General features: G+C 43.1%; 47 protein-coding genes and 1 tRNA gene (1 of these 48 running past the window's edge). 20 read left to right on the plus strand and 28 right to left on the minus strand.

Going from position 1 to position 57,671, the window contains the following annotated elements:
• Positions 1 to 198 precede the first annotated feature (198 nt).
• From ACVBIK_RS11615 to ACVBIK_RS11640, 6 genes are all read right to left on the minus strand, one after another.
• A complete protein-coding gene (locus ACVBIK_RS11615) occupies positions 199 to 1,509 on the minus strand; it encodes a transporter (protein ID WP_447164274.1) in 1,311 nt (436 codons plus the stop codon).
• A gap of 30 nt (positions 1,510 to 1,539) precedes the next feature.
• A complete protein-coding gene (locus tag ACVBIK_RS11620) occupies positions 1,540 to 2,250 on the minus strand; it encodes a hypothetical protein (protein ID WP_447169730.1) in 711 nt (236 codons plus the stop codon).
• A gap of 8 nt (positions 2,251 to 2,258) precedes the next feature.
• A complete protein-coding gene (locus ACVBIK_RS11625; RefSeq protein ID WP_447169731.1) occupies positions 2,259 to 2,945 on the minus strand; it encodes a C39 family peptidase in 687 nt (228 codons plus the stop codon).
• A gap of 63 nt (positions 2,946 to 3,008) precedes the next feature.
• Positions 3,009 to 4,103, minus strand: coding sequence for a hypothetical protein (locus ACVBIK_RS11630; RefSeq protein WP_447161531.1), 1,095 nt, complete (start codon positions 4,101 to 4,103; stop codon positions 3,009 to 3,011).
• A gap of 23 nt (positions 4,104 to 4,126) precedes the next feature.
• On the minus strand, positions 4,127 to 4,732 hold the full coding sequence (locus ACVBIK_RS11635; RefSeq protein ID WP_447161530.1) for a hypothetical protein: 606 nt from the start codon (positions 4,730 to 4,732) through the stop codon (positions 4,127 to 4,129).
• A 191-nt stretch (positions 4,733 to 4,923) separates the two neighbouring features.
• On the minus strand, positions 4,924 to 6,255 hold the full coding sequence (locus ACVBIK_RS11640; protein ID WP_447169732.1) for a sigma 54-interacting transcriptional regulator: 1,332 nt from the start codon (positions 6,253 to 6,255) through the stop codon (positions 4,924 to 4,926).
• A gap of 453 nt (positions 6,256 to 6,708) precedes the next feature.
• Between ACVBIK_RS11640 and ACVBIK_RS11645 the strand changes: the two genes are divergently transcribed.
• The 9 genes from ACVBIK_RS11645 (at position 6,709) to ACVBIK_RS11685 (ending at position 17,021) form a co-directional block, all read left to right on the plus strand.
• Positions 6,709 to 7,869 carry a hypothetical protein gene (locus ACVBIK_RS11645; RefSeq protein ID WP_447169733.1) on the plus strand — a complete coding sequence of 387 codons (1,161 nt, stop codon included), beginning with the start codon at positions 6,709 to 6,711 and terminating at the stop codon, positions 7,867 to 7,869.
• A 167-nt stretch (positions 7,870 to 8,036) separates the two neighbouring features.
• Positions 8,037 to 8,594 carry a SprT family zinc-dependent metalloprotease gene (locus tag ACVBIK_RS11650; protein WP_447169734.1) on the plus strand — a complete coding sequence of 186 codons (558 nt, stop codon included), beginning with the start codon at positions 8,037 to 8,039 and terminating at the stop codon, positions 8,592 to 8,594.
• 268 nt (positions 8,595 to 8,862) lie between these two features.
• Positions 8,863 to 9,567, plus strand: coding sequence for an endonuclease (locus ACVBIK_RS11655; RefSeq protein ID WP_447169763.1), 705 nt, complete (start codon positions 8,863 to 8,865; stop codon positions 9,565 to 9,567).
• A gap of 13 nt (positions 9,568 to 9,580) precedes the next feature.
• Positions 9,581 to 10,312 (plus strand): 16S rRNA (uracil(1498)-N(3))-methyltransferase, encoded by a 732-nt coding sequence (gene rsmE, locus ACVBIK_RS11660; protein ID WP_447161526.1) that lies wholly within the window; start codon positions 9,581 to 9,583, stop codon positions 10,310 to 10,312.
• A gap of 150 nt (positions 10,313 to 10,462) precedes the next feature.
• Positions 10,463 to 11,416: a glutathione synthase gene (gene gshB, locus ACVBIK_RS11665; protein ID WP_447169735.1), complete on the plus strand. Its 954-nt coding sequence runs from the start codon at positions 10,463 to 10,465 to the stop codon at positions 11,414 to 11,416.
• Positions 11,417 to 11,430: 14 nt separating this feature from the next.
• Positions 11,431 to 12,735 (plus strand): alkaline phosphatase, encoded by a 1,305-nt coding sequence (locus tag ACVBIK_RS11670; protein WP_447164267.1) that lies wholly within the window; start codon positions 11,431 to 11,433, stop codon positions 12,733 to 12,735.
• 191 nt (positions 12,736 to 12,926) lie between these two features.
• A complete protein-coding gene (locus ACVBIK_RS11675) occupies positions 12,927 to 13,955 on the plus strand; it encodes a methyltransferase (protein WP_447169736.1) in 1,029 nt (342 codons plus the stop codon).
• A 174-nt stretch (positions 13,956 to 14,129) separates the two neighbouring features.
• A complete protein-coding gene (locus ACVBIK_RS11680; protein ID WP_447169737.1) occupies positions 14,130 to 15,794 on the plus strand; it encodes a DUF342 domain-containing protein in 1,665 nt (554 codons plus the stop codon).
• Positions 15,795 to 15,896: 102 nt separating this feature from the next.
• On the plus strand, positions 15,897 to 17,021 hold the full coding sequence (locus ACVBIK_RS11685) for a site-2 protease family protein (protein ID WP_447161521.1): 1,125 nt from the start codon (positions 15,897 to 15,899) through the stop codon (positions 17,019 to 17,021).
• A 464-nt stretch (positions 17,022 to 17,485) separates the two neighbouring features.
• On the opposite strand, the gene ACVBIK_RS11690 is transcribed toward ACVBIK_RS11685, so the two are convergent.
• The 8 genes from ACVBIK_RS11690 to ACVBIK_RS11725 all read right to left on the minus strand — a co-directional run bounded on the left by ACVBIK_RS11690 (position 17,486) and on the right by ACVBIK_RS11725 (position 29,790).
• A complete protein-coding gene (locus ACVBIK_RS11690; protein WP_447169738.1) occupies positions 17,486 to 20,617 on the minus strand; it encodes a type I restriction endonuclease subunit R in 3,132 nt (1,043 codons plus the stop codon).
• Between the two features lie 39 nt (positions 20,618 to 20,656).
• On the minus strand, positions 20,657 to 21,841 hold the full coding sequence (locus ACVBIK_RS11695; protein WP_447169739.1) for a restriction endonuclease subunit S: 1,185 nt from the start codon (positions 21,839 to 21,841) through the stop codon (positions 20,657 to 20,659).
• Between the two features lies 1 nt (position 21,842).
• Positions 21,843 to 24,425 (minus strand): type I restriction-modification system subunit M, encoded by a 2,583-nt coding sequence (locus tag ACVBIK_RS11700; protein ID WP_447169740.1) that lies wholly within the window; start codon positions 24,423 to 24,425, stop codon positions 21,843 to 21,845.
• A 276-nt stretch (positions 24,426 to 24,701) separates the two neighbouring features.
• The gene (locus ACVBIK_RS11705) at positions 24,702 to 24,944 is read right to left on the minus strand and encodes a ribonuclease H1 domain-containing protein (RefSeq protein WP_447169741.1); all 243 of its coding nucleotides are present in this window, start codon (positions 24,942 to 24,944) and stop codon (positions 24,702 to 24,704) included.
• A 184-nt stretch (positions 24,945 to 25,128) separates the two neighbouring features.
• Positions 25,129 to 27,825, minus strand: a complete 2,697-nt coding sequence (locus ACVBIK_RS11710) for a DNA polymerase (protein ID WP_447169742.1) — start codon at positions 27,823 to 27,825, stop codon at positions 25,129 to 25,131.
• A gap of 68 nt (positions 27,826 to 27,893) precedes the next feature.
• A complete protein-coding gene (locus ACVBIK_RS11715; protein ID WP_447169743.1) occupies positions 27,894 to 28,334 on the minus strand; it encodes a hypothetical protein in 441 nt (146 codons plus the stop codon).
• A gap of 105 nt (positions 28,335 to 28,439) precedes the next feature.
• Positions 28,440 to 28,622, minus strand: a complete 183-nt coding sequence (locus tag ACVBIK_RS11720; protein ID WP_447169744.1) for a helix-turn-helix transcriptional regulator — start codon at positions 28,620 to 28,622, stop codon at positions 28,440 to 28,442.
• 10 nt (positions 28,623 to 28,632) lie between these two features.
• Entirely contained in the window at positions 28,633 to 29,790 is a 1,158-nt protein-coding gene (locus ACVBIK_RS11725; RefSeq protein ID WP_447169745.1) for a tyrosine-type recombinase/integrase, read from the minus strand.
• A 98-nt stretch (positions 29,791 to 29,888) separates the two neighbouring features.
• On the opposite strand from ACVBIK_RS11725, the gene ACVBIK_RS11730 reads away from it, so the two are divergent.
• Positions 29,889 to 31,430 carry a hypothetical protein gene (locus tag ACVBIK_RS11730; protein ID WP_447169746.1) on the plus strand — a complete coding sequence of 514 codons (1,542 nt, stop codon included), beginning with the start codon at positions 29,889 to 29,891 and terminating at the stop codon, positions 31,428 to 31,430.
• 169 nt (positions 31,431 to 31,599) lie between these two features.
• On the opposite strand, the gene ACVBIK_RS11735 is transcribed toward ACVBIK_RS11730, so the two are convergent.
• The gene (locus ACVBIK_RS11735; protein WP_447169747.1) at positions 31,600 to 31,812 is read right to left on the minus strand and encodes a glycine zipper domain-containing protein; all 213 of its coding nucleotides are present in this window, start codon (positions 31,810 to 31,812) and stop codon (positions 31,600 to 31,602) included.
• 78 nt (positions 31,813 to 31,890) lie between these two features.
• Entirely contained in the window at positions 31,891 to 32,532 is a 642-nt protein-coding gene (locus ACVBIK_RS11740) for a TM2 domain-containing protein (RefSeq protein ID WP_447169748.1), read from the minus strand.
• 265 nt (positions 32,533 to 32,797) lie between these two features.
• Here ACVBIK_RS11740 and ACVBIK_RS11745 point away from each other — a divergent pair, with 265 nt between their 5' ends.
• A complete protein-coding gene (locus ACVBIK_RS11745) occupies positions 32,798 to 33,655 on the plus strand; it encodes a helix-turn-helix transcriptional regulator (protein ID WP_447169749.1) in 858 nt (285 codons plus the stop codon).
• A gap of 288 nt (positions 33,656 to 33,943) precedes the next feature.
• On the opposite strand, the gene ACVBIK_RS11750 is transcribed toward ACVBIK_RS11745, so the two are convergent.
• From ACVBIK_RS11750 to ACVBIK_RS11780, 7 genes are all read right to left on the minus strand, one after another.
• Positions 33,944 to 34,375 carry a DUF2787 domain-containing protein gene (locus ACVBIK_RS11750; protein ID WP_447169750.1) on the minus strand — a complete coding sequence of 144 codons (432 nt, stop codon included), beginning with the start codon at positions 34,373 to 34,375 and terminating at the stop codon, positions 33,944 to 33,946.
• A 103-nt stretch (positions 34,376 to 34,478) separates the two neighbouring features.
• The gene (locus ACVBIK_RS11755) at positions 34,479 to 35,039 is read right to left on the minus strand and encodes a hypothetical protein (RefSeq protein ID WP_447169751.1); all 561 of its coding nucleotides are present in this window, start codon (positions 35,037 to 35,039) and stop codon (positions 34,479 to 34,481) included.
• Positions 35,040 to 35,072: 33 nt separating this feature from the next.
• Complete coding sequence (locus ACVBIK_RS11760) at positions 35,073 to 35,462, minus strand: hypothetical protein (RefSeq protein ID WP_447169752.1); 390 nt, start codon at positions 35,460 to 35,462, stop codon at positions 35,073 to 35,075.
• An 85-nt stretch (positions 35,463 to 35,547) separates the two neighbouring features.
• A complete protein-coding gene (locus tag ACVBIK_RS11765) occupies positions 35,548 to 36,783 on the minus strand; it encodes a tyrosine-type recombinase/integrase (protein ID WP_447169753.1) in 1,236 nt (411 codons plus the stop codon).
• A 139-nt stretch (positions 36,784 to 36,922) separates the two neighbouring features.
• Complete coding sequence (locus ACVBIK_RS11770; protein WP_447169754.1) at positions 36,923 to 37,903, minus strand: restriction endonuclease; 981 nt, start codon at positions 37,901 to 37,903, stop codon at positions 36,923 to 36,925.
• A 135-nt stretch (positions 37,904 to 38,038) separates the two neighbouring features.
• Positions 38,039 to 38,599, minus strand: a complete 561-nt coding sequence (locus ACVBIK_RS11775; protein WP_447169755.1) for a hypothetical protein — start codon at positions 38,597 to 38,599, stop codon at positions 38,039 to 38,041.
• 586 nt (positions 38,600 to 39,185) lie between these two features.
• Positions 39,186 to 39,270 (minus strand) — tRNA-Leu (locus ACVBIK_RS11780).
• Between the two features lie 338 nt (positions 39,271 to 39,608).
• Between ACVBIK_RS11780 and ACVBIK_RS11785 the strand changes: the two genes are divergently transcribed.
• A complete protein-coding gene (locus ACVBIK_RS11785) occupies positions 39,609 to 39,743 on the plus strand; it encodes a DUF3149 domain-containing protein (RefSeq protein WP_439268284.1) in 135 nt (44 codons plus the stop codon).
• A gap of 145 nt (positions 39,744 to 39,888) precedes the next feature.
• On the opposite strand, the gene ACVBIK_RS11790 is transcribed toward ACVBIK_RS11785, so the two are convergent.
• Both ACVBIK_RS11790 and tcdA read right to left on the minus strand, forming a co-directional pair.
• Entirely contained in the window at positions 39,889 to 40,506 is a 618-nt protein-coding gene (locus ACVBIK_RS11790) for a superinfection exclusion B family protein (RefSeq protein WP_447161517.1), read from the minus strand.
• Positions 40,507 to 40,714: 208 nt separating this feature from the next.
• Entirely contained in the window at positions 40,715 to 41,533 is an 819-nt protein-coding gene (tcdA, locus tag ACVBIK_RS11795) for a tRNA cyclic N6-threonylcarbamoyladenosine(37) synthase TcdA (protein ID WP_447161516.1), read from the minus strand.
• Between the two features lie 371 nt (positions 41,534 to 41,904).
• On the opposite strand from tcdA, the gene ACVBIK_RS11800 reads away from it, so the two are divergent.
• Both ACVBIK_RS11800 and ACVBIK_RS11805 read left to right on the plus strand, forming a co-directional pair.
• Positions 41,905 to 42,966 (plus strand): porin, encoded by a 1,062-nt coding sequence (locus ACVBIK_RS11800; protein WP_447161515.1) that lies wholly within the window; start codon positions 41,905 to 41,907, stop codon positions 42,964 to 42,966.
• A 718-nt stretch (positions 42,967 to 43,684) separates the two neighbouring features.
• Complete coding sequence (locus ACVBIK_RS11805; protein ID WP_447161514.1) at positions 43,685 to 44,731, plus strand: porin; 1,047 nt, start codon at positions 43,685 to 43,687, stop codon at positions 44,729 to 44,731.
• 281 nt (positions 44,732 to 45,012) lie between these two features.
• On the opposite strand, the gene ACVBIK_RS11810 is transcribed toward ACVBIK_RS11805, so the two are convergent.
• Both ACVBIK_RS11810 and ACVBIK_RS11815 read right to left on the minus strand, forming a co-directional pair.
• Positions 45,013 to 45,669: a thiopurine S-methyltransferase gene (locus tag ACVBIK_RS11810; RefSeq protein WP_447169756.1), complete on the minus strand. Its 657-nt coding sequence runs from the start codon at positions 45,667 to 45,669 to the stop codon at positions 45,013 to 45,015.
• Positions 45,670 to 45,965: 296 nt separating this feature from the next.
• Positions 45,966 to 46,307 (minus strand): hypothetical protein, encoded by a 342-nt coding sequence (locus tag ACVBIK_RS11815; RefSeq protein WP_447161513.1) that lies wholly within the window; start codon positions 46,305 to 46,307, stop codon positions 45,966 to 45,968.
• 247 nt (positions 46,308 to 46,554) lie between these two features.
• Between ACVBIK_RS11815 and ACVBIK_RS11820 the strand changes: the two genes are divergently transcribed.
• The gene (locus ACVBIK_RS11820) at positions 46,555 to 48,363 is read left to right on the plus strand and encodes a protein kinase domain-containing protein (protein ID WP_447161512.1); all 1,809 of its coding nucleotides are present in this window, start codon (positions 46,555 to 46,557) and stop codon (positions 48,361 to 48,363) included.
• A 39-nt stretch (positions 48,364 to 48,402) separates the two neighbouring features.
• Here the strand turns inward: ACVBIK_RS11820 and ACVBIK_RS11825 are convergent, their stop codons facing one another.
• Positions 48,403 to 49,038: an FxsA family protein gene (locus ACVBIK_RS11825; protein WP_447169757.1), complete on the minus strand. Its 636-nt coding sequence runs from the start codon at positions 49,036 to 49,038 to the stop codon at positions 48,403 to 48,405.
• 361 nt (positions 49,039 to 49,399) lie between these two features.
• On the opposite strand from ACVBIK_RS11825, the gene cutA reads away from it, so the two are divergent.
• The 5 genes from cutA to ACVBIK_RS11850 form a co-directional block, all read left to right on the plus strand.
• Positions 49,400 to 49,723: a divalent-cation tolerance protein CutA gene (cutA, locus tag ACVBIK_RS11830; protein ID WP_447161510.1), complete on the plus strand. Its 324-nt coding sequence runs from the start codon at positions 49,400 to 49,402 to the stop codon at positions 49,721 to 49,723.
• On the plus strand, positions 49,720 to 51,543 hold the full coding sequence (locus ACVBIK_RS11835; protein ID WP_447169758.1) for a protein-disulfide reductase DsbD: 1,824 nt from the start codon (positions 49,720 to 49,722) through the stop codon (positions 51,541 to 51,543). The genes cutA and ACVBIK_RS11835 overlap by 4 nt, the downstream gene beginning before the upstream one ends.
• Positions 51,544 to 51,748: 205 nt before the next feature.
• Positions 51,749 to 53,452 (plus strand): cation:proton antiporter domain-containing protein, encoded by a 1,704-nt coding sequence (locus ACVBIK_RS11840; protein WP_447161508.1) that lies wholly within the window; start codon positions 51,749 to 51,751, stop codon positions 53,450 to 53,452.
• A 68-nt stretch (positions 53,453 to 53,520) separates the two neighbouring features.
• Positions 53,521 to 54,471, plus strand: a complete 951-nt coding sequence (locus ACVBIK_RS11845; protein WP_447169759.1) for a TolB family protein — start codon at positions 53,521 to 53,523, stop codon at positions 54,469 to 54,471.
• Positions 54,472 to 54,531: 60 nt separating this feature from the next.
• On the plus strand, positions 54,532 to 57,671 hold the 5' portion of the coding sequence (locus tag ACVBIK_RS11850) for a glycoside hydrolase family 2 TIM barrel-domain containing protein (protein WP_447169760.1). It continues 94 nt past the right edge of the window; the window shows 3,140 of its 3,234 coding nt (coding positions 1-3,140); its start codon is at positions 54,532 to 54,534; the stop codon falls past the right edge of the window.

Raw genomic sequence — 57,671 nt, forward strand, 5'->3', positions numbered from 1 at the left:
TTTTAGACCTCTTTTATAACATAAGCGCTTTACTAGCCAAGAATCACTACAATCTATGATGATGTAATTGAGCTAGCCTCAACTGGCCTCAACTGGCCACTAACATCATCTTAGATAGCCGCAACCGAAAGCCGTATCTATCGCATCAAGAGCCACCAGCTTATGCTCTTGCATATGTGTCGAGCTTAGATACCGAGCTTAAAAACGATAAGGGAAGCGTAAACTAATTTGATAATCCGGTGAGTCTTCAGTCAATCCCGCACCAATGCTGGTCACCATTGAGAAGTTTTCTGTTAAAGCCAGTGTTGCCCCTAAACCTAAATTCGCTGTATTGGTGTCGGTTCTAGCAATATCTTGCCATTCACCACCAAGAGGCCTTTGCTGAGTCTTAGTAAAAAAGCGCTGGTTAAAGCTCATACCAATACTCATTCTTTCTGACACAGCAAACGCTAAGCCTAAGCTGTAATCGATGTAATCACCCAGATCGATATCTCCCGGTGACATACCAGGTAGCCCCGAAAGATCGCCATACTCTTCAGGTAAGAAGGTACCGTAATTGAGGTTAAAAAATACAATCGCAGGATCATAAGTTTTAGCCAAACTAAAACCTGTCGAAATTCCCCAGGCCCCTGTACCTGTAGCAATTTGATCCGGATAAGTCAGGTTTCCCGACTCCGACGATTCTAGGTTTATGCCAAAAGGATCTGTGCCTGTAGGCATGCGAACCCTGACATTCCACACCCAATCTGGCCACCCATCCCCTTCGGTCATAATCCGATAATAAGCAGCGACGCTCATATCGCCAATTTGCCCGCCTTCGACATCGGCAGATTCATAAAGCTGACTTGAGTTACCTTCGCCCACTGACTCATACTTATTCAGGCGGTACACAAATGGCATCGCCATTTCAAACTGCCAACTATCATTTAGCGTGTAACGCGTAGTGAGATCGAGCTGAACCGTATTAGAACGAATTCGGTCTAGATTTAGGTTGCCCAAGAAAATAGCATCCAATGCTAAAAAGCCACGCAAAATTAGATCTTTACGACCGTAATAACTGTAAGTCAAAGAAGGTTCGATGGTGAGTTTACGGTCAAACACGTTGTGGGCTTCTTGCAGTACATCTTCGGTACTACGAGAGCGTTCAGGCTCCTTTTTTACTGAAGAGCTAGCTACCGCTTGAGAGCTGGCAATTTGTGCAGTTTGTTGAGGTGGGCGCTCTACTGATGCTTTAGATTGCTGTTGAGGCTGATTAGCAACCTGCTCACTATTCGCCCCGCCCCCAACTTGCGTCAATGCAGCCTCTTTGGATAACACTTTCTGTGCCATGTGGTTGATGGCTTTTTGCTGCATCTGTAATTGCTGATTTAGCAAAATAAGTTGCTTTTTTAGCAACTGTAGCTCTTCAGCTTCGGTCATCGCGGCTTTAGGGCCATCAGCCCCGAAGCTAGAAAAATGCAGGCAAGAAATGGAAACAAGTAACGCCACTTTAGTCCATTTAAAATCCATTTTTGTCATCCTTTATTATGCTTTCAAAAACTATAGACCAATCCCAATAATATCGCGTACCTGCTGTCCCAATATCTGACGTTCTTTAACGCCAAGATCGATTCCTTGATATCGAATTAACGAACGGTTAGAAATTTGATGAAACGCGCCGTTAACCGTAATCGACTGCAATAACTGCCCATTACCGCCCTGAGAAGAAACGCCTTGCCCAAATGAGGCTGACGCCATATCGACCTGATAACCCAATTGACCGTCAGCAGTCGAGTACACAACGTTACCACTGCTGCTCACTAAACTTTGGCCTATAACGATCTCTACACCATTAGCAAGTGGATTTAGGCTTCCAGGCTCAAAGTCCAGTTGGTTATTGACCTGATTAAAGTCACCAGAGATTTGGATCCGCTGTTGTAAACCCGTTTGCTGACCACTTGCAGACAAGTCAAGGCTATCACCCGTTGAGGAAACGGCATCAGCTACAGTAATTCGCATTGCTGGACCACTGCTAGCATTGGACATTTCAACCTGCATTTGTACTTGCTGCGTCACTCCTTGCTCGTTGATATAGTGTGTTTGCATGTGCAGGCCAAAATAAAAGTCTTGGCCATTTTGTGTATATTTACCTCTTAATTCCGCTAACTCTTGATCCAACAGTGGCGATTTCCCCTCAAAAACTTCTAAAGGGGTGTCAGATGCAAAAACTGAATTAGCTAATAAGATCCCTGTCACTAAGCAAAATCGCATTTTGCCTCCTAGAGCATGTCCGCATACTCAAAACCAAACTCTAATAGCTCGGCATCCGATAACGGTTGCAAAGGGCCAAGCGTGTTGTAGGTCAACCGAGCCCGTGGTTGAAGCAATGGATTGTCTTTAATGTATTCATTGCCGATAACGACAAACACAATTCCATTCCACTTTTCAATAAATTCGTCATATTCTAATATTCGATTACCAAGAGCTGGATCACCAAGATACACCTGGTTATCGGTAAACCTTCTCATCACGACAAAGTGGCTATAGCCACCATCGTTTAACAGCACGATTGCGGGAATTTTTAGTTGTTGCAGCTCTTTCACTCCAACCCGGTAACCGCGTCCACGCATGTTTTGTGTCGTTAAATATCGCTTCATATCTAACAAGGAGAACCCTTGTTGCTCAACAACCTCCATATCGGACACTTTTAACATCTCTAATAAAACATGCTCTTCGGTTATTTCATCTTTGCCATAACCGAACTTAAGAATGCTGGCCAGACTTGCGGCGCCGCAGGAAAAGTCCGTTCTTTGCTGCACTACAAATTCAAATTTTCGCTCTCTGATACTTTGGATATTTTTACTGTAATTTCCCATTCCAGGGATCATGCCTGTCAACATGATTTCGGCTGCAAATAAACTCGGTGAAAACCAAGTAATACAAAAGATAAGCAGATATTTGTTCATAGCACATCCTTGTAGCAGTAGCCTGAAAACAACTCAGGCTACTGTGGATACCAAAATGAAGATTTATGGATTTTCAGAAACGATCGCTCCTCCTGTCATGCTGGTTAGTGATAAGTTATTAGACTGTAAATTACCGTTACCAGAGGCCATGTTAACGCCAATGTTACCCGACGCATTCTGGAAGGCACTGTCACTAAGCGAGGCTGTATTGGTAGTTTTTTGAGTCACTGTTTCAATATAAATAGGCAACTGACCACTTACGGTACCTGCCAGTGTCATGTCGCCACTTTCATCAAAGCTTAGGCCATCAGCTCCAGTCGGGTTTTGATTATCCATATCCATATGGCCCCATATAGATGCCCCAGGCGTGTTATGCGCACCATCATTGTCCTGCCAAATTTCAGGATAGTAGGCTGCATTTTGCTCAGACGTACCTGTATAGGTACCAGTAGCATCCATCGTCAAATTCACCGCAACTGAATCAACTGTATTTTGCACCACGCTCTGATTTTTCACTCCGTTATGAGCAGACACCTGTGAGTTAGAGACACTCGCTTCACCTAAGCTACCCTTATGAGCTGATGCAGCCATATTATTGGCCTGTACGTTATTACCACCTGACGCAATATTTACCCCCACATTACCTGAGGCGCCTTGGAAAGCTCCATCGCCAATCGATGCACTATTTGTCGATGCATAGTTCATGGTGCCGTTAAATGATCCACGCTGAGTACTGAAGATCTCAGCATCACCAGAACCAAAGGCAAAGCTGGCATCAATTGATGCGAGTGCAGCTGAATTACCTTGAATATTAAAATCACCAGCCGCCTGGTTCACTCCAATATTACCGCTAGCATTATTAAAGGCAGAACCTGAGACTGAAGCTGAGTTATCAACATAAGAATTGCCAGTCAAGTTGCCACCTGTAGTCTGTACGTTGTCGACCACAGCCATACCTAGAGCGTCGACTTTAATTACGCCAAGAACTAGGGCGCCGCCTTTAAACGTAACATCTTTCTCTACGCTGACTTTCTTATTCAGTTCGACACTACTATTCGATTCAGAATTAGAACTTGAATCGTCATTGCCGTTAGCAAAGGCATTACCGCTTATTGCAGCAGCGATACACATTACTAGGGTTAATTTTTTCATTTCCATTTTCATATCTCCATTTAAGTAACTTAGTTCCCACTAGGTAACTGCAGCGAGAACTGATTTATGGCGCTGTTTCCATCACCAGAAATTTGATTGATTTGTACAATTCCTTGAGCATTTTCAAAACTATTCGGAGCAATAACGCTAAGGTTTGAATCCTTATGATCAAGTGGCAAAACGGTAGGGCTAGCAATGTTATCCAGTGCACTATCATCTAATCCCAAGCCAATCACGGACTGCAAAGCAATTGCGCCAAGATTAGCTTGAATATTCCCCTGCCCACTCACCTGATTAACGCTAATAAGACCTTGTGCATTTTCAAAAGCCAGTGCTTCAATATATGAGAGGTTTTGTCCATTAGAGGGTTCAGCTAACGATAGGTAGGGATTTTTTTGATCTGACAATATGACGACTCGATCGCCAATAGCATGGCTATTGGTTTGAAGGTTGCTGCCACCTGCAGCTTGGTTAATTGCAATACGACCACTGTTATTGCTGAAAGATTTTGTGCCGACTGTAGTGCTATTATCAACATGTTGAATGAGAGTGGTATTGCCACCGTTCGACCAGGCAACAGATGCAAAGCCTGCTAGGCAAAGAAATACTCCTCCTTGAATACTGCTTAATTTCATTATTCAACACCCGATAGTTCACTAAAACCGTGCAAGGGTATGAGCAAGCATCGAGCCACCTTATTAAAACAAATCGTTTCAACAAGTTAACAATATGACATCAAGTAGTTGTCTCAGAAATAAGACAGAGGGACACTAAGTGGTTGATATAGTAGAAATCGTAAGTGAGGCCTATGATCTCATTATTGAGATCACGACTCTAGAGAACTGATCTCATGTTTATCGATAAGTCTATATAGCGTCGCTCTAGAGATTTTCAGCTCTTGAGCAACACTGTCCATTTTGCCGTTATAGCGCTGAATGGCCGTCAACACGGCATGTTTCTCAACCACATCTTTTATGGTTTTTAAGCCTTGAGTAAGGACTGGGTTCACCAGTGTGTCTTCGAGCTCTAAATCTGAATTTTGGATAATACCGTTTTCACATAAAATAACTGCGCGACGAATTTTATTAATCAGTTCTCGTACATTACCAATCCATTCATACGCTAACATTGCACTTTTAGCTTGCTCACTGAAACAGCACACACCTGTATTAAATTCATCAGCGTATTGATCACAAAAATAATCCGCCAATGGAATGATATCCTCTTTACGTTCGCGCAAAGGGGGTAACTCCAATGTGATCCCATTAAGGCGATAAAACAGATCTAAACGGAACTCCCCACGCTCAATAGCAGCTTCAAGATCAATATGAGTTGCCGCAAGGATGCGTACGTCGGCAGCTTGTGGCTTACATCCACCAACCGTATCAAACGTGCCCTCTTGTAAAAATCGCAGTAAGTTCACTTGCTGCTCTATTGGGAGATCCCCTATCTCATCTAAAAATAATGTGCCCCCATCAGCCTGCGAGATCTTCCCCTTATGACAGCTCACAGCGCCGGTAAACGAACCCTTTTCATGGCCAAACAGCTCTGATTGCACCACCCCTGAACTTAAGGAACCACAGTTGACCGCAATAAATGCACCTGCTGAGCGTGTTGACTGTTGATGAATTTTTTTAGCTATCAGCTCTTTTCCTGTGCCACTTTCACCACGGATAAGAATAGGAATATTTGTTGGGGCAGCCCTAATAACCTGCTTACTGAGAGCCTGCATCGTTTGTGAGTTCGTTACTGTCTTAACGTCATCGCAATGCTTAGGCTGCGGATCACTTTCGCATTGCTGACGAATGCGAATCAGGCCTAACGCATGACCAATCAATCTAAGTAATCTATCCATTTCAAACGGAGCGGTATGGTAATCCCAGGCATACTGACTAATTAGCTTTAGGGAATAGGTGGACTTAAGCTGTCGGCGCTCGATAAGCATGATAACCAATGTCGCTTTATGGCACAGTTTTATCACTTTCTTAGCCCAACAGGTATTCTCCTCCCCTCTTAGATCTAGCAGTAATAAATGGCAATCTGAGTTGACGTTTTTTAGATCGCCTGCATTATAAAAGTCTACATATACCCCTTTCCTCTTTAGCTGCTCACACAGATGCTCATCATACTGATGCCCTATCACGCTAACATATTTCATCATCTGTTCCCTCGACTTACATCTCCTTGCACACGAAAAAGGGGTTATCAAATGTTTAATGCTCATTTGTTGCTAACCTTTTTTGTGCCAACCAATCCTCTAAACTTTTCCCAAGTCCCTTACCAAGTCGTCATAGCCAAATAGCCAAATAGCCAAATAGCCAATAGAGTATAGTTATGAAATTGAAGGTAAGAGCCGTAAGACAAGAAATTTTAGCGCTACGAGAATCATGACTGAGCCTGAGAAAAACGCGGCAAACAAAGGGGTTGCAAGCCGTTAACAAACAGAATTAACTACTAAAATCAGTATCCGAGCACACTACTTTCAATGCCGTTTATTGTGGTGCATACTGAGCGCCACAGAACTCGAAAAACAATGTAAAACCGCAACTTACCCGGTAACGTGAAAAATAGGGAAAATATGGTCGCGGTCATAATAAGAAAGGACTTGGCAATGACCACTCTCAGCACAGCAATATTTGCTAGCGCGCTCACCTCTGTAACCTTAATTCAACCCGCTTTTGCAAAGCTGGATGTTGAAGAAAATCGTTTGCCAACAGCAACTCAAGCCATGCCTGAAGTTGTTAGCCGCTACCAAGCATTTATTAGCAATCTAGACGAGAAATATGGCCGTCATTCTGATGAGTTAAAAATCACTCAAATGGTCGCTCACCAGGGACTAAGATTATGGCAACAAGCTGTGCGGGATGTACAGTCAGGCCATTTAGATGATCGCTCTTTATATTGGAATCGCTTAGCAATGCGTGCGCTTTTGAAGACACAAAAACCCAACTTTAATATTGTCAGTTGGCAACGGAATATTTTACTTGAAGCGGTTGAAAAGTCGTCTCGTGGTTTTAGTGATATCGAATTCAAAGATGATGCTCAGATTAAGATCTTACTAACAGGCTTTGACCCATTCTTTTTAGATCGCAATATTGATCAAAGTAATCCTTCAGGACTTGCCGCCCTAGCACTTGACGGCTACCGCTTTAAAATCGACGGTAAACAAGCCCAAGTGGAAACCGTTATGATCCCAGTTCGCTTTGCCGATTTCGATAACGGCATGATTGAATCACTGCTCACGCCTTTTTATCGCGACAACAACCTTGATATGATCTTTACCGTTAGTATGGGCCGTGATGATTTTGATATCGAGCGCTTTCCAGGTCGTAATCGCAGCGCTGCAGCGCCAGATAATCTTAATGTACTCACTGGCGCCACTAAGCTAGCTCCAATCGCACCGCTGTTTAATGGTGGCACACTCAATGGCCCTGAATTTGTCGAGTTTTCATTACCGATTGCCGCGATGCAAACCGTAAAAGGTCCATGGGAAGTCAACGATAATCACACAGTATCGACATTAGAACGTGGTGAATTCGAAGCTAGCTCATTGGCGCAACTACAAGCTGCTCAGTCAGTTGAAGGTTCAGGTGGCGGCTACTTATCAAACGAGATCTCATACCGCGCTATTTTGCTGCAAAAGCAATTTAACAGCAGCATACCTGTTGGCCATATTCATACTCCGCGCATTTCCGCTTATGATGTCAAAACTGAATCACAGATAGTTAATCAAGTCAGAGAGATGGTTGTGGCGGCGGCAAACAGTCTCTAGCTCGAGTAGCTCAATGCCGCCCTTATGATGCTGGAGGGCTAGCACCGTTATGCTGGTCTGCACTGCCAGCCTAGGTTAAAATACTGGGGCTCACACTTTTTTGAGCCCCAGTATTTTTTTACAGTACTTTTCACAGTACTGCGACTCTAACGGAGCAATTAGGCTTAATGTTCAAAGCGCTTAACCCATTCAAGTCCTTGCTAAGTACTAGGCCAAAACTGACAAGCTACCCAGTCATGGCATTTACCGATCCACTGCAGCAGCAAATCGCGCAGCAAGTAGAACATTGCTATCAAATTGCTGAAAACAAACTCGACAAGCAGTTTCCAAGACCTGAGATCAATTTTGCTCTGCGTGGTAAGAGCGCTGGCACCGCCCATCTACAATTAAATAAGTTACGTTTTAACCCAAAGCTGCTTAACGATAACTTACAAGCTTTTTTAGATGATGTGGTGCCCCATGAGGTAAGCCACCTGCTCGCTTACCAACTATATGGCCGAGTAAAGCCCCATGGGGTTGAATGGCAACATGTGATGCAGCATGTTTATACTCGGGTGCCACGCACAACCCACAGCTTTGATACTCGCTGTGTTGAAGGTAAAACCTTTGCATATCGCTGCCAATGTGGCCCTGTTGATCTTAGCATTCGCCGTCATAACAAGGTTATTCGCGGCCAAACTCAATACCGTTGCCGTAAGTGTGGTGACGCATTGCAGCCAAAGTAAACATTAGCGCCCCCCAAAAAAGCTAAACCTAAAATTCACAACTCAGAATCGATACTCGGCCAATAAGCTCTGACTAAGCGTGGGTTGGCGCAACGATACCCACCATATTAAAAGTCAGCAGCACCATCGCTTTGCATTACTCATATTGCGACAAAACGGCGGCTCACTTACAATCCCCCGCCAGCGAACAAACGATTCGTTTTAGCGTAAATTTTAGGGACCCTTTTAGATGTCATTTATTAAAGTGCTCACCGTAGCGCTCGGCCTTATGTGGCTGTTACCTCAAACAACTCAGGCTTCACCTGCCCACCCAAAAAGCTTTAATCAAGCAAAAAAAATGGCCAGAAGTATTTATCTTAAAAACTTACCCCAAACCAGTTTCTATTGTGGCTGTGACATTGAAGTCAAAGGCAAAAAGTGGACCACCGACTTTGCCCGCTGTGGCTATGAAGTCAGAAAACAGGAAAAGCGTGCCTCACGCATCGAATGGGAACACGTTGTTGCCGCCTGGGAATTTGGCCATCAGCGCCTTTGCTGGCAAGAAGGCGGACGTAAAAACTGTGGCCGTAAAGACAAACTGTTTAAAAAAATGGAAGCCGATCTACACAATCTAGTGCCAGCCATTGGTGAGGTTAACGGCGATCGCAGTAACTTTCGATTTAGCCAGTGGAACGCCAAGCCGACACAATACGGTCAATGCCAAGTGAGTGTCGACTTTAAAGGCCGAAAAGTTCAGCCACCCACCCACACTCGTGGTCAAATTGCGCGAACTTATCTATATATGCAGAAAACTTACTCATTGAAAATATCCAAGAGCCAATTAAAGTTATTTAAAGCATGGGATAAAACCTATCCAGTTGATACTATTGAGTGTCGACGCGATACAGAGATTGCCAAAGTTCAAGGCAATCACAATGAGTTTGTACAAGCTCAATGTCAGCGTTTAAAAGACTCGCAAACATACGCAGAATAAGGCTAGTAAAACCATGAGAGTGCCAAGAATTTATCAAGAATCATCGCTAGTCATCGGCCAGGCAGTTGCTTTAGATGATGAAGCTGCAGGTCACGTTGGCCGCGTCCTAAGAATGTCTGTTGGCGAGCAAGTTAGCCTTTTTAATGGCGATGGTAATGACTACTTAGCCGAAATTATCAGCGCCAGTAAGAAAAACGTCGAAGTAAAAGTACTGTCATGCGAAGCCAATAACAGTGAGTCGCCGCTGCACTTACATTTAGGTCAGGTCATTTCACGCGGCGATAGAATGGACTTTACCATTCAAAAGTCTGTTGAGCTTGGCGTTAACACGATTACACCGCTGTTTTCAGAGCGCTGCGGCGTAAAACTTAGCGGTGAACGTTTAGAGAAAAAAATTCAGCAGTGGCAAAAGATTGTTGTCAGTGCTTGTGAGCAGTCAGGCCGCAGTGTTGTACCAGTTATTCGCCCGGCTATGCAGCTTAGCGATTGGTGCGCTGAGCCATCAGATGCCGTCAAACTCAATCTACACCCGCGCGCCTCACATGGCGTTAATGGCCTCTCTTTGCCTAACAACAGAGTCAGGCTCGTTATCGGTCCAGAAGGTGGCTTGTCCGCTCCTGAAATCGCGATGACCGAAGAACATCAGTTTACCGATGTGTTGCTTGGCCCACGGGTGCTACGAACAGAAACTGCAGCCCTCACTACAATCAGTGCGTTACAGCTAAAATTCGGTGATATTGGTTAATTCCAACAGGCTTAGCTAGGTTAGCGCCTAAAGCTGAAGCCTATATGGCATACCATTCAGTAGAGAAGTTTATCAGTTAAACGCTAGAAAACGGGCAGCTTTGCCCCCACGTTTATCGTTGTAACGAATATAAGAGAAGGAAAAAGCTCCATGATTAAACTCGGCATCGTGATGGATCCCATCAGCGAGATCAACATTAAGAAAGACTCTAGCTTTGCCATGTTAATGGCGGCGCAATCTCGTGGTTATCAGCTTTTCTACATGGAGATGAAAGATCTTGCCATGGTAAACGGCCAAGCAATGGCAACCATGAGCGCCTTGACCGTAAAAAACGATCCCCAGCAGTGGTACCAGCTTGAAGATGCTATCGATACACCGCTTGCCGATCTAGACGTGATATTAATGCGCAAAGATCCACCATTCGATACTGAATTCGTTTACTCGACTTATATGCTTGAGCGCGCCGAAGAGCAAGGTGTGCTGATCGTTAACAAACCACAGAGTCTGCGTGATGCAAACGAAAAGCTATTTACGGCCTGGTTCTCTGAGTTCACTCCAGAAACCATTGTGACCCGCTCAGAGCAGCGTATCCGCGCTTTTCATCAAGCAAAGGGCGACATCATTCTTAAGCCTCTTGACGGTATGGGCGGTAGCTCTATTTTTAGAGTAAAAAAAGATGATCCAAACCTGGGCGTTATCATCGAAACCTTAACCAGCGAAGGTCAACAGTACGCTATGGCACAGGCCTTTATTCCTGATATTACTGCTGGCGATAAACGCATCTTAGTGGTTGATGGTGAGCCTGTTCCTTATTCGTTAGCGCGTATTCCGCAAAAGGGCGAAACCCGCGGTAACCTAGCAGCAGGTGGCCGAGGAGTGGCACAACCCTTATCGGAATCAGATTGGCATATCGCCCGCACTATTGGCCCAGAGCTAAAGAAGCGGGGTCTTATCTTTGTCGGTCTCGATGTCATTGGTGACAAGCTTACCGAAATTAACGTTACCAGCCCGACCTGTATTAAAGAGATCGAAGCGGCATTTGATGTCGATATCACAGGCATGTTGATGGACGCAATCGAAGCACGCATTAATAAGTTAGCTTAGCCAAAGGATCCGGCATGAACTTAACAAAAACACTCACTTGGGCCATTAGTGCCCTCGTGTTGTTGCCTCTATACACATCGGCTAATGTCGATATCCATAAAACACCATCACGACCAAAAAATATGATTATTATGGTCGGTGATGGCATGGGACCGGCGTACACCAGTGCCTATCGCTACTACCAAGATAATCCTGACACCGAAGAGATAGAGCAAACCGTTTTTGATCGATTACTTGTCGGCATGGCATCCACCTACCCAGCAAGACAAAGTGGCTACGTTACCGATTCAGCCGCATCAGCGACAGCGCTTGCCACTGGCGTTAAGAGCTATAACGGTGCGATTTCCGTCGATGTGAATAAACACCCGCTAACCACTATCATGCAGATGGCTAAAAAGCGGGGTATGGCAACGGGTGTCGCAGTGACCTCTCAAGTCAATCATGCCACCCCAGCGGCATTTTTAGCTCACAATGAAAGCCGCCGTAACTATGATGAAATCGCCAAGAGCTATTTAACCTCTGAGGCTGATGTCATTTTAGGCGGTGGGCAAAAGTATTTCCCTGCACCTTTACTCGACCAGTTTAAAGCTAAAGGCTATCAGCATATTGATACGCTCAGTCAACTCGACACGCTGACGCAAGGCAAAGCCTTAGGCTTATTTGCTGAAGTGCAACTGCCATGGGTTATCGATCAGCAAGATTCAACTCAGTTAAGTCTGCTGACCCAAAAAGCCTTAGATCTGCTATCGCAAAATGAAAAAGGGTTTGTGCTACTCGTTGAAGGCAGCCTGATTGACTGGGCGGGGCATAACAATGATATCGCTACCGCTATGGGTGAGATGCACGGTTTTGCTAACGCCATCGAAGTGGTTGAGCAGTTTGTCCGCGCGAACCCTAACACCTTGATGGTCGTCACAGCGGATCACAACACTGGTGGGCTGTCTATCGGTGCCAATGGCGAATATGCTTGGGATACTGGCTTGCTTCAGGGCGTGCAAGCAAGTCCCGCTACTATCGCCGAGCAAGCTATCGCTCTGGATGATTGGCAAACATGGGTTCAGCAAAAACTAGGTTTTGAAGTCACACAAGACGAACTGCAGCAGCTGAGTAATGCGCGTATGCAAGGAAAAGCCGCACTGGAAACCAGCTTAAAACAGCTTATCGACACTCGCAGCTTTACCGGCTGGACCACGAGCGGACACACAGGTGGTGATGTGCAAGTGTTTGCCGCAGGGCCCGCGGCCGATCTGTTTAAAGGTAATCAAGATAATACCGATATTGCCGAAAAGATGATGAGCTTACTGCCAAAGATTAAATAGCCTCAAGGCTCAACAGCAAAGCCACCAGTATAAAGGCCGCTATGACAAGTTTAGCGGCCTTTTTTATGCTCTGCTCAGCCCACTCAACAGCCACTATCCCCCCACACTCAACACCCATTAAGAGCATCTAATTCGCATTCGAAAGCGGTTGGGGTATAATTGCCAGCAATTACACCTGACCTTGAATACTCATGCTTACCAATGCTTCGCAAGTCCTTCTCAGAAACTGTGATCTAGTCAAAGACCAATCTGTATTGGTGATCAACTATGAAGGCGATCATCTAGCCAAAGAACTATTAAATACAGCCAGCAGCGTATGCGGATTAGCATTAGATTATCATCACCACTTGATTATGCAGCCTTATGCAACGGCAGATCTAACCCTGCATTTTGGCCATCAACTGCCTAATGATGATCATTTCGATACGGTTATCGTGTACTTCCCAAAAGCCAAAGCGTTAGCACCATATCTATTTAATCTGGCGGCAAAACACCTTAAACCTCAAGGGCAACTTATCGTTGTCGGAGAAAATAAAGGTGGCATTAAGTCACTGCCAAAACAGTTACCAGGCTACTTTGATAAGCCATTTAAAGCCGACAACGCACGTCACTGCATCTTATTTTTAAGTGAGCTCAATGGCCAAGCTCCCGAAATTAAGCTCAAAGATTGGCAGAGCCAATATCAGCTAGACACCCCTCAAGGGCAGATTACTATTTGTAATCTAGTGGGCGTCTTTAGCGAGAAAAAACTCGATGAAGGCACGCAGCTTTTGTTGGAAAATCTACCTAAGATGCGTGGCAAGGTACTCGATTTTGGCTGCGGTGCGGGCGTGATTGCAGCAGCATTACTCAAGGTTCAGCCAGAGCTTACACTAGAGTGTGTTGATATCAATGCGATGGCACTCGCTTCTTGCGAACTTACCCTACAAGCCAATGGTTTTAAGGCTAATGTTTTCGCATCTGACGGACTCGCACAAACGGCTAGCCACTATGACGGCATTATCTCCAACCCGCCGTTTCATGATGGTTTAGCGAGTACCACCAGCATTGTCATCAACTTTGTTAAAGACAGCACAAAAAAACTAAAGTCTGGCGGATTATTCCATATTGTGGCTAATCGCCATCTGCCATATTCAGATATCATTGCGGAAATCTTCGGTTCAGTGAACGTTAACGCTGAAAATAACAAATACAAGATTTACTCCAACATCAAACCATAAATCAGCATCAATCCCCCTCAGAGCCTAGTGCAGTAACCGATCACTCACTAGGCTTGTAATATCTGCTTAATTATTTGATTCACAATATTTGTCTGTGGCGCTTTTTAACCAGCTTGTAATATGTTACTACTCCCATAGCAATCTCTGAAAAAAATAATAACGATGGGGATTTTTATGCTACACCCAGAACTCATTGAGTTAAGCCAAGACAAGCACAAAGCCGAATTAAAAATCGTCCCGAATAACCATGGGCCGATTACAGAAAATGATCTGCTGCAATTATTAGCGTTGCCAGACTTTTCTTACCTATGTCCATTACAGGCACAAATCACCCAAGCCGTCATAAAAGTCAATCAGCTACACCACCAAGAGGGCGGTGACGTTGAGCAGTTTTTCGAGATTGCCGATAGACGTGATGCAACGATAAGCTTTGACGTCTCTGACGACAAAATGCACGCCAGCATGACATTGACCGCAGCCTACGGCGGCAAAAACCTTGATATCAGAGATATACTCCAAAACCTCAAGCTACAACGAATTAGTATGGGCCTAAGCAAGCCCAAAATCGATGCATTATTAACTGAGTTTGCACACCTCTCTCCAGGCTCCACATGCACAAGCGTCATTGCCAATGGTCGAGCGGCAGTGAATGGTATTCGCGCTAGTTTAGAGCGAAAAGTCTCCCTTGCCAGAGAGCGACTACTGCAACCACAAGAGAATAGTGATGGCAGCGTAGATATGCGTAATCTTGGCGCGGTTATTATGGTCAAACCCGGTAGCTTGCTGATTGAAAAGACCCCCGCAACTCAAGGTACTAATGGCTATAACGTATATGGTGAAAAGCTCATTGCTAAACCAGGAAAAGATTTTAAGCTCACTCCTGCTCAAGGTACAGAATTGAGCAAGCAAAACCCCAATCAACTTATTGCCAGTGTTGCAGGACAGCCGGTGGAAACCAAGTCGGGAATGCAGGTCGATGACGTATTACAAATAAAGAACGTCGATGTAAGCTATGGCCATGTGGACTTTAAAGGCAGTGTGCTGATCACAGGCGATGTCGGTGAAGGCATGGTGGTCAAGAGCAGTGGCGACATAACCGTTATGGGCTTTGTAGACTCTGCCAGCTTACATGCTGAAGGCGATATCACGGTGAGTAAAGGCGTGATTGGTCGCCAATTAAAAGACTTAAGTTTGTCGACCACCTTAATAGCCAAAGGACAAATTAGTGCCCAATTTGTACAATACTCTCAGCTTGAAGCTCAGGGCAATATCCTCGTCACCAAACAACTTTTACACAGTCATACTCGCACTCAACAGCAACTGATCGTTAGTGATGCAAATGCTCGTCGCGGCGATCTTGTTGGCGGCAAAGCCGAGGCGAATAAAGGCATCAAGGCGGTAGCGCTGGGCGCGACGGCAGATACAAAAACTGAAGTCTATTGCGCCATGGCGTTAACGGATTTAAAGCAGCAACTCAAACAATTAGATAAAAGCATTAAATCCATGGTGGTCGCTGCACTGAATATTGAGGCGCAACTCAGAAAACTGCCGCCAAAAGTAGAGTGGCAAGATGACGCCATGATGGTTGAGCAAGTGACAGTGATGCTAGATGAAAAGCGCCGAATAATAGTGGTTAGAGCACAGGAAGAACTCGAGTATGACAGCCTAAACCTTGAAGTTGAAAACTATTACAAGCATTATCGCATCGATGTGCTTAAACATATCTTTTCCAATGTAGAGCTACATATCGGTAACGCCTTTCAACGGACTCAAAGAGAACATGGGCCTTGCCATATAAGCAACAAAAACCAGGAAATAAGCTTCGATTACAGTCATTAGCGGTTAATTATTACCTACTCAGGAAAGTTCGAGCGCTTTCGACTTTCCTTAAGCTACAAATCCACGGCATAATTAAGCCACTTTTCTCCTTTGAGACATGACGTGGAATTATTGAAAATCGACTGCCTTGGAAAACCGCTACGCCTAGAAGGCTCACTTGCGGGATGGCAGCAACTGTTTTGGGGAGACACTCTAGTCTCTGTTATTCAAGCCAGCCCAGATAATGAAGGACTAAAGAGCCATAATTTTGAATTGTCGATTCAAGATCCAGCCCTTGTCCCCGCTATTGATGGCGAGCCGATACCATTGCAGACAATCAAAATCACCTTAGAGACAGACTTACAATGGCAACCCTTTGTCATTGATTATCGCTTGCTCAAAGATGATGAAGTCATGACCACAGGTCAGCGCACCACCAAAGACATTGAACGCCAAACTCCCACGACACCGATCCCTGAAAAGCGACAATTCAGTGTCGTTGGTCTTGCCTCGCTGGGCTTTAAGCTACTCAAGAGTGCCAAGGTGATTAAGGTGCTATTGGCAGGTGCCAGTGTCGCGGCTTACTCTTGGTTATTTTCATTCCAATTTGCTTTAGCCCTTATCGCCTGTTTAGTCTTTCACGAGTATGGCCATATCAGGGCGATGAAATACTTTGGTATGAAAACCAAAGGCATCTACTTAATTCCCTTTATGGGCGGCTTAGCTTTAAGTGATGAGAAAATTAATACCCGCTGGCAAGATGTAGTGATCTCTATCATGGGTCCAACCTTTGGCCTATTTATGTCGCTAGCCTCTCTCGTCGCCTACTGGGTAACTGGCAATATCTTCTTTGCTGGTTTAGCCACGTTTAACGCCTTGTTAAACCTATTTAACCTACTGCCGATTTTGCCGCTTGATGGCGGTCATATCCTGAAAAGCATTAGCTTTTCAATGAACAGCAAAATGGGATTAGTGGCCTGTATTCTTGGCGCTGCGGTTGGTGTGTATATCAGCTATTCATTAGGCCTAGCATTACTGGGTTTTCTATTGCTTATCGGTAGTGCTGAAATTGTGTTTGAATGGAAAACCCGTCATCAGAGTCATTTACTGCCATTAGATAGATATGGCCAGATCTTTTCAACGGTTTGGTACCTAGCAACCGTAGGCGCCTTGATTGGTATTATCTGGTACTTTGCTGGTAGTGGTGATGAAATGCTAGCGCTACCACTTGAGATCTTAAAGAGTTAGCGATCTTAAAAAGCTAGAACCAGGTAATTTATTGATTAGAAAGCCGACTTCATGTCGGTTTTTTTATGCTAATGCCTACAACTGCTCTAAAGTGTGGTTGGTTTGGAATATTAAGATCGCGAGTGACCAATATGAATATTGCATCAATTTAGGAGTAAGTATTACCTTGAAAAGCACCGCTTGAACCAAATTACAGGCATAAAAAAACCTGCTCGATAGCAGGTTGCTTTGTTGATAATGGTACCTGAGGACGGACTTGAACCGTCACTTCTTTCGAAATCGGATTTTGAATTCTTCGAATCACCTTTGCTGTCACTATAAAGACTAGGATCTTGCAGGATATTCTTGCCCATAGTTTAGGATTTTATTGGATCTAACTTACTACTGATGTGCACAGAACCTACTTGTTTCACGCCTGTTGCAATCAGCGCAACAGGCGTGAAACAAGCTAAGATAAGCAATCTTTAAATTTCAAAACCGCCGCTTAAAATGAATTGCTGTAGCAAACTCTGCACCTTTATGTTTACTTTAAAAGCTGGAATCGTTGCCCCCTCTAAAGCTTCAAAATAAGCCTTAGCCTTAGCTTTATCAACGGTACTTTTCAGGTCATCAAAACGACCATAGCCGTTAATATTCGCCTCTGTAACCTTAGTATTCATAATCTTTCTAAGCTTACCTTCATCCAACCCTAGTACCTGCACTATATTGTAGACTTCAGCATTTTTAGCATTAGATTGATACTCAACGATGTAATCTCTAAAACACTTGCCGTTTTCTATCGTTGCATTACCACTACGCACATCATGAATAAAAATATTGCCGTACTTTTGTTCTTCTTGAGTTAGCGATGCAAATGACTTATGCAAGTCGTCTAGCATAGCTTGAACTTGTGTATCATCAATATCATCTTGCTGTAGCGTCTTGAGGAATTTTTCAAAGCGCGTATTCATATACTCGCTATTTATCATTCCGGTTTCGATTTCAGTCAAGTACCCATCAATTTCATAGGTTGCAGTACCAGAATCATCACCATCACCTCCGCCATCACTTGCTAGCTCTTTATATCGCAGCGCTAAAACAAGATAGGTATCCTCATCAAGGTTTAACTCTACAAGTTTAGTACCATCTTCACGATTACAGTACGGCTCAGACCACTTAAACCCCTGAATCCGTGCAGCTTCTAGATGAACGCTAAACGTTTTAAAGAGTGCTGCAAATTTACCCTTCTCTGAATTATCATCTGGAAGCGTGACAAAATCAGCGATACCAGCAAGGTCAAATAAATCGACGATATCTTTATATACTTCATTCATTTTAGTCAGATTATATTCGAGCTTATCAGCAAATAATCCGAACGGCTTATGACCAGAATACAGTTCAATCGCCTTCTCAATATTCTGCTCCATCGTATGCGGGTAGCGATAATAATAAATACTACCAAATGGTTTATCTGGACCAAACAAGCGATTGGTTCTAGAAAAAGCTTGAATTATATTTTCATATCTAAGCACTTTATCTAAGTACAAGGTGTTCAACCACTTAGAGTCAAAACCTGTCAGCATTTGGTCTACCACTATCAGAAAGTCAAGCTTCTTCTCTGGAGTACGCTCAATTCTGGTATACGAGTCCTTATGAGCAAGCCTAGCAGCAACATCCTTTTTGAACTTAGCATGAGATGCCAGTGTAAAATCCATCCCATAGCGTTCGTTATAATCCGTCAATATTTCTACAAGGCCATCTTGCTTTACCTTGGTGTTGCCGCAATTATCAATATTAGGGTCAAATAGCGCAGTGATTTTTAAATCAGGTGCGAGGGACTTTATCATTCTGTAATAGGTAATCGCTTCAGGGATACTGCTTGTGGCAAAAATAGCACTAAACTTACCGTTTTGACTCAACCTTATTTGGTACTCTAAAATATTAGCAACCACCTTATCCTGATGGGCTTTACGCTCATACTGAGCACTCGGTATGAAGTCCTCAATCCCTTTTACGGTTTTACCGTCAGCACCAACATATCCCGCCATCTTCACTTGTGAAGAATCCATATATCGGTAATAAATCTTCTTCTTTACAGGGTCACTAATTGCTTCAATCTCATCAGCAGCTTTAGCTTTTTCCAAGGCAACTGCTTTTCTTAAGTCATTATCTCGGTACGTCGATACTTTATAAGGGTCAAAACCTAAGACGTTTTTATCTCTTATACCGTCAGCAATACTATAGCGATGGAGTTCTTCACCAAAAACAGTTGAAGTCGTATTCAATTTCTTTTGGTTTTCATCTTGAATAGGCGTTCCAGTAAAACCAAAAAACATTGCAGAAGGGAAGGTCGCTTTTATCGCAATGAGCATGTCGCCAAATGTTGAGCGATGCGCTTCATCCACAATGAACACAATCCGCTTTGAGTTAATTAACTCAATATCCTTAGATTTAAGCCCCCCCTCTTCATCGGTGATATTACTCATCTTTTGAATAGAGGTAACAATTAAGGTATTAGCAGGGTCTCCGCTTTTAAGTTTTGATACCAAAACCCCTGTGTTTTCGGTAGCTTGCACGTCCTCACTACCATCAGCAAAACCTTGATATTCACGTAAAGACTGAGTGCCAAGCTCAATTCTATCCATTAAGAAAATGACTTTATCGGCGTCTTTGGAATTAGCTATTAGCTGTGCTGACTTAAAGCTCGTCATGGTCTTGCCTGAACCAGTGGTATGCCAAACATAACCACCATACAGGTTAGGGTTCTTCCAATCGACTTTAGAGACCTTATTGGATATGGCGTTAGCCGCAAAATACTGGTAGCTACGCATCACCTTTAACACACCATCAGAATCATCAGCTACGGTATAAAAGCCAATTAATTGATGCGCCATAGGGATAGATAGCAAGGTTGAGGTGATTTTTTTCCAGCAGTTTATTGGTTCATTATCGTAGTTCGCCCAGTGAAAATAGAAGTCTTTATTAAATCGACCATCCACACCAGGATTTGCAAAATAGAGCGTCTCATTAGGCTCCATCGCAATGAATACCTGTATTAATGAGAAGATGCCAGTAAAGACACCTTCACCTGAATACTTCTCTATTTGATTACAAGCCTGACTAACATGTACACCACTCTTTTTAAGCTCAATATGAATAACCGGCATACCATTAATCAGCAACATCAGGTCGCCGCGGCGGTCATTGAGAATCTTAGTCTGACTCTTAAATCTAGGTTGTTGCACAATTTGGTAACGGCTTTGACCTGCTGCTATTTCTAGACGGTCATAAATTTTAAGGCTGATTTCTTTGCCGTAGTGCAATGCATCATCTGGATTATCACGCTTAATTGCAACGGTTTTACCATTGATAAAACCGTTAAGCTTAAGCGGGCTACTTAGATCGGCGATTTGCTCTAAAATCTGCTCCATTTCACCGTTAGTCAAAGGCGCATCGTTTAAGCGGTCAATCCCTCTATTATTCTCAAATAGAATATCAGCCCAGTTTTGCAGCAAATCTGCCTCGGTAGGATTTTTTAAGACCTTATCTTCCCATCCCTTGTTACACAGCTCTGCAATTAATGCTTTTTCAAATTCTGCTTCTGTTTTATAGGTCATTTTTATTATTCTGCTTTAATACACTACCGAGGCTAATATTTAGACAAACATCTTGTCTAAACAGGCTTTTTTAAGATTTTTTAGCTTAGTTAATTCTTGCTGTTGAAGCGAGATAAGCTTGTCTAGGTTCTGAAAGTAAGAGCCTATTTGGGACTGCTCCTGTAAGTTTGATGCAATATAAATATTGATATTCATCATTATGTTCGCATTTAGTTTCGCGCGACCACCACCAACTAAAAAAGGCTCAATATTGATATTTGAAAATGCATATTTTAAAAATTTATTATCGGCGACACCACTCTTTGCTTGAAGTACATGAGCATGATTATTAACCCATATTTTACCCTCAACATATTGAACTGGATAGTTTTTCAAGTCATTAGCGCCATCTTCGGCAATCAATATAAATTCGCCATCATGTGTATACCCTTCCACATATCCTTGAATGCCATTAGCTCCATAATATGGCGTTCCCCCCCATACTCTATCTTTAGCAGCAATTGGAACTCTTAAATTATCATATCTATCTGCAAGAAAACTCACCTCTCTCTCCTCCCATCCCCCCGAAAACTCTTTAAAACGAATTTCAGGTACATCAGAGCCCTCTTTAGGGAACATCTTCTCAAGCATCGCCTTCTTCAATACTGTCAGCTTGTCGAACTTGGCTTGATGGAGTGCAATAAGCTTGTCGATATGCTGGAAGTAAGAGCCTATCTTGGATTGTTCTAAATCATCTTTAGAGATAAATACTTCAGTTTCCCGGATAGCTTTAAGCCCTAAGTTTTTAATCGTAGAGCCTGTAAGGTTGCCATCAAAGTAATTACGAACTCTTGGAGTTTGCAGGTATGAATATATATAAGTCTTATCAAACTTCCCAAGGGTAATATACGCTACGCTTTTGCCCAGCATTACTCTTTCGTCTTGATAATAGGCCAAATTCCCTATAGTGCCGTTAATAGACAAAAGTATAGAATTTGAGCTTAGTCCCTTATCGTCTTTTGATAACTCATGTTCAGACACTTGTTTAGTTTCACTAGTTATGCATATTCCTCCAGAAAACAGATTGTTACCGTTAATAAAGAAAACCCCACCTTCATCAACATATTTAGGAGTACCATGTAATCCATCTCCAATTTTAATGGATCCATCTAACAACTTATGCTTAACCCACTCACCTTCAAATCCTTTAAACCTAACATCAGGCGTATTGCTACAATCAGCCATATTACTCACCCTTCAAGAAAGTTTGAAATTCGTTAAGACCTTTCATATCAAACTCACTACCCGTTAGCTCATTAATCATTGACGCTAGAGAGTCTTCGGTTTGCTTTATATCTTGGGCTACATCGGCATAAGTCGTGGCATATTTCTCTACAAGCGCTTGAAGCTGCGAAGTCAGCTGTTGTATTAACTGAGTCGGTAATCGGTTGATAGACTCAACCAATGGCACGATCCATTTAAGCTCTAGTAACTCAGACACTTGCGCTTCATCCAGTGTTTCAATGGTATCTTTGGTTTTTAAATGTAATGCAGCTGTTTGAGTCTTTAGCTGTTTTTTAAGTGCTTTTTCGCTGGTTATAAGACCATCGACTTTAATCACCTTAGCTTCATAACTATCAGCGGCAAACACGGAGCCTTTCTTAGCTTCTGCCTTTAGCTGTTTAGCTACTTTGGCTATAGCTGCATTAACAAAGCCTGTTTTATCTTCGCTAACAGTATCAGCTTCTTTGTCGTCTTCACTGAGCGATTCAAGCACATCTTCAACCTGCACTACAATATCTGCAAGCTTAGTTTCAAGGTCTTGTAATTCTTGTAGCTCTACCTTGAGGTAGGTATTTTGTACCAGCTCAAACGGCATAATGCGACCTAGCCAACCGTCTTGGACTTCAGTGTCTTTACCTGCCTTCTTCTTAATGACCATATTAGGGTCTACAACCTTGGTGGCATCAAAACCTTCTGTCAGGATAATTTCAAGGTCGCCAGATATCTCCTCCCACTCATCATCAAACAGCTGGTAGGCATCGTATTTATCAATTAATGGTATGGACTCAAGGCGAGTAAAGATATCTGCACTCAGTAACGTCTGCTTTTTCTCGATATTCACCGATTGCATATCGGTTAGTAACTCTGTCTTTAAGAAATCACCAAAATCTGCAAACGAAGTTGTAAAATCAGTAGCAAATGCCTGTACTGAATCATGCGCTGTTATCGTCTGTTTAACATCGCACACTTGAAGGTTTGCATAATCACTTGATGATTTACTGAATAGCGTCTCACGTAAGCCTGAAAAAGCCTCCCAAAAGGGGGCAAACTCATTAAGTTCAGTTTCAGGAATACCACCAAACATCGAGGCATAGATATCCCAGCTCTCAGCAGCTTTAGATGAATCAACATAGCGTGGGATATTGAGGTTATAACCATTAGCACGAAGCTCGTCACGGCTAACCACTTTTGAAAACTTAAGGTGTGTCTCACGATTGATAACAGTATCAACCACACGCTTAATGTCAGATGCTCTTAACTTGTTATTCTTACCTACTTTGATAAAACCTTTAGACGCATCGACAACTAGCACATCTGTTTCAGTACGCTTTTGCTTTAACACGAGAACGACGGTAGGAATGCCTGTACCAAAGAAGATGTTGGCAGGTAAACCAATAATGGCGTCAATATGATTACCTTCAATCAAGTTCTTACGAATTGCACCTTCCTCACCACTACGGAACAGCACACCATGAGGCAGAACGATAGTCATAATGCCGTCAGGCTTGATATGGTATAGGTCATGCAGCAAGAAGGCATAATCAGCTTTAGTTTTAGGAGCTAAACCAAATCGAGCATAACGAGGGTCAGTTTCTTTATGCTCTGGCTCCCAACTTTGCGAGTAAGGAGGGTTTGATACCACTGCGTCAACGTAAAGCGACTCGTAAGAGTTAACCTTGTCATTTTCATCAAAATACGGCCAATCGTCTTCTAACGTATCACCATTACGAGTCACGATGTTGTCAGGCAAAATACCTCGCATCACCAAATTCATACGCGTTAAGTTGTAAGTGTTTTGCTTCAGCTCTTGCGCGTAGTACTTAATGTTATTTTCATCATCAATATGCTTAGCAACACACTGACCAATATTAATCAGCAATGAGCCTGAGCCGCTAGTAGGGTCATAAATCTCAATTTCTTTCTTGTCTTTTAAGTGGTCAGCAATAATTTCTGACATTAAAAGAGACACTTCATGCGGTGTATAAAACTCACCCGCTTTCTTACCTGCATTGGCCGCAAACATACTAATGAGGTATTCGTAAATAAAGCCAAGCACATCATAGTCTTGCTTGCCATCCATCGGAATGTTTTTGATTAAATGGATAAGTTGACTAATAGCTTTGGTCTGTGATGCCGCGTTTTCACCAAGCTTACTCAGCCCCGTTTGCAGGGTTTCAAATACACCGTCAAATAACTTCTTATGAGCAGGGCTAATTAAGCGGCTAAATGCTGATAATGCGTCTCGCACATTGGACACATCAAAATCTTTACCCAAATCAATCCAAGTCGAGAACAAGTCTTTATGGGCAATGAAATAGCCTATGTTACTCTTAATGTGGTCAACCGTTTCAGAGTCATCTTCGGTTAAAGCACGAATATCTTCAGCAGAAAAATCTTCTTTAATGGCAAACTGAACCTGCTTATCTGACAAGTATTTATAAAAAATGAAACCTAAGATGTAATCCTTGTATTCATTGGCTTCAATTTTAGAGCGCATTTGATTGGCAGATTCCCAAATCTTAGCGGCTAATTGCTGTTTATTCATAGGTAAGCAGTATTCCAGATGAGTTTTCAATAATTTGTGTCAGCTAATGAATCGTTGAATGACAAGGTTTCGACAACACACCTCGTATTACTGTTAAATCATTCACTTAACGACAGCTGACAACTTAGATGGCGGCATTATATCAACTCAATGAGGGGACTGCTTGAAATACTGTAAAGGAGGTGAGATAGGGCTTGGGGGAAGTATAATAAAGCCACATAGTGGTGTACCGAACAAGCCAGTACCCACTATGGGCTATCTAATTAAAATTACACATTAGGCTTTACCAACAATAGCTTTAGCCTCCTTCAGTGTTAACTTCTTACATGCATTTTCAGGCGATAATGCGCGCCAATTACAAATCGCTTGATAGTCTTCTTCTGCTTCACGCACAGAGCTACATCCCCAATTAACCTTGCCATCATAATTAGTGATTTGAAGCAAGACTTCGTTATAGGTTTTGTAAACGCCCGGTTGATGCCCTTGAACGACTACGTGTGCTGCTTTTGGTTTAGCCATGATTAAATCTCCTAGCTTCTTAAGTAACGCCGCGATGTTGCGACATAACTACAAGCTGGAAAGATTTGGAAAAAATTTGAATTGTTTGATTAGTTATTAATGTATATCCCCTACGAACTAGACACACATCTGCTTAGAGCCCTCGCAGGGCAAGGGCTCTAAGTATTTAATCATTTACGAAAAATTATTTATTTAATTGAGAAAGGACTTCTTCACACGAAGCATTAAACAAAGGTACTGGGTCGAATTGAGGGAATTTATCTACCAACAGCCTCGCCAGTTTCAAAGTAGATTGGGTAACAGGCACAACACCTTTAACAAGTTTCGCTCTCCCGGCACTACGAACCAAACTAGGTTTAATGTCATAACCAAGCACAACCATCCATTCAGACAATGCATTCGCGGTAATATCTTTCTTGGTAATACCCGATTCTTCATGACCATAGAATCGAACGAACAAACGAGCCATTAGCTCATCAGCTTTCTCGTCCTTCTTCAAGCGAACCACCCCCTTATCATTGGCTTTGTACATACTGAGTCGCTCATGCCAATCGTGCCAATCCTCTAACGTCTTCAGGCAATGATTCTTGCGCCAAGCATCGAATCGAATACGGGTGTAGCGCATCTCAAAAGCATTCTTAAACGGTTTAGTGTCAAAGCTGATTAAAGGAGTACCATCAACATCGATAGTTCGTGGATTAATTGGCTCACGCTTCATATCGAACTCCAGATTCAAGCGTGACTCTTTTCTTTCCATCAGCATGTCTTTCTGTTCAACACACATGGTACGGAGTGACGTTAAATGTGAAGAATCAATCTTATTCTCTGGCGTTCGTTCTTTATAAAGCTCCACCATATAAGCATTATGATCCACGGTATCTTTAGGTGGGCGAACTCCGCCCTTGGCAAGAACGGACTCCCAACCATCCATCGCTTCCACCGTATATTGTGCGCGAGTCTTAGCACAGATGAGTCGCTTCACTTTATGTTTCACTTCTAGGATTTCACCACCGTTAGGCTCCATACGATGAAACAACTCTCGAAATCGCTGACATACGGGCCCAGTCAAATCGATTTCATCAATAGAAGCGTTCGTTAAGAAACCATCGGTCGTTACCGATATAACGGTTTTATCCTCTGGTACCCCAGCAAGCATTTCACCAAGTAACGCACGAGCAAGACCACAGGTATAGGATGCATAATAAGCATTAGTTAACTTTGATGGCGGCTGTGGTTTGCTGTATCCATCCCCTACTGAAAACGTCTGTTTCGGTTTAACATTTTGTGAGAATTTACCATAAGTTGAATTTAACATTTCCTTAACAAGCTTTTCTTGAAAGGAACCTTTTTCATAGCTCTTACGTTTCTCCCGCCCCCACTTCATGTACTTCTCAAAGATTCGAGTATCATTCATCCACGGAAAAATGAACCCCTGCTTTATCGTAATCTTCGCCCCTTGATTGTAAGCAACCTCTAATTCATGCCCAGTACAGTGAGCCTCACCTGACTGCGGGAATATTAGAGAATCCTTATCCCGAACTACTATGCTTGGAAAACGCGTCTCCAGCGGAAACTCAAATTCAAACCAAGCTAGAGACATCTTATCGCCAAAGAAGTCTTTGACATCACGACTCATGTACATGTTTTCGTAGTCGATTTCCCGCAAGCCATTAGTAATAGCGCCATAGCAAGATGGAACATCGAGATCATTCCATGTATCTGACAACGTGGGGCCAGACCAAAATGCTTCATTACGGCCACCGCTATAACACTCCGATGCAAACCACTCCATGGTTTTACGTGCTAGTGTTGGCTCCTCAACGGTTACAGTGCGAACCTTGGCTTTATCCTTAGCCCAGATTTCAAACTTCTTTTCCTCAAAGCCAAAAAGCTTACGATAACCTTTAGCATCATCGAGGGAGTTGATGAACGCTTTCACGGCCATGCCACCAATGGTATATGGCACAGACTTTAAGCCTAACTCCTTGCATAAATCAGCCGTCATATCAAAGTGACGAGCACTTACTTCAGCATCTCTCAACCCGTATGCCTCAAAACCATCCTTATCGCCTGCGAGGTACTCATCCATTCTTTCGATGCTATAAGGCGCAGGAATATCCAACTTAGGCAGGCCGACGAGATCACCAACATCAGCCAATGATTTTCCAGCTGGAGCCAGTAACATAGTGTCGAAAAATGAAAGATGTAACGTGTGGTAGTTACGATTCTTATCCGTAACCTTAACGGGCTCATCATCAATACGACGAGAAAGCACCTTGCTCAAATCAAGCGCATAAGCATCGCCTAAGCTCGCAACTGTCTTTCGGATCCCCTTAATGTGCGTTTTGATTTGCTCAAATGCACGATTGAAATTAAAGATATCGGCTTTCATGAAATGGGCTGTCACTATAATATCCGTAGGCCAACACTCCAAAACATCATCTTCAATAGCCTTTTCAATTACGCGAGCAAAGCAATAGTCCATCGACAGCCGTCCCGACTTCTTAGTTGAGTCGGGGTATAACACTAACTTTGATAGTTTTCCTTTGTGAAGCACGACAAACTGGTAACTCAATACTCGATTAAACTTCCGACACTTAGACAATACATATTCAGTGTCGAATGAAATAATTGGTCGTTCAAAAAACGTGGTGCGAGCTTTATGCCGCTTACTTGTTTTCTTCGATTGCACATACTCCCTTACGCTTTCTACAGGCGGCATAGTTTCAAGGCTAATACTACTCAACGACTCATCTAGTGGCTCATCGTTACTAGCATCACCCCATGCATCAGCAAAATTCTCATCGACATCAATCACCTCAACAGACTCATCAATTTCAGTATCCATATCTTCTGCCCAACAGTTCAATGACTCTTGCATTTTCATACCCCCCTCTCTCTCTCAAAAAAAAATGGCTCCGAAGAGCCATTGTGTTAAAGCAATTAAACTTACTGACGCTTGTATGCAGCCCAATCAATCACAGGGATTTTGTTACCCTCACCAATGCCAACTAACGCATCTAAGATCACCTCTGTCAGCCCATCTAAATCAGAAAATTCTTTCACATCCAATACGCATAAAGGGCGCTCATTCACACCAACCACAACAAGATTGTCAGTCTTAGGTGAAACAAATACCGTTGAGATCACGCGAGCGTCAATAAAGCCGCCGTTCTCCAGTTTTAAGGCATATTTCTCATGAGGTTTAATCGCTTTCTTTACACGCTCAAACAGTGATGCTGACGATTCGCCTTGCTCAAAAGCGACTTTTTGACATTTAACATCTAGCAACAGCGTAAAGTCACCGTTATGAGTTAATGTCGTTGCTGCACTAGCATTAATCACAGCATTACCGTTACGAATGAATAAAGGTTGAGTTGAAGTAGTCATAATAAAATCTCCGTCGATTTATGTTTTTTATTTAAGTTTTATGCCAACCAAGCCCATCTCAGCTGGCACTATACATAGCTGGAAAGAACTGGAAAATTTCTCGACTTACGCCGCTTCCAGTAAATTTTTCTCCCATTTTTCAATTTCAGTGCGTAAGAAGCGCACACTGCGACCAATCCGTAATACCTTTGGCAAGCTGTCAGGCTTACGAGTGACATTGGTTCGCACTGTGGCAACGTTTAAACTGTATTCCGCTGCAAACTCTTCTATCGTTAATACATGTTTCATCTGGTACTCCTTAATCGAATTGAAAATTAGGTAACATCGCCTCAACTGTCTGTTGAGTGGCTTTTACTAAATGGCTATTTTGGTAATAGGCGTAACGCTCAGTCACACTCACATTGGAGTGACCAAGACTTTGTTGAGCCAAACGAATATCGTTGGTTGCAATCAACATTTGAGTCGCATAGGTACGACGAAGATCGTGGATAGTGAAAGAGGCTTTTAGAGTCCCCTCGTCTTTCATTGCTCGCTGAATACGCGCCATACAAGCACGAGGGTATGTAATATGCTCACGTTGGTTCTTTAAAGATGGGAATACCCAATCATTAAAAGAAACCTTGAGGCACTTGCGGATCAGTCGTTTTGCAGGTTCGGAAAAATAGACACGTTGGGGTTTACCTGATTTAGTCATAGGCAGCAGAGCTGACGTAAGATCATCGGCAAGCATGGAACGAGATAAGCCAATGACATTGCCAATACGCATCCCAGTTAAAAGACTTAACATCAATGCGCTTGCATGAATGAAGTTCTCCTCAGCGCAAGCATGACGGCAAAAACTCTCAGACTCCTTAGTCGATAACACTCGGTCTTTGGTATTATTTTCAACCAACTTTTTCACACCTTTAATAAGGTTCTTTTCAATGATGTCGTGCTCTACAGCCATCGAAAATAACTTAGATAAAAAAGCGTGGTAGCGATTCACCGATGCATTGGCCAAACCTGACAAGGAATTGAGAAACTTTTCAGCATCACGACGAGTCACATCACAAAGTCGCTTATGACCCATAAATGCCATTACCCGTTTCGAACGAGAAAGAAACGTTTTATGATCACGATGATGTTTATGACTATGCGGTACTAAAACTTCATCAAAGAACTGCTGAACAGTTAATCGCGAACCCTTGCGGTAAGCCCCAGACTGAACATCAGCAATAAACTGATAAGCCTGTTGGTTGAAGTCCGCAAACTTCATTTCAGGGTAAGTGCCAAACGACTCGTAGTAACGTTGACCTTTCCAACTAAAACGAACTAACCATCGTATGGAAGATTGAGTAACTAGAACGCGAAGGCGAGGGTTTTTATTCCAGCGGTACTCAACGCCTTGCTCGCCCTTACAGGGACGAGACAAGCCGTTAAGTACCTTCTGAGTCATATCAATTAGGGTGTTGCTCATTTAATCCTTCTAAATATTTGCTTCTGATACACCTCAAAGCTGGAAAGAATTGGAAAAAATGAGAGAATCAGAAAAATTAATTCAATAAAAAGAAGAAAATGGCGATTTCATTAAAAAAGGCTTATGCCGCTTGCCTATGGCTTGCAGAGCAAAAGTTGGGAATTCCTGTAGAGCATCAGCGTGGTGAGTGGGACTTAGCCAAAGACAAAGAGCTAAATTTTTCTAGAAAAGACTTAGTGATTAGCTTACCTAAAGACTATTTTTCAAACAGCTGTTACTTGAGTGTCACCCCCGAAAGCTGCACAAGTATTGATGGCGATGACTTCTCCGATGTTGAGTTCATTGACGCAAGCAATTTCATTGATGGTCATTTATTTAGGTATACGATGGATGATTATTTTCAGGACTTATCTCCATTTAGAGATATTCCTTACTTTTTACCAACTAACATACAAGAAATTGATTTTGAAACCTCACCACTCAATATCTTCAAACAAAGTAATTTAGACTTAGTGTCATTCGATGAACTAGATCATAAAAAGTACAGCGACGAAGACAAACCATATCTGGCTTTAATTACTGCACATGTAACGCTATCACGCAAATTATTGAACAACGAACTTACAGCACTCGGTATACCAAAATCCGTTCAAGAAGAATATTTCTCACCAGCCCCGTTTTTTGAACAAATGGTTCAACCGAATTTCGATTTACCAAAAACAGTCATTCCATCGATGGTATGGAGATCTAATGTAATTCCCAATTATGAAATATCTTCCGCTGAGATAGGGTTAAACCGCTTGTCTCGTCTACCAACGCAACTCTCTCAAGATTTTGCAACAAGTGGTCAACTAGACTCAGATTATGAGCTTTATTTATCGAGATCCGAGCAATGGTTTACAGACATAACCATTAAGGAAGAGCAAGATTTCACGAACTGGATCATGGTAGAAGTTCGTAAACTGTTCCCTACGCCTACTCAAGCAACGTTTAAACCAGATAGTAAAGGCTATCTAATTCAATTTGGAACTGATAAACCGATCACTGTGCGCAACTCAAAAGGTATGTCTCTGCTGTATAAAATATTAAAAGAGTACCGCAAAAGTTCCTACAGCATTGGTAGAGGCTACTCTGCTTACGCGATTGAACTTGATAATCAGTACGATACTGGTATGAACACAAAGAAAAAAAGTGACAAACATGGTTATGAGGAAAAGCTACGCAACCAGCTTTACGATCTACTAAGTCGATACTTTGAAACTGATAATTGGGATAAAAAAGAAGAGATCGCATTAGCTGCTGAAAAATTACTACCTAAAATCAACGCGCTCTGTGAACAGGTAATCCTAACTCAAGAGTATCTAAAGACAATATTGCGAAAAGACCTCGATTGGTTCGTTAAACACGGCGACTCACTTAAATTATCAACCAAAATTGATAACAATGAAGAAAGGAAGGAAATTGAAAGCCACCGCAAGAACTTAGAAAACGCATTGGATAAGCTGGGAAGTGCATGCCCTCATTTCGCCTACTATCTAGGTTCGCTAGCATCTAATAAACCCCTTGGACTTGGATATTCAAAAGAGAACAAAGAGTTTTACTTTATCTTCAACGACGATATCCAATGGGACTTTGGTTGATGGATTGAGTGTGTTTAGTCGTTAGTGTATATCCCCAACGAGCCTATATCACACAATCATTAAAGCCTTATCTAACAAGGCTTTGGCGTCACAATCTAAAACGAAAAAAGAAGAAGGTCACGAAACCCTCTTCTTTTCACTGTTATTGCTGATGCTCAAATTTGCCTAGCTAATCCTCCTCACCCAGCACATAACCAATCGTGCCACCGACCCCTGCTCCCACAGCCATTCCAACCGGACCAAAGAACCGCCCTACCATCATGCCCGTGGTTGCGCCTTTCATCGCGCCTTTTGTGCTGCCTTTTATCTCGTAACTGATTTCATCGGTATTGCTGCACTTAATGACTATCGCGCTCGTTGGCGCAGGTAATTTATCTAACATCGTTTCTCCTTTTTTTAAATGAAAACGCCCAGTCATCATCCTTAGTAACAGGGGCAATGGTCAGGCGCTTATATAGCCCTACCAAATAAACGTAAAGGGTTTAGGCGCTTCTTGGTTGTACTTGGCATCAAATACTTCAGGCGATAGTGTTAGCACTCTTACAAACTCCACCACAGCAACGACCGCTGACACTCCCGGTAAAATGAAGCAACTGCCTAAATACACTAATCCCCAGCCCCATGTTCCGGCGTAGAACTTGTGCGCGCCCATACCACCGAGCAAAAATGATAATAGCGCCATAGCTAACTTGGTTTTATTGCGCGATGCATTAACAGGTGCAGCATGAATTGATGGCGGTAAATGACCTAAGTTGGCATTGTTATTAGGCTCTGCGTTTTGTTGATTTAGCAACGCATTCATTATCTCCTGCGTCTTCTTTTCCACGGCTGATGTAGTGTTAAAGCTATCTTTAAAGCCAGATTTAACCGTGATAGAGATAGCACCATCATCTAACGCTCTAAACAGTAGCGTTCCTCGTAGGCCAAATGGGTTAACGCCATATCGCCATGCCGCTTCCAAGGTGCCAGTGTTTGCATCTTCTTTCTTGATTGAGCCATTAAGTGCAATGAGCACTGCACGACAATGCGCAAATACCGCTTGGTACTCTTGCTTTGAAATAAGTACAGCTGAGTCTGTACGCTCGAATTCAATATTCGACATCGATAATCTCCAATTTTGATTATGGTTAAAGGGGGTTAAGGCTTTTTAAGTTAGTTAAGAGGATTTAGTCAGTTAAGTTGTGGAGCTAGTATCCTCCGAGGGCTGGACAGGTTGTGTCCAGTTGATGTAACTCATTCATTTTTAAAGCCAACGCTAGGTGCTATATGGCCTATCAAAGCTATGCCAAATCTTAGTGCGCGATGAATTAACTCATTTCAAAATTGACCGGACTTAACCTGTCCAGCGTGTGCGATACGATAATGAAATGAGTAATAAGAGTGAGAAGCTAGCCTTTCGACTAAGTGATATCTTGACCCGTTTGTTTATGGGTGAAGTACTGACGATTGAGCAGTTAATGAATGACTATCAGGTTAGTGATAAGACCTTGCGCCGTGACTTTAACGAAAGGCTTATCAAAGCCCCGATTGTTAAGAGCGAAGATGGCTACAAGCTTGCACCACTGAGTCGGGTTAGCTCATCAAGCATTCAAAAGATATTGAACAACACAGGGCTATCTTCACTGTTACCTCACGGCATGCCATTTCAGCACATAGATAAAACCCTGCTGTTTAAAAGTCCTCGAATTGAAAATACTGAACAGCTTCAAGGGACTATTAGGCAACTAACTACTGCGATTCTGAGTCAGTCCATCATTAGCTTCACTTATCGTCAGCAAGCTATCGAAACGGTATCTCCTTATCTGTTGGTCAATGACCGAGGCGGCTGGTATCTCGCTGCAACTCTGTCAGGCGCGCTGTATTCTTACCGACTCAGCAAGATAACGAACATCAAGCTAAGTCCTGATAAATTCAACTTAGTGCCTAAAGTTAAAGAAGACATTTACCGACAAGGCATGGAATGGATAACCGCCGACAATGCCGATGTGTTATTGCAAGTTGACCATGAGATAGTTCACCTCTTTGTTGATGGTTGTATTCTGCCAAATCAGCAAATCTTAAAAGAACTCGCTGATGGCAGTGTGTTAGTTAGCTGTCGAGTGACCAAGCTAGGTGAAATCATACCGATCCTCAAAGCATGGATGCCTCAAATTGAAGTGCTATCACCAGTGAGTTTAAAGCTTGAGTTAATGCGCGAACTTTACGCCTCGTTAGAGCGATTTTAAGGTTTGTCTCCTATGCCAAAAGCTCAGTGTAAACCAGCTAGACGAGTTAAAATCAAAATCCCCTCTTTGGTTTAAACACCATCTTGTAAACCCCATCAAATCACTCCCATCTGAAATTCAGACTCAACGGATTGGCAAAACGTTGTAGGTAATACCACCATGAGAGCAGCCATTGTCATTACCCCACGCTTCGCATGGCGCAATGGCAAGCCTGAATAACGCCCAATATTCTCAACTCGATTTTATGGTTCATACATGGTGATTTAAGCCACGTTGACGACTTATGGCCTAGTCTGTTGCTACCTTTATTTCATCGAAAACATCCATCTCGACATAGGCTAAAAAGTTCATCTCCCACATCTGATAAAAGTCCATTGCTGAAATCTCACTAATGGGTTGCGGTCTCATGTAAGCAAATGACACTAGCCCATTATCAAAGTCAAAATCGACCTCTTTAGCCAGCTCAGGGTATGGTTGCCCGACATAGCTAAAGTCAGTGATGTAACTAAAATGCCATTGCCCATCTTCTTGCTCGATACGGATTTCAACCGGATGCCAGCCGCCTTCTTCAGCGCTGTAACTGGTATCTCGAAAGTTAAAGGTCAAAGCCTTAGTTGATGCAGTTGGTAAGTTCTGTTGGTTAGCAATTTCGTTCAGCTTATCTTGCAAATCCACTGTTACAGGCAGCAGTAAGCGCTCAACGTTAAAAGTTAAGTTCATAATAAAATCTCTTTTTAAAGGGTTAGGTCGGTACTCTTGGTCAGAGTGGTGTATGTCAATTTAGAAAGGTGTTACAGGGTAAGGCTTGATGAGGAATTACAGCTTATTTAGTAGTGGTTTCAGTAGTAGCTAGAGAGCGCAACTCATCACGACGTTGTGTGTACTCAGGGGCTAAAACATGCAGAAACACCGACTTTTCAGTAGGATTAATAAGTAGCAATCCACGTAAACACGCCGCCATAAAGCCAGCGTTATTTGCACTGCCACCTTTGAATACTGATTTAATCACGGTACTTTTAAAGGGCTTATCCGATTGCTCATCAAGTACAGCCAGAATATCTTCAAGCTTTATCCATTCCATAGAGTGAAGCCCACCACCTTCATTACCTGATAACCGTAAATACAACTGGTTATCTTCATCATGCAAGGCGATTTCGTAGAACACATGGTTAGTTGTTTTAGGCGATAGCTTCTTGGCCTTGCCTTCTAAAACGATATGGGTGAAGTGATTAAGCGGCGCTATTTCAGCTTGAGTTGTTGGTAACTCATTATCGACAACACTATCTGCCGTGATTAAGTCTGTTTCAACTTGTTCATTAATAGCTAGCTCGTTAGTGATTTCAGGTTGCGATACTAAGGTTTTGTTCTTTGATTTATGCGCCATGAGGCACCTCCATACTATGTGGTTTTAACTAGGTTAAATTGAGTCTTCAACTTGTCCAGCAAGCTTAACTACGGGTAATGTTCGGCTATCCATAGGTGCACACAAATAAGCGCCGCTCCCTGCCGAGGTCGTAATGGTCAGAGCAAGTAACCAAGGGCAATCTTCATCGTTAAGTAAGAACACCCATTCAGGGTAATCAATAACAAACTGAATAAAGTATTGGTCATCATCAGTTTCCGATGTAAGCGAGTTATCAGTGTCGCTATGTTCAATGAGGTAAAGCGTTGTACCTAGCTCGTCCCAAATGGATTGTGCGGTTTCAGCATCACCGAATGGCTCAATCAAATGAGCCAGCAATTGGTCTTTGATATTGGTTGGTAGTGGTAAGGCTGCTATCTGGTCGAACTGAGTAATTTTCTTCATTGTGGGTTTCTTTTAATAATGAAAAAGCCCCTGCTTAGCGTGAGCTAAACAGGGGCTTTTTCGTCAATGTTAATATGGTGGGTATTTAAATTGAGGGCATTGAAACCATATCAGACAAACGTGAACCAATGTCTCGTCTACGTCCTACAGTCAGCTTAGAATAACGTCTAGAACTTGATAGGTCAGAATGGTTCAGCTGCTTGGCAATGTCATGTAACGGCACACCTTGAGAGGCCAACAATGAGCCAACGGTATGCCTTGCGCTATGTAGAGTGATGTTAGCTTTGTCACCAGGAATATCCGGCAACCCCATCTTGGCTTTAATTACCTTAAGTGCATATCGAGCTGGACTAATGGGTTGGCCTAACTTCTGCCCCGTAAAGACATAGGGGTTATGTGTCACCTTAGGCACTGACTCCAAAATCTGAACCATGTAGTCACTTAGGTAAAGTGTATGGCTACTGCCATTCTTGGTATGTGGAATAAAGAGGGTTCTCTCATGTAAATCCACCTCAGACCACAAGCGAAATCTCAGCTCTTTATCTCTTGCACCAGTTAAGAACAACATGGCTAAGAACGCCCCTGTACTTCTATCCTCATACTCAAGTGCATGACCAATAAAGGTCTTGAGTTCAGATTCAGACAAGTAACCAGTACGAACATTGTCTTCTTTTAATAAGCTGACCTTATCGGCAATGAATGGCGTGTCCAGCAATCGATAGGCTTGTTTATTAATGGTCTTTAGCAATGCCAATACTCGATTAATGGTCGCTACAGCATAGGGCTTACCAGAGCCTTGAATCTTTGAAGCGAGTTCAAGTTGAACCTTGATTAAGTGTGCTGGGGTTAAGGTATTAATCGGCACATGATGAATGGATTTAGCCAACTTAAATCGAGTGACATCATCATCCCAGCTACGTTTAGTCTGCTTTGCCAGCGGAACATACACATCTTCAAAGAAGCGTTCTAATGTCATGGTGCTATCTGCTGATTTATCATCACGCGCTAGCTTTGGGTCAATACCCTCAATGATTTGCTGCCGATACTGTTTAGCTATTTTACGTAAGGTTACTAGGTCAGTTTCAGGATGCTTACCTAAGCTGATGGATGCCTTCTTACCTGTTACGGGACTGGTATAGCGGAGCAGAAACCGTTTACCTCCTGATTTACCCACTAGGCAGCGAACACCCGTGGGTAAACCAGAGTCTTTCATAGCCGATAGGTTAACTTCATAGTCGGTGGATTTTGAGCTTGAGGGGTTAGGCTTGAGATTGTTTAGGAATGCGGTGGTAAGTCGATGTGATGAGGATAAGTGGCTCATTCAAACCTCCAAATTAATTAAGTGATCATTAATTTAATATGGGTTTGAATGAGGGGTTGTTACGGGTAGTAGCGACGTCTCACCACTACCGTAAACAGGTTCTGAAATTTACCTAATATGATTCAAGTATCTAAAGCAATTATGCTGTAATTACTTGAGGTAATATTCCAACGCCTAACTGTTCTTTAGTTAATGGTGATAACTCATTAATTCGTTCGTATATCCAATCAACTAACGTCTCACCTTCCATAACAGAAATGTTTTCATCCTTTGCGTGCTGTAGAGTTTCAGTGGATACTCGCGCAGTTGTAATCAGCCACTTATCTACATGTTCATCTTCTTCAATAGCTGCGAGTTGTTTGATACCCCACGCACTTGTTTCACCACTATGATGCTTAACTTGGATAAATACTCGATTACTCGACACAGGATCAGTACGACTCGCTTCGATATCGACATCCGAGATATCAGAGGTCTTATTCTTAGCTGCTATATGCGCTGAATAGCCCTCGATTTCCATCAGTTCTTTTATAAGCCTTTCCAACCCATAACCACCACTTTTTAAGCTAGTCGAACCATTTCTCAGGTTAGATAGAAGAACCTCCTTAAAGTCAGCAACCTGCTTATCTTTTTGCTGTTGGAAGATACTGTCAAAGCAAACTCGATTATTTTCTTTTAGCTCAGTTAAGTATTTTTCAACCTCTTCAGAGAACTCATTCAATGAGGCAATGCTCATTCGGATTTTCAATCTACTTTCCAAGCCCTGAGAGAGCTTTGAACGAGGTATCCTTATTGCTTCACCATTTTCATTCTTAAAATAGTCAACGTTAATTCGATTAGCACCGTAGCCACCATCATGCTGATATGTCCTCCCCTCTCTAACAACACCTAGGATAATCGCTCTGGACACGGGAACTATTACAATATCGCCGGGTTTTGCGTGGAAAAATCTAGATATTTGATTCTTCTTACGACCAATATCGATATTTTTCTCTTTGACATAGTTCATCAATAGCTTAAAGCTTTCAAAAGATGACATGTCTATACGCTCCCAGCCATAGCCAGCCATATTACGAGAAATTAACTCGTTTGGACTACGTACCAGTATAATGTTTCCCATAATTATCCTTTAAAGCGTAATGAGTTAAAGTTTACTGAAACTCACTCACAAAATTTAACTGAACCCGTTTACCGGACCATTCTCATTGTATTAATGTCTGAAATATAGATTTAAATCATCCTCAATATTCAACCATTAACACCTAACCCACTTTTTCTTAGACTGCTGAGATCTTTGAATTTTATTACTATTGGATAACTCATTAATCGCCTTAGTGAAGGCTGATTTAGATAGTCCCAACTGTTTCTGTAAACTTGGATCCAATGCGCGTGGGGATTTCAAGGCAGAAAAGACCTTATCTTGTGGTGACTTAAGCTTTGGCGTAGAAGTATTAACTATGGGAACAACTGTATTTTCCCTAGTGCGAATACATATAGCAGCTGCACCTAACTGGTTACATTGAAATTCAAAAGCCAAAATCAAGCTTTCATCATTACTATATAACTCTAAATGAACAGAGTTTAATTGTTTCTTATCAAGCGCTAGCAACACTCTAGAAAGATAAGCAATAATGTAAAAATCGGCCTGATTTGGAGCACTCGGATAATCAGAGAGATACAAGTACAAGGATTTCTCACATATCAACTTAACCGTTTCCGATTTCGAAAAAACAAATACTTTATCTACAACTGATGCATCAATTTTCTCTAACTCTTTTACCCCTACGTTTTCCGCATCCACAAATATCATCTTCATTGCAGCACCAAATCAACTTGTTACTAGTGATGCTTAAATTCGCACAGAAGTACCAAATGATCAACGTGTTAAACACAGCGTATCGTTCTGCCCAGATCTTATGGTCAATTCATGGTGAACGACTGTGAGTAATGATTATGTATCTATCCCCTACGACCTTAATAAACACTCTCATCAAAGTGAGAAGTTACAAGGCTTTCAGCTATTTCATTAAAACGATCAAGTGACCTACTCAAACCAAGCCACTAACTCATAAAAGAACTCATAGCACCGTAAAGTCACCATGGTACGACCATGAAACAGCTAGCCTGAAGCCCTTGGCTATGTTGGCTTGTTATTTGGCAAGAACCGGAGATTGTTGGATTTAGTGAGATTGCGTTGTGCACAGATTTGGCAGGTGATGCACCATATATAGACCATAAACTGATTTTTGGGGCTGATGAATTGCTGGTTATGGAGTGAAAATACGCAGATGAAATTGCAGGGAGTTGGTGATGAAAGATTGCTTGGAAGTGGCGCTAAGCCTAGCATAGCCAAATTACAGGCATAAAAAAACCTGCTCGATGGCAGGTTGCTTTGTTGATAATGGTACCTGAGGACGGACTTGAACCGTCACTTCTTTCGAAATCGGATTTTGAATCCGACGTGTCTACCAATTCCACCACTCAGGCATTATCAATAACACTCACTGTAAATCTGCTCGACCTCAGTAAGTGAACGGAATTATACCTACCAGCAGATGAATGGCAAGTACTTTGAATTGAGTTTTGTATCAACTGAGCGTTTTTCAATCTCAAAAGCCTATAAACGCTCACTTTCGCCCTAAACAAACGCCAAATCCATTATCTGCTTTGACAGGTAAAATTAGTAAAACGTGATCTACAGCATATTCATTAACAATACAGCCTCATTTTCTTAATAACTGGAGCGGTAATTGACTCAGATCAAAAAACTCACAAGCACCGAAGCGTATGGTTATTAGGAATTAAAAAGAAAGAGGATTTCGCAAATGGCATTCTGGTTAGATTTGATGTTTGGCAACCCAATAGGATTGGCCTCAATGATTGTTATCTTTAGTACGATTGGCATCATTTCGTATCTAATGTGGATGTTCTATACCAAGTCTGCGGATCCCGAAAATTAGTTTTCGATATTGATTCTAATGCAGGGGGCTATCAGCCCCCATTTTTTTGGGGTAAATTTGGTGAGTATTGTTGCTAGTACTGTTGCTAGTACTGTTGCTAAAGCCATTAACTATAGAGCCACTGAGCCTAGTCACTTATAGCGTATTAAGCAGCATGCTTTCGTGGTACTGCAAAGCTATTGACGAAATGTGGGCGCGCTTTAATCAAGTTCTTCATATCTTCAGGGCTAGGCTCTCCGACAGGAAAACGTAACACTTGGCGGTTAAGGTGAACACGAGCCCGCATTGAAATCTTAAAGTCTGCTGTTGAGCCTTGGATAGCATAGTGCTTCTGGTTACCTAAGTGCTCCAAAATTCCTGCCTTTAATAAACTTTTAACTGCTGTCTCTTGCTCTGGTAGGGTCAAGATTGTTTCACCTTGTAAGAAAAACTCCCTTAATAAGGCTCTCTCTGTTGGGTCGAGCAGCTTTACTTTTTCCTCGATAATTTCAAGAGAGCGCTTATCACTTAAGTGACTAATCGCCTCATCTAGAAAATAATTTAAAATCTGCGTCAATAAAAAAGCCGCACCAATGATTAAACCCAAACCAATAAAGTGTGCATTTTGTTGAGAAAACTCATTAAGGCTCAATGAGGCCAACAGCGCTTTAGGAGCAAATAATAGTGCAGCGCACGCCAGTGCAAGCCATAGCATTGCTGTAAAAATTAACTTTTTAGGCGACATCATTTGAAAAGAAGTTAGTTTGAAAGCCACTTTTTGCATACCCATTTACCCAGTGTCAGAAATCTGTTCCTACCTAGATAAAAGCAAAAATAGTGCCAACATTTAATAGTAAGTGGCTAATAGTTAATGGCTAATGCTCAACATTACATTTCATCCAAAGAGGATTACCTTTTTTCCTAAAAGGTACAGCTTCCAGGCTGAAAAGAAAAAGGCGCCTAACTGGCGCCTTATTAGTGGCTAGTTTCTGCTATGTATTTGCTTTTGCAGCTAACTTGGTTAATACCCGACTTGCAGCAACAAACCCAAAGGTCCCAGTTACAACTGTCACCGCACCAAATCCTGATGCGCAATCCATTCTCATGCTTCCCTCTGCCGTAGCCTTGGTGCTGCATACAGAGCCGTCAGCTTGTGGGTAAACTAGTTGCTCAGTTGAAAACACCGCTTCGATTGAAAAGCGACGGGCGACATTCTTGGAAAAGTTATATTCGCGTCTTAACTGGTTACGTACTTTAGCCAACAGCGGATCTTGATAGGTCTTAGCTAAATCAGCCACCTGCACTTGAGTGGGATCCATCTGTCCACCAGCGCCACCAACAGTGACAATGGGTAACTTTTGACGCTTACACCACGCAATCAATGCAGTTTTAGCCTTAACGGCATCAATACAGTCCACGACGTAATCAAGCTCTCCCCCTTGCTTCTTACCCTGAAAATATGCAGATAAGTTTTCAGGGGTAATGAAGTCTTCTACTTCATTAACAATGCATTCAGGGTTGATCTGTTTTAGGCGCTGCGCCATCACTTCGACTTTAGATTCACCTATAGTGTCTTTTAACGCATGAGCCTGTCTATTAGTGTTCGTCACACAGATATCATCCAGATCAATCAAGGTTATCTGCCCAATACCACTTCTCGCTAAAGATTCTGCGACCCAGGTCCCCACACCACCGATGCCAACAACGGCTACATGGGCGGAGGCAAAAAAACTAAGAGCTTGCTGACCGTACAAACGACCTATCCCAGCAAAGCGATTTAAGTAAGCGTCAGACAAAGTGTGATTATTCAAAATGATACTCATTGTAGAAAATAGAAAGCGCAACTGCGTTGATATTTTATCCCAAACGCTGGAAAAACCCTAAAAAAATTACTTTACCCGCAAAACATTTGTAAATCATTTTCACAAAAAGAGTGCCAGTAGACACCTGAAATGTACCTCTTGTTAAAAATAACGTAACCAACTGTTTAAAAACAGTAAAACGACATGACGTGTATCACGTAAAATCCACTAAACATGACCTAGATCACGAACCAAAGTTCCCATTCCGTGCAAGAATCTCGACCGAAAAATACAGCTTCACTCTTGTTGGCCCACAGATAGGGCTGACGATTATTGATAGCCTGCAACTATAAATAGCGATTCGCTACAGGAAGATGAAAATGAAAAAAACTGTTCTGTCTGCCACTATTATTTCAGCACTAGCCGCCACCTCTTTTACAGCACTCGCTGATGGCCCAAGTTTTTATGGTCGTGCCGATCTTGCAATCACTAACTCAGACCTAGGTATTGCGACGCAAAACCAAAAGTCTGGCACCATCATTGAGAACAACTTCTCATGGTTAGGTGTTAAAGGTACTGAAGCAATCAATAGTGAGCTTGAAGTGGTTTACCAAATGGAGTTCGGTGTTAATAACTTCGACAACTCAGGCAACACTTTTTCTGCGCGTAACACTTTCCTAGGTCTAAAGTCAGCGACTGCTGGTACTATCCTAGTGGGACGTAACGACACTGTATTTAAAGCTTCTGAAGGTGGATTCGACCTATTCGGTAACACTAACTCAGATATCGATCTATTAGCTGCTGGCCAATCTCGTAGCGCCGATGGTTTTACTTACTACTCACCAAAAATTGCTGACTTAGTGACATTGAATGCAACGTATTTAATGGACGACAACTATGCTCAAGAAGTTGATGGCAAGAAAGTTGACGCTGACAACATGTATGCACTAAGTGCAACCGTTGGTGACAAGGGGCTTAAAGCACAGAACTACTATGTTTCTGCAGCATATAACGACAGCATCGACAACGTAAAAGCTTACCGTGGTGTAGCTCAAGTTAAACTTGGCCAGGTTATTCTAGGTGGTTTCTACCAAAACAGTGAACACGTTGACAGCAAGTACTCAAACCTTGAAGGTGATACTTACTTCGTTAACGCAGCTTATGTTATGGGTAACCTAAAACTTAAAGCTATGTACGGTAACGATGACTCAGGTCTAGGTAAGTATGTTAGCCGTTACGTTGGAAGCACTGATGGCGCTAGCTTAGAAACAGTAAGCGATGTCGAGTTACAACAGTTCAGTGTTGGCGCAGACTACCGTCTAAGCAAAAACACCTTAGTATACGGTCACTACACTAAGTACGATGGCGACATGAAGTTGAGCGGTGCGAAGCAAGATCTAAGTGATGATATCTTCACTGTTGGTATGCGTTTCGACTTCTAATCTATTGGTTAATGAGTCAAATAGGCTTTAATACATGGCTTATAAAAATTGACTTAAACAAATGGGCTTAAAAGGCAGCGTTAGCTGCCTTTTTAATTTATGCCTCCCTCCAATCTGTTTACCCCAGTCTTAACGCCTAATACCAATCAATATTCAATATCACAGCAAAGGTGCTCAATGTTGAAACTGAAAATGCTTAGATGCTTAGATGCTTGAGTTTTAGATGATTGAGTTTCAGAGGTTTTATTTTAGATGATTTATTTATAGGGACGAGCAACTGCCCTGTAGGCAAGGTTTCATCAACAAAAACTTAACATTTAAGCCGTTTGCTTTGATTTCCACCTTAAAGAAGCTCACTGGTTAATTTTGTAATCTCACAATAGGCACAAGATCACCCCATTCGCAGCCTTAGTAAATACTAAACAAGCAAGACCGACTTTTCTCGCAATCCGCTAAAATACCCCTTTAGAGATAGTTTAAAGTGTTTATTTCTATATAAATCACCAAATAAACAACGAAAGCTCTCCAATCGTCACAAAAAAGTAGCAAATTAATCTTGAACCCCTGAAAACATGATCTAGTCCACATTCTTCATGCCATAAAACTGTAATATTTAGCCCCACAATTGTTATGAGCTCGGATGCTTGTAACAAAAACAAAAGTTTATGTAAAAAACCATAAGAAACGAATAGGAACTTAGGTTCTGGGAGCAAATGAAATGAAAAAGACACTAATCTCTGCGTCAGTGGCATCAGTTTTAACCCTAGCTTCTTTCGGCGCGCTAGCCGATGGTCCAGGATTTTACGGTCGTTTAGATCTAGCTGTAACTAACTCAGATACAGGTGCAACGACTCAAAATGGTAAAGAAGGGACTGTTTTCGAAAACAACTTCTCTTTCGTAGGTGTTAAAGGTACTGAAAGCCTAACTAACAACATCGACGTTGTTTACCAGATGGAGTTTCAAGTTGAGAACACAACTAACTCTGGCGAAACCTTTAAAGCGCGTAACACTTACCTAGGTCTTAAGTCTCAGGCTGGTACTGTACTTGTTGGTCGTAACGACACAGTATTCAAGCAGTCTGAAGGCGGCGTTGATATTTTTGGTAACACTAACGCCGATATCGACCGTCTAGTGGGTGGTCAATCACGTTCTGCTGATGGTATCTGGTACTATTCACCAAAGATTGCCGATCTTGTGACGCTAAACGCGACTTACCTAATGGAAGACAACTATATTGATGCTGATGATAAAGACGCTGTTAAGTCTTATGATGCTCAGTACGCATTAAGTGCAACTATTGGTGATAAGAAGCTTAAGGCGCAAAACTACTATGTAGCTGCGGCTTATAACACTATCGGTGGCATCGATGCATACCGTGGTGTAGCACAAGTTAAACTAGGTGAGTTTAAAGTGGGTGGTTTATTCCAGAACACTGAAAGCCAAACAACGAGCCAAGAAGGTAACTCTTACTTCGTAAACGTTGCTTACAACCTAAACGGCGTTAACCTAAAAGCTGAATACGGCATGGACGAAGGCGGCTTCGGTAAGTACTACCAAAACTCTGTAAAAACAGATGCTGGTAAACTAATTGGTGACGATATCAACGTTCAGTCAATCACTGTAGGTGCTGACTACAAGATCTCTAAATCAACTATGGTATATGGCCACTACGCTATGTACGAAGGCGACCACAAAGTGGGTACTGCTAAAGTTGACCTAAAAGATGATAACGTATTCACTATTGGTATGCGTTACAACTTCTAATCGATTGAGTCTTAAGACTCTCTAACGATTTTAAGCCACAAAAAAGCGACCTTAGGGTCGCTTTTTTGGATCTAGCTAAAAGCCAAGAAGATTCGAGGACGCCCTTCGGGCTACTAGGACGTTCGCAGGCTCACTGCTAGAGCGGACTTCGTCCTGCTATAAGACAAAAGCTAAAGACAAAAGATAGAAGCGACGGATAAACTCCAGCTTTAAGCTTTTGAATGTATAGGATCTAGTAGCGCAGCGATCTCGCAGTGACGTAGTCACGCCCTAGGGCCTGCTCATTTTCTCGTCAGCTTATAAACCGATTCCGTCAACCAAGATACCTGCTTTTTCACAAAGCGAGGGTTGTCATTCAACACATCGTTACAAGCTAAACGCTCAATTTTAAAATGTTCACCTAGATTGGCCTGAACCCAATCTTCTGATACCGCAAAAGGCGGGCCATTTAACTCGGCTTGTGGATAATCTAAGGTGATCAATAAGCCAACACTATTAGCGGAAACCAATTTAGTAAGCTGACGCGCATAAGCTAAGCGCATCTCTTCCGGCCAAGCGATTAGCGCTGCTCGATCGTAAAAGGCTGTGCAACTTTGCGGTTCTAATACTGGCAATGTAAAAATATCGCCTTGAAAAATGGTGACTTGCTCAGTGGTAAAGCGTTGATGGTCTTCGACCACACTTACCTTAAACGCTAGACTATTTTCTTGATAAAACTGCTGTACAGCTGATTCACTTAACTCGCAGCCTAGCACTTCATGACCTTGCTCAGCCAAAAAACACAAGTCTAATGACTTACCACATAGAGGAACAAAAACTTGTGTATTTGCTGCGAGATTAAGTTGCGGCCAATATTTAACCAACAAAGGGTTAACCGCACTTAAATGAAAACCTATTTGCTGGGCGTCCCACTTTTCATGCCAAAAGCTTGGTTGCATAGTCCATATCCATTACAAATGGTAATTACAAATTTGCATTAAAAAACAATTACCAAAGAAACCAAGGTATGACCATGATCATGAGAATCATCAGGGGAACGAATTAGCGCTCACTTTGACAAGTGATGCTCAGACTTGGTATACCATTTTGGCCATTACTCTATAGCCAGAGCGTAATAGAAGCAAAAATAAATAAGCGGTTATCACTAAAGATACCAAGTCACAATGCTGTTACTGCGTCTGCATTCACAGGTTAAACAGAAGCAGATTAAACTGAAGCGGCTATACACTCACGACTATGCATTAAGCACTTGCTGAACTTTCCTCAACCAGACACAGTTTTCACACTCGCAATTACGACGAGACAAGTGATGCGGTGTTAAACTCGAATCAATAAAATCTACCGCAACCAGAAGTTGCTGCTTCAGCTCTTCAGCTGATTTCTTCTCGACCGCAACGGTTTCGTCATTGTGGTTCATCCAGGTACATTCCATACCTTGGTGACAATTAATGCACTCCATATCCGTCGGGTTAAAAAAGCCTGCATGAGGGCAATAATTTAGCTCCATCGACTGTAAAATACGTCGACGTGGGTATTCAAGCAATTCAATTAGCTGGGATTTATCTAGTCCTGACATAAAGCCACCTTTAGTTGATATCTAAGCCTTTTCTTTGGCTTATACCATTTATACTAGTACTGACTTCAAGATTACCTTTCTCTTATTCCCGTAGATTTGATATGCATCAATATCTAACCCAAAAATATTGGTTAGGTGTGATTCAGATAACCTTTTTACAAGCTCGACATAAGTGCGATAATTCAATGAGCTTGGACTTTATTACAGCTTATTGATTTAATGGAACTCACTGAAGAAGGGGACGCCATTGCAAACACCAGAACTGCAACACTTTTACATCTCAGAAGAGCAATCTGTTTATCTGCTTGGTGCCAATGACGCCCGTAAACACAGAGCCTGGATCCGCCTGTGTAAACAGCAGTTAAGTAAGTTGGGATATAAAGATTTAGAACTCGTGGGTAAAGGCGCCTATGGTTTTGTGTTTGCAGGCGTTAATAAGCAGGGCGAGGCTCATGTGTTTAAGTTCTCTCGGTTAACTCTGCCTCAGCATATTCAAGATAGGCTTGAAGAAGAAGCCTTTATGCTTTCTCAGGTCATCCATCCTAACGTGCCACCAGCGATAAAGTTTGAACACGTAGGTAAGCAAGGGATTTTGGTCATGGCCCGTGCTCCAGGTGAGGACCTTGAACAACTTTGTGTAAGAGTAGGCGCATTACCGGTTGCCATGGTGATGAATATAGCCCGCCAACTCGCGGCTATCTTACAATATCTACACCATGGTAGACCGCTCATTCATGGCGATATCAAACCGTCAAACCTCGTCTATGACATTCATACTCAACATCTATCGCTGATTGACTGGGGCTCTGCTGTATTTGCACAGCGTGACACTCAAGGTAATCCCGTTAACGGCAATGTGATGGACTTAATGTCCAGCGATCAACAACATACCAATGCCCGTATGGGAGACGTGTATTTTATTGGCGAAGAGCAACTTAACGGCGCCCTCTCTAGCCCGAGGTTTGATGAACAAGGCGTTGCAGCCACCCTTTACGCTTTAGCGTCGGGCCAGGCCAGTCGCTTTGGTAGTAAAGTCATCCCCGCTACCAGTATCGGCTTGCCAGTAGAGCTAGCGCGCACCTTAGATGGCATGCTCAGCGATGACCCACAGCAACGAAAAAAAGCCGGTGACTACTTTTTAAAAAGCATGGCTCACAGTCACCGTATGCACTTACCAGAAATTGACACCACGCCGCTCGTTGCCGAGATCCCTGTCTGGATCCTCCCCAGAGACAAAGAAGTTGAGACCGTTAGCTACAGCTCGCGTAAGTCATTCTTGAAGGAGCATAATGGCGACGATCCAATAGCCAAAATGGATGACCTACAGTTAGAGAAATACTACCGTAATTTTATGGCTGGAATGGGCGATACCGAAAAAGGCTTTATTGCGGCAGTTGGCCGCTTAAGCCAATATGCCATTGTAGGTGGCTTAGCCATCCACTGGCGTGAAACCGGCGTATTTATCGACTCCAATTTGGCTATTTATAAGGCCGAGCAAAAACATGCCATTACGGTTGCCGTCAACAATATGGTGACACTCGCTCGTGGCATTCGTCGCATTGGCGTATTTAAAGCCTGCTTCTTTAATGCCCGCGACACCTTGCACATTGAACGCCAAGACAGCACGCAACCATTTGTGACGGGTTGCGATCAACAGCTCCCCTTTGAGGTGGGTAATGTGCCATCGCTTGAAGACAAATCACGGCTACATTCTTACTTTGAAGATGGTCGCGATCCGGAGGAAAACCTAGAGCTACCGAAAGAGATTATGACCGAACTTGGCTGGATAAATCAGATCCACCATACCGGCTGTATTATTTTTGAGGTGCTGCCTAATCATATGAAGATCCACAGCTACTTGCGATTACTTAATCCGAGAAAACAGGCAGCGTTTCGTGCCAGCTTGGATAGGATCTTAGCCCATGTGGATAAAATTCAGGGCAAAGGGGTGTCAGGCTTTATGAAGCTGCCCTATAAAAACACCCGTAAATTTAACCTAATAGAACGCCGCGGTGACCGCTTTTACCCCCGTAATCCTAAGCAGTTAGATCACTAGTAACTCACTAGCGTTCAATAACAATCTATGCCTTACTTATTAAGGTTTTGGCTGTGCTTTATCGTCAGATTCTTTATCACTGTCACTGGTAACCGTTTCACCTTCAAAGGTCGTTCCTTTTACTTGATGGCTTTCAGGTCGCTTATCACTTGGGTCGGTTTTACGTTCAAAGTCACCGTCGAAGGTATTACCTTGATCAAAAGGCGACTGACCGCCCTTATTTTCAAATGGATGTTCAAATGGGTTTTGCCCTTGAGGCCCCATTCCAGCACCAAATCCGGGGCCAAAACCTGACTGGAAGCCACCATTCGCCTGCACTTTGAGCTGCATACGTTTATAGAAGAACCTAGCGACAGGAATTCGCATAAATGGTGTGAGCAGTACTAGTCCAAGAAAGTCAGTTACAAAACCTGGGATCAGCAAGAGTAAACCTGCTACCGCTAACATCATGCCTTCAACAATCTCTTGACCTGGCGCCTCGCCACGGGCCAGCTTTTGCTGCACTTGCATCAAGGTGCTAATACCTTGACTGCGCACCAAAGACACCCCAACGACGGCTGTAAAAATAACTAATGCAACCGTTGTCCAACTACCTAACACCTCACCCACGCGGATCAGTACTGATAGCTCCATCACAGGAACTAAAACAAAAATTAATAACAAAATAAAAAACACACTGACCTCACATTTTTTGCTGGTGATGAAAACTAAATTGGGGTTACTCGGTCTATTTTCAAGTAGCTAGCTGTTGGGAGACCGTGATCACCTATTGTTAGTCTGTAATTAACGACCGTTAAACTGCTATATAGAGAGTATAAATCCTAACTGGTGCCGCAATTAGGCGAGTAATTGTAAGCAAAAACTACTGGCATCACTATTTTAGCGATGCCTTAATGCAAGCCTAAGGTAAAACACGTAAAGTATCGATTCGCTTTTTAAAGCCATTCGCCATATTGATAGCCAATGAACCTTGATTGGCATTATACAATAGTTGGCTTAATACAATTTTAATCTGTTGGACAATAGAAATAGTTTAATGCAAAACGAATTTTTGTTAGTGATCACCAGCTGCCCCAGCGAGGAGCAAGCAAAAACCCTTGCCCGTGAGCTGGTTAAAAATAAGCTTGCTGCCTGTGTACAGATCTCTCAAGGGATCACCTCCGTATATGAGTGGCAAGGAGACTTGTGTGAAGAGCAAGAGTTCAGTTTGCAAATTAAATGCTTAGCGCAGCATTACAGTGCGATAGAGCACACACTCTCTAAGCTGCATCCCTATGATGTACCCGAGCTAATTGCAGTTCCTGTAACCCAAGGACTGCCAGCCTATTTTGATTGGATAAAAGAAACTACACAGCCATGAAAAGAATTATCAACCTGTTTTTAGCCTCACTACTACTGCTCACGCCATTGGCACACGCCGACGGTATTTTCAGTAGCAATAAGTTTGACTTTTTAAAGGGTGAGCCTGAGCTCATGCCTGTCGATCAAGCATTCGTGTTCGACTTTAAACAGCAAGGCGACAAAGTAAAAATTAGCTGGGTCATTGCCGACGGTTACTATATGTACCGTGACAAACTTAAATTTGAAACCGCTGACGGTGCCGTTTTAGGCGAAGTCGTGCTACCTCAGGGCAAACCCCACACCGATGAATACTTTGGCGAGCAAGAAGTTTACTACTCTTACGTCGAGATGCCTGTCGCGATTAAAGAAGCCACAGCTGGCAGTAAACTCAATGTCACTTTTATGGGCTGCGCCGAAGGTAAACTCTGTTTTCCGCCAACTAAAAAAACGGCTGAGCTAACTGAAGTCTCCGCTAATGACGGCTTGCTTAGTGATACAGATAAAGCACTTGGTGCCGCGCCATCAGCCAATGAAAGCGTAAAAGCCCCAATTACTCAACAAGATACCTTAAGCGCTATGCTGTCAGGAGATAGCCTTATGTGGACCTTAGTGATCTTCTTTGGTTTAGGTATCGGCCTTGCGCTTACGCCTTGCGTTTTTCCTATGTACCCCATTTTGTCGGGCATTATCGTTGGCCAAGGTAAGAAGCTTTCTACCGCAAAAGCCTTCAGCCTCTCTATGGTTTATGTTCAAGGTATGGCAATCACCTACTCGCTAGTAGGCCTTATCGTTGCCTCTGCTGGCATGAAGTATCAAGCAGCATTGCAGCACCCTGCAGTGCTAATTGTGTTAGCAATACTCTTCTTTGTTTTAAGTTTATCTATGTTTGGTCTATATGACCTGAAACTGCCTGCTAAGTGGCAGGAAAAGATGAACTCATTCTCTAACAACCAAAAAGGTGGCAATGTCATAGGCGTGTTCGTCATGGGCATTATTTCTGGCCTTGTGGCATCACCTTGTACCACGGCGCCACTGTCTGGTGCGCTTATTTATGTGGCGCAAACGGGCGATCTACTACAAGGCTTCTTAGCCCTGTACGTGTTGAGTATGGGTATGGGTCTGCCATTGCTGATTATTGGTACCTCTGGCGGAAAACTTCTACCAAGAGCTGGTCGCTGGATGGACATCATCAAGACTTTCTTTGGTTTCCTACTCATCGCGGTATCGATTGTAATGCTAGGTCGAATTTGGCCAGGCTTTATCTCAGATCTACTTTGGTCAGTCTGGGGAATTACTTTAGTCGGTTATCTTATGCACCAGAACAAACTTACCGAGTTTAACTGGAAGCAAACCACTCGCTCAGTACTACTGATGTTAGCGCTACTCGCTAGCTTCTCATATGGCATGCAAGCGGTAATGACCAAGCTGGGTTTTAGCAGCAACACCAATGTTGCCACTAATAGCACAGCTGAAAATCACGGTTTTACCCGCATAAAGTCACTCCTAGACCTGCATACTGAAGTTGCTGCTGCAACAGCACAAGGCAAGACGGTAATGGTCGATTTCTATGCTGACTGGTGCGTGGCCTGTAAAGAGTTTGAAGCGATCACTTTTAAAGATCCACTCGTCATTGAACGCATGGATCAAATGGTATTGCTACAAGCTGATGTCACCAAAAACGATGCGGTTGATATTGAGCTGCTGGAGTACTACGACATACTCGGTTTACCGACTTTGTTAATGTTTGACGAAAACGGCGTAATTCGTGACGACCTGCGAGTTACAGGCTTTATGCGACCAAAAGCATTTGCAGAGCATTTAGATCACTTAGTTAACTAAGCCGTTAGCGCAAATTAAACCTTATCTTTAGAAGCCCCGTTTATCTTTAATAATCGGGGCTTCTTTTTAAGCTTCCCTAGCTCACAACACCGCAAATAACCATTAAATTTATTCACAATTTTCAGCTCAACTTCATAAATTTCTTATACAATGGTGCATCATTGTATCCAATGGCTTGGGTACATATTATAAAGAAAGGAGCATCATGGAACCCGCTATACTCATTATCACCTTAGCCTGCGGCATGTTAGTTAGCCGCGTGGGACTGCCCCCCTTAATTGGCTATCTTGTTGCGGGATTTGTGCTGTTTCTGTTTGGTATTGAAGAGTCCAGCTTGCCTATGTTGGAGCAACTTGCCAATCTAGGTGTCACCCTTCTACTGTTTGCCATTGGTCTTAAGTTAGATCTACGCAGCTTATTTAAAGCGGAGGTTTGGGCTGGCTCCAGCCTGCATCTAATCGGCTCTATGCTATTCTTTATCCCACTACTGAAACTGCTCGGCCTATTAGGGCTTGAGCAGCTCACAGGATTAGAGATAGAACAATTTGCGTTACTTGCCTTTGCATTAAGTTTTTCCAGTACCATTTTTGCGGTAAAAATATTGGAAGATAAAGGTGATATGCAGTCGCTTTATGGCCGAGTGGCTATTGGTATCTTGATTATGCAAGATATCTTCGCGGTTGCTTTCTTAACCATATCTAAAGGGGATATCCCCTCATATTGGGCGCTAGGTTTACTGTTACTGCCGCTGGCAAAACCCCTCATATATAAAGCATTCGATCGTGTTGGACACGGTGAACTACTAGTCCTATTTGGCTTGGTGATGGCACTCGTCATGGGCGCTGGCCTATTTGAGCTCGTCGGGTTAAAGCCAGATCTGGGTGCGCTGGTCATTGGTATTTTACTGGCGGGGCACCCTAAATCATCAGAGCTGGCTAAATCACTGTTTTACTTTAAAGAGTTATTCTTAGTCGCGTTCTTCTTAACGGTAGGCCTAAATGGTTTACCCACCTTTTCCGACATCGGTTTGGCCGCAATTTTAGTCCTTGTCGTGCCGATTAAAGTCGTCCTATTTATGTACTTGCTAACCCACTTTAAACTGCGTTCTCGTACCGCACTAATGAGCTCATTTACCTTAGGTAACTACAGCGAATTTGGTTTAATTGTCGCAGCGGTTGCGACCTCAAAGGGATGGCTACCGCCACAATGGATGGTTATTCTCGCCGTTGCACTCAGCTTTAGCTTCCTGTTTGCCGCGCCGCTCAATACCGCTTCTAGCCGTTTATATCAGAAGTTTCAAAGCAGGCTCAAGCCGTTAGAAAAACACCCTCTACACCCGGAAGATAGACCTATTCCTGTCGGCAATCCACGCTTTTTAATTTTAGGTATGGGGCGGATTGGTTCAGGTGCTTATGATGAGCTTCGAGCCCGTTACGATGGCGAAATATTAGGGGTTGAGCACAAACAAGAACTGGTAGACTTCCACATAAATGAAGGCCGAAACGTGGTGCAAGGTGATGCCTCTGATACTGACTTCTGGGAAAAATTAGACAGAGCGCCTAATCTCGAATTAGTCTTGCTAACCATGCCTCATCACGTGGGTAACCTGTTTGCGGTGGAGCAATTAAAGCTACATGATTACCAAGGTAAACTAAGCGCCATCGTTAAGTATAAAGAAGATGCTCAATCACTTAGCGAGTCTGGCGTACATAGCGTATATAACCTCTATGAGGCGGCAGGTGCGGGTTTAGTTGAACACCTGGTCAAAGAGCTACTCACTCCTGGCGGCGCAGCACCAGATAATCCAGATGCCATCAATCGTAAAAATGAAGCTGATAACCCTGATGCGGGAGATATTATTAAGCATGAAAACCAGGCTGAGTCAGTGGAAATGTCGCAAAAGAGCTGATTGTATACATTATCCGCATTATAGCGTATGTTATTTGTTATCGAGTATAAGATGACCACTAACATACAATGCCAAAAAATAATAATACTACTCTGGCGGGTTATGGGTTTTTAACAGCCCTACTTCTTGTCCCCAGCAGCGCCTTTGCCGCTGGGTTTGATATCTGGATCTACAAACTTAATTACCAAGATAATCAACAAGGGTGGACAGTATCAGAAGGTCGCCCAGTCACTGCGCGAGACGGTTACGATAATCAGCCAAGCTTTACACCAGATAGCTCACAGCTATTCTTCACCTCAGACAGGCAAGCCGCACCAAGTGAGGGCCCGCAAGCCTCTGCTCGCCACAATGATATTTATCAGTTCCAAATAGCCGACAATCGTATAACGCAGCTCACATTTACCCCGGAGCAAAGCGAGTTCTCTCCCCAAGCCTTTAAAACAGCTGCGGAAAACAACCAAGTTAATTATGTGGTCGAGCAAGGCGTGCCCCATCAAAGTGTATGGCAACAAACAGGCAGTACCCCACGCCAACGTGCTATTAATAGCTTAATTCCAGCTGGTTACTACGCAATTAAGCAAGATCTTGGCACGCTAATTTGGGCTCGATACGCCTACAGTCTCTACTTTGAACCCAATGGCGAAACCGCCGATGAACGTCATTTTGTGGTCGCAAATGTTGGCAGAAGTATCCATGCCATTCCTAATGATGAAGCCTTTAGTTATCTACATAAACAGCTAGATGGCGACCGAGTCATTAAGCGCTTCTCACCAAAAGATAACAGCCACACCCAATTGATCCCACTCTCGAATACTGCCAGTGAAGACTATGCCTGGAGTCAGAATAACTGGCTGTTTAACATCGATAATGGCCAGTTAGTTGCTTGGGATAAATCGAGCAATAAAAGCTGGCAATTGATTAGCCCAATCCCGCAACCCAATGCTGATTACCTAAGCGCCTCAAGGATAGCCATTAGCCCCGACAATCAGCATTTAGCGATAGTTTGGCAGCGAAAATAGCCTGCACATAACAAGAAAGACCCAAATACAAATACAATAACGACAATAGAATAATAAATAATGAAAAATCATCCCTTTATAAAGCCCTTACCATCGCCCCGTAATAACGCTGCAGCCCGCTCGCTATTGACCGCTCTGCTTGCGCTTTTAGTTTGCCCTGTGAGCTATGCCAGCGCGCCCCCTGAGCGCTGGCAAAACCATCAGATTTTTGAGCAAAACAAACAAGCAGCGCATGCCAGTTTTTTTGGTTATTCGAGCTTAGCCAACGCGCTAAAAGATCAGCCTAAAGACAGCAGTAACTTTTTCGATCTTAATGGTCGGTGGCAGTTTCATTACGCTAAAAATCCTTTTAGTGTTCCCAAGGATTTTGCTCAAGCTGATACTAATCTTGAGGGCTGGCAGAGCATTCAAGTGCCCGGTAACTGGGAGACCCAAGGATTTGGCCATGCCATCTATTTAGATGAGCGCTATCCATTTACTACGACTTGGCCCGATGCGCCAGAAGACCATAACCCGACGGGAAGCTATCGTCGTGAAATAAGCCTGCCTAACGGCTGGCAAGATAAGCAAGTATTCTTGCACATTGGCGCAGCGCGGTCGGCACTGACTGCGTTTGTTAACGGCACAGAAGTGGGTTATAGCCAAGGCGCCAAAACGCCAGCCGAATTTGATATCACTCCTTATTTGACCCAAGGAAAAAACTTACTGGCCTTACAAATTATCCGCTGGAGTGATGCGAGCTACTTAGAAAGCCAGGATATGCTCAGAGTCAGTGGTATTGAGCGCGATGTATACCTTTATGCCACCGAAAAGCAGCGTATAAGCGATATTGACGCGCAGTATCAACTTTCAAACGCTTTAGATAACGCCGAGGTTAACCTTAAGCTAACACTTGAAAACCATGCAAAAGCCAAAGATGTCAGCCTCAGCTATCGACTACTTTCCCCTCAAGGCGTTGAAGTCAGCAGCGGTGAACAAGATATCACTAAACTTAATAAACAGCAGCGCCAACAGTTCGACTTCTCCCTCAAGTCTCCCAAACTTTGGAGCGCAGAAACCCCAAACCTGTATCAGCTGATTGTTAGCCTTAACGACAGCCAAGGAAAACTGCTGCAAGCTAGCAGTCAACAGATAGGCTTTCGCCGTGTCGAGATAAAAGCGGGTCAGCTATTAGTCAACAACAAAGCGATTACGATTCGCGGCGTCGATAGGCACGAAACCGACCCCGATACCGGCCATGTAGTGAGCCGGGCAAGCATGGAAACCGATATCCGCTTGATGAAGCAAAACAACATCAATGCGGTGCGCTCAAGCCACTATCCAAACGATCCCTACTGGTTAAGTCTCACCGATAAATATGGTCTATATGTGATAGATGAGGCCAATATTGAGTCTCATCCATTAGCGATAGATAAGGAGACTCAACTTGGTAACGAGATGAGCTGGCTTCCCGCCCACAAGGCTCGCGTCGAACGCATGGTTGAGCGTGATAAAAACCATCCTTCTATCATCATCTGGTCACTCGGTAATGAAGCCGGAGAAGGCAAACTTTTTGCCGCCCTCTATGACTGGATAAAACAGCGCGATCCGAGCCGCCCAGTGCAATATGAACCCGCTGGGCAACATGCTTATACCGATATCGTTGCCCCGATGTACCCATCGATTGAGCGCATTGAAAAGTACGCGAAGGCGCATACAGATAGACCACTTATCATGATTGAATATGCTCACGCGATGGGCAACTCTGTCGGTAACCTACAAGATTACTGGGACGTGATAGACCAATATCCTCAGCTGCAAGGTGGCTTTATTTGGGATTGGGTCGACCAGTCTCTGGCCTTTACCAATGACAATGGCCAGCGCTATTGGGCTTACGGCAAAGACTACCACCCGGACATGCCTACCGACGGTAACTTTCTTAATAATGGCTTAGTGGATCCAGACAGAAATCCACACCCCCACCTATCTGAAGTGAAAAAAGTCTATCAGCCATTTAAGCTGACAGGATTGAGTATTAAGCAGCAAAACGTCGAATTCACCCTGAAAAATCGCTATGACTTTATCGACACGCAAGGGTTAAACTTAGTCTGGACAGTGCAGCAAGATGGTCAATCTGTGGCTGACGGCTTATTAGCACTTCCACACATCAAAGCCGACACCAGTAAAGCGATTCGTTTTAGCTTATCTAAGACCGCGATTGAGCTCATGCAGCAAAAACCAGAGTTCGAGTATCAGCTTTTACTAGAGGTAAAAGTCGATACACCGCAACCTATGTTGCCCACCGATCACCTTATAGCCTTTGAGCAGTTTGAGCTGCACACGCCTAAAGCTGTGAGCGTAAAAACGATTGATGCTATTGAAGAGTCGGACGACAGCTGGGTATTAGGAAACGGTGACAGCCAGTATTTCATCGCTAGAAGCAATGGTTGGCTGAGCAAAGTTAAAGCCAATGATACAGTACTACTCGATAGCCCTCTCATGCCTAACTTCTGGCGCGCCCCAACAGATAACGACTTGGGTAACCAAATGCCTAAATGGGCCGATATGTGGCAAGATGCGGCTGCAGAGTTAACTCTAGCCTCCATCAACTATATCAGTGGCAACGCACCGGCTCTGGATGTTAGCCACCAGCACCCTACACTGGGTTTTACTTTAAAAACCCGTTATCGCGTGAGCCAGCAAGGTAAACTGTTAGTCAATAGTCAGTTTACCCCCGGTGATATCGAGCTTGCCGACCTGCCTCGATTTGGCTTCTCAGCTAAGCTGCCATTTGAGATGCGCTTTATGCACTACTTTGGCCGCGGCCCTGAAGAGACTTACGCCGATAGAAAAACGGGGAACCCTGTTGCTTGGTATGTTCTCCCCATTGAGAAAACCTTCCATCGTTACTCTAGACCACAAGAAACAGGACAACGCACCGACGTACGTTATGTGGCAGTGACAAACAGTAAAGGTACAGGCTTGCTTGCCCAAACCACTATGGAAAAAGAATTACTGCAAACCAGCCTATGGCCATTTTCTCAAGCCGATATCGACTTTAGAGACGGCGATGCCGAAGGGTCAGCATCAGGACTCGTGCCAGTCACTGCCAACCATGGTGCAGAGATCCCCACACGCAACTTTGTCACCTGGAATATCGATTACAAGCAGATGGGAGTGGGGGGAGATACATCATGGGGGCGCCCCGTGCATACCCCCTA

The sequence above is a fragment of the Shewanella sp. 125m-1 genome (assembly GCF_052977065.1).

What these genes read in the sequence shown, in the direction of transcription:
- ACVBIK_RS11700 (WP_447169740.1), bottom strand. Translation starts at nt 24,425, where the DNA reads ATGAATAAACAGCAATTAGCCGCTAAGATTTGGGAATCTGCCAATCAA.
- ACVBIK_RS11670 (WP_447164267.1), top strand. Translation starts at nt 11,431, where the DNA reads ATGAACTTAACAAAAACACTCACTTGGGCCATTAGTGCCCTCGTGTTG.
- cutA (WP_447161510.1), top strand. Translation starts at nt 49,400, where the DNA reads ATGCAAAACGAATTTTTGTTAGTGATCACCAGCTGCCCCAGCGAGGAG.
- ACVBIK_RS11805 (WP_447161514.1), top strand. Translation starts at nt 43,685, where the DNA reads ATGAAAAAGACACTAATCTCTGCGTCAGTGGCATCAGTTTTAACCCTA.
- ACVBIK_RS11625 (WP_447169731.1), bottom strand. Translation starts at nt 2,945, where the DNA reads ATGAACAAATATCTGCTTATCTTTTGTATTACTTGGTTTTCACCGAGT.
- ACVBIK_RS11750 (WP_447169750.1), bottom strand. Translation starts at nt 34,375, where the DNA reads ATGAACTTAACTTTTAACGTTGAGCGCTTACTGCTGCCTGTAACAGTG.
- ACVBIK_RS11620 (WP_447169730.1), bottom strand. Translation starts at nt 2,250, where the DNA reads ATGCGATTTTGCTTAGTGACAGGGATCTTATTAGCTAATTCAGTTTTT.
- ACVBIK_RS11615 (WP_447164274.1), bottom strand. Translation starts at nt 1,509, where the DNA reads ATGGATTTTAAATGGACTAAAGTGGCGTTACTTGTTTCCATTTCTTGC.
- ACVBIK_RS11650 (WP_447169734.1), top strand. Translation starts at nt 8,037, where the DNA reads ATGTTCAAAGCGCTTAACCCATTCAAGTCCTTGCTAAGTACTAGGCCA.
- ACVBIK_RS11755 (WP_447169751.1), bottom strand. Translation starts at nt 35,039, where the DNA reads ATGGCGCATAAATCAAAGAACAAAACCTTAGTATCGCAACCTGAAATC.
- ACVBIK_RS11715 (WP_447169743.1), bottom strand. Translation starts at nt 28,334, where the DNA reads ATGACTACTTCAACTCAACCTTTATTCATTCGTAACGGTAATGCTGTG.
- ACVBIK_RS11680 (WP_447169737.1), top strand. Translation starts at nt 14,130, where the DNA reads ATGCTACACCCAGAACTCATTGAGTTAAGCCAAGACAAGCACAAAGCC.
- ACVBIK_RS11690 (WP_447169738.1), bottom strand. Translation starts at nt 20,617, where the DNA reads ATGACCTATAAAACAGAAGCAGAATTTGAAAAAGCATTAATTGCAGAG.
- ACVBIK_RS11695 (WP_447169739.1), bottom strand. Translation starts at nt 21,841, where the DNA reads ATGGCTGATTGTAGCAATACGCCTGATGTTAGGTTTAAAGGATTTGAA.
- ACVBIK_RS11770 (WP_447169754.1), bottom strand. Translation starts at nt 37,903, where the DNA reads ATGGGAAACATTATACTGGTACGTAGTCCAAACGAGTTAATTTCTCGT.
- ACVBIK_RS11640 (WP_447169732.1), bottom strand. Translation starts at nt 6,255, where the DNA reads ATGAAATATGTTAGCGTGATAGGGCATCAGTATGATGAGCATCTGTGT.
- ACVBIK_RS11720 (WP_447169744.1), bottom strand. Translation starts at nt 28,622, where the DNA reads ATGAAACATGTATTAACGATAGAAGAGTTTGCAGCGGAATACAGTTTA.
- ACVBIK_RS11705 (WP_447169741.1), bottom strand. Translation starts at nt 24,944, where the DNA reads ATGGCTAAACCAAAAGCAGCACACGTAGTCGTTCAAGGGCATCAACCG.
- ACVBIK_RS11790 (WP_447161517.1), bottom strand. Translation starts at nt 40,506, where the DNA reads ATGCAAAAAGTGGCTTTCAAACTAACTTCTTTTCAAATGATGTCGCCT.
- ACVBIK_RS11745 (WP_447169749.1), top strand. Translation starts at nt 32,798, where the DNA reads ATGAGTAATAAGAGTGAGAAGCTAGCCTTTCGACTAAGTGATATCTTG.
- ACVBIK_RS11710 (WP_447169742.1), bottom strand. Translation starts at nt 27,825, where the DNA reads ATGCAAGAGTCATTGAACTGTTGGGCAGAAGATATGGATACTGAAATT.
- ACVBIK_RS11635 (WP_447161530.1), bottom strand. Translation starts at nt 4,732, where the DNA reads ATGAAATTAAGCAGTATTCAAGGAGGAGTATTTCTTTGCCTAGCAGGC.
- ACVBIK_RS11815 (WP_447161513.1), bottom strand. Translation starts at nt 46,307, where the DNA reads ATGTCAGGACTAGATAAATCCCAGCTAATTGAATTGCTTGAATACCCA.
- rsmE (WP_447161526.1), top strand. Translation starts at nt 9,581, where the DNA reads ATGAGAGTGCCAAGAATTTATCAAGAATCATCGCTAGTCATCGGCCAG.
- ACVBIK_RS11735 (WP_447169747.1), bottom strand. Translation starts at nt 31,812, where the DNA reads ATGTTAGATAAATTACCTGCGCCAACGAGCGCGATAGTCATTAAGTGC.
- ACVBIK_RS11765 (WP_447169753.1), bottom strand. Translation starts at nt 36,783, where the DNA reads ATGAGCCACTTATCCTCATCACATCGACTTACCACCGCATTCCTAAAC.
- ACVBIK_RS11760 (WP_447169752.1), bottom strand. Translation starts at nt 35,462, where the DNA reads ATGAAGAAAATTACTCAGTTCGACCAGATAGCAGCCTTACCACTACCA.
- ACVBIK_RS11675 (WP_447169736.1), top strand. Translation starts at nt 12,927, where the DNA reads ATGCTTACCAATGCTTCGCAAGTCCTTCTCAGAAACTGTGATCTAGTC.
- ACVBIK_RS11730 (WP_447169746.1), top strand. Translation starts at nt 29,889, where the DNA reads ATGGCGATTTCATTAAAAAAGGCTTATGCCGCTTGCCTATGGCTTGCA.
- ACVBIK_RS11630 (WP_447161531.1), bottom strand. Translation starts at nt 4,103, where the DNA reads ATGGAAATGAAAAAATTAACCCTAGTAATGTGTATCGCTGCTGCAATA.
- ACVBIK_RS11740 (WP_447169748.1), bottom strand. Translation starts at nt 32,532, where the DNA reads ATGTCGAATATTGAATTCGAGCGTACAGACTCAGCTGTACTTATTTCA.
- ACVBIK_RS11810 (WP_447169756.1), bottom strand. Translation starts at nt 45,669, where the DNA reads ATGCAACCAAGCTTTTGGCATGAAAAGTGGGACGCCCAGCAAATAGGT.
- ACVBIK_RS11775 (WP_447169755.1), bottom strand. Translation starts at nt 38,599, where the DNA reads ATGAAGATGATATTTGTGGATGCGGAAAACGTAGGGGTAAAAGAGTTA.
- ACVBIK_RS11785 (WP_439268284.1), top strand. Translation starts at nt 39,609, where the DNA reads ATGGCATTCTGGTTAGATTTGATGTTTGGCAACCCAATAGGATTGGCC.
- ACVBIK_RS11655 (WP_447169763.1), top strand. Translation starts at nt 8,863, where the DNA reads ATGTGGCTGTTACCTCAAACAACTCAGGCTTCACCTGCCCACCCAAAA.
- ACVBIK_RS11845 (WP_447169759.1), top strand. Translation starts at nt 53,521, where the DNA reads ATGCCAAAAAATAATAATACTACTCTGGCGGGTTATGGGTTTTTAACA.
- ACVBIK_RS11725 (WP_447169745.1), bottom strand. Translation starts at nt 29,790, where the DNA reads ATGAGCAACACCCTAATTGATATGACTCAGAAGGTACTTAACGGCTTG.
- ACVBIK_RS11800 (WP_447161515.1), top strand. Translation starts at nt 41,905, where the DNA reads ATGAAAAAAACTGTTCTGTCTGCCACTATTATTTCAGCACTAGCCGCC.
- ACVBIK_RS11840 (WP_447161508.1), top strand. Translation starts at nt 51,749, where the DNA reads ATGGAACCCGCTATACTCATTATCACCTTAGCCTGCGGCATGTTAGTT.
- ACVBIK_RS11835 (WP_447169758.1), top strand. Translation starts at nt 49,720, where the DNA reads ATGAAAAGAATTATCAACCTGTTTTTAGCCTCACTACTACTGCTCACG.
- ACVBIK_RS11645 (WP_447169733.1), top strand. Translation starts at nt 6,709, where the DNA reads ATGACCACTCTCAGCACAGCAATATTTGCTAGCGCGCTCACCTCTGTA.
- gshB (WP_447169735.1), top strand. Translation starts at nt 10,463, where the DNA reads ATGATTAAACTCGGCATCGTGATGGATCCCATCAGCGAGATCAACATT.